Here is a 54,671-nt window from a genome sequence, read left to right on the forward strand (position 1 = left end):
CGCCTGTCGCCAGCGGTGTTCCGCTATCAACTGATCCAGCGCGCTCAGCAAGCCAACAAACGCATCGTCCTGCCCGAAGGCGCCGAGCCGTTAACCGTACAGGCCGCCGCCATCTGCCAGGCCCGTGGCATCGCCCGCTGCGTACTGCTGGCCAAGCCCGACGACGTGCAGGCCGTTGCCCGCGCCCAAGGCATCAGCCTGCCCGAGGGCCTGGAAATCCTCGACCCGGACCTGATCCGTGAGCGCTATGTCGAGCCGATGGTCAGCCTGCGCAAAAGCAAGAGCCTCAACGCACCGATGGCCGAGCAGCAACTGGAAGACCCAGTGGTGATCGGCACCATGATGCTGGCCCTGGACGAAGTCGATGGCTTGGTCTCCGGATTGGTTCACTCCACCGCCAACACCATCCGCCCGGCCCTACAACTGATCAAGACTGCGCCGGGCTGTAGCCTGGTGTCGTCGGTGTTCTTCATGTTGTTCCCCGAGCAGGTGCTGGTGTACGGCGACTGCGTGATGAACCCGCACCCGAGCGCCAGCGAACTGGCGGAAATCGCTCTGCAAAGTGCCGACTCCGCCGAAGCCTTCGGCATCGCGCCACGGGTGGCGATGATCAGCTACTCCAGCGGTGATTCGGCCAGCGGCGAAGAAGTGGAAAAGGTCCGCGAAGCCACTCTGTTGGCCCAGGAAAGCCAACGCAGCCTGCAAATTGATGGCCCATTGCAGTACGACACTGCTGCCAACCTTGAAATCGCCCGGCAACTGGCGCCCAACAGCCAGGTGGCCGGCCGTGCGACGGTGTATGTGTTCCCCGACCTGAACACCGGCAATACCACCCACAAAGCAGTACAACGCAGCGCCGATTGCGTCAGCCTCGGGCCGATGCTGCAAGGCTTGCGTAAACCGGTCAACGACCTGCCGCGCGGCGCCCAGGTCGACGACATCGTCTACACCATTGCCCTGACCGCGATTCAGGCCAACCGCTCACTGGATAGCTGAACATGCTCGGATTTCTACCCGCGCCACTGCGCGGGGTCATTGCCTCGTTGCTGCTGGGGCTCAACACCATTGTCTGCTGCACGCCGTTGTTTATCGTCAGCCTGTTCAAGCTGTGCCTGCCGTTCGCGGCAGCGCAGCGCATCACTGATGAGCTGATGCGCCTTATCCATGAAGCCTGGATCAGCAACAACAACGCTTGGATCAACGTGTTGGGCAAGGCTCGCTGGCAAGTCGAAGGCCTGGCTGGGCTGGATTATCAGCACAGCTACCTGATCACCAGCAATCACCAGAGCTGGGTCGACATTCTGGTGCTGCAGTACGTACTCAACCGTCGTATTCGCCCGCTGAAGTTCTTTCTCAAGCAAGTGCTGATCTGGGTGCCGGTGATCGGCCTGGCCTGGTGGGCCCTGGGCTTCCCGTTCATGAAACGCTACTCCAAGGCCTACCTGGCCAAGCACCCGGAAAAGGCCGGCAAGGATCTGGAAACCACGCGCCGCACCTGCGCCAAGTTTCGCGGCAAGCCAACGGCGATTTTCAATTTTGCCGAAGGTACTCGCTTCACCCCGGCCAAGCATCGCCAGCAGCAGTCGCCGTACAAACACCTGCTCAAGCCCAAGGCCGGCGGCATTGCCTTTGTCCTCGATGCCATGGGCGAGCAGTTGCAGTCGATCGTCAACGTCACCCTTCATTACCCAGAGGGTGCGCCAGGGTTCTGGGACCTGCTGTGCGGACGGGTGAAACACTTCGTCGTACACCTTGAAGAATTGCCGATCCCGCAAGAGTTCCTGGGCAAAAACTACGATCAGGATGAAGCCTATCGCCTGGCCTTTCAGCAGTGGATCAACCAGCTGTGGCAAGACAAGGACGCACTGCTCGAACGTTTGCACCACACTCCATCCGCTTGATTGGCACGGACATTCACCCAAGCGGGAAGTTTTCTTCCCCTTGGGACTGAGGCAAATCAACAGAAAATCGCCTTGCCCTCCACGAATCGCCCTCCAGCATCTATGCTCTCTCGCAGACGTTTCGCACCTGAAGCTTCTCTATTTGCCATCACACGGAATGTAAGCCTATGAAACCGCTGCGCACCCTGACCCACGCCATTGCTCTTGCTTCGCTCATGACTGCAGCCAGTTTCTCGGTGCAGGCAGAAGATATTTTGATCAGTGGTACCGCGCTTGAAGATAATGTGGTGACCAAAGTGCTGGCCATCGATATGGATAAGCGCCTGGTAACGGTTGAAGGCCCCAATAACACCCAAGTGCCGATCCAGTTGACCGAAAAGGCCAAGGCCCTGAGTAACTTGAAAGTCGGCGACCAGGTCAATGTGCATGTCACCCGCTCCGTGGCCACCGTGCTCGACACCACTGTCGGTGGCGAACCGGGTGCCAGCAAAGAAGCCGGCGTGATCCGTGCTACCAAAGACAACCCGAACCCGGGTGGCGAAGCGTTCCGCCAGATCAAGATCACTTCGAAGATCACCAAGATCGACCTGAAAACACACGAAGTCACTCTGCTGCCGCCGGAAGGCCCGCAGAAGGTGGTCAAGGTTGAAGATCCGGAGCTGCAAGAGAAGATGAAGAACTTGAAAGTTGGCCAGACCGTCGACATGGTCTTTACCGATGTGCTGAAGATCACTACCAAGCACTAAACAGCTCCGTAGATACCCTTTTGCCCGGTAACGGGCAAGACGGTATCTACGGCTCAAGACGGCATTAACTCATCCCGCGACTCTCCAGCCCATCGAGCAACGAATCAATCAGCCCCTTGGCCATCTCTATCGAGTGCAAGGACGACTGGATAAACCCCCGCCCCGGTTCGCGGCAATACTCAACCGCCAATGGCCCAGTCAGGCTCGCACACTTCAGATACAGTGCCGCATGCACCAAAGCATCTTCGACATTGACCCCAGCACACACGGCAAATAACGGCGGATGCCCGACATCGCAGAGTCCGAAAGGGGTTTCTGTGGTTTCCAGTAGGTGGAATTTGGGTGGATCGGGAACGATTTTTTTCATGGTGAAGCTCCTTTTGAAATGGAGCCACCACCGAATCGTCGCCAAACGAATGGGTGGCGGCTGTACGCGGGTTGGCGAACCGAGACAAAAGGAAAACCCGGCAGGGCCAAAGCCCTCCCGCGCACAGCCACCATAAAAACTACGGTGAGATCTTTTGTTCACTCCGAGTCGCCAAACCCGATCGCTAATTTGTTAGCGACCCAGTGAGCCTAGTGGCGTATTTCCCCCGGAGCAATCATCTGCAGGGCGACAGACTTCGTAGGATAGGTCCTAGGACGTGCGTAACACCAGTGCGGGGCAAAATTCGGGCACAAAAAAAGGCTCTTCAAGGAATCCTGGGGACTATGATCCTTGAGTTGGATAACGGGGTTAAGGGTGGGATTCAAGCTCTGGAGTAGGGCAGCCAAATGATATTACAGATCAGCTATGGGGTAGCTGGATTTGGCAAAGCTAGCTCCTACCTTACCTTCCTAAGCGCGGGCTGAACCCTATGTTTTGGTTCGGACTGCCCGCCAATGGAAAATGACCATGGTCATTGAAAGAATGGTGATTGTGGGATGGTATTCAACGATACTCGGGGCAAATTGAAAAAACAGTAGCTTCTTGTTTTCCACAACATCAAGATAGAATGCGATCATTAAGGCGTTATAGACGAAGCTGAAAAATATTCCCCAGGGTATAAGTCGGGGCTTGATGGGGTAGCGTTTAAATAGCAAGGCAAAGGTTACGCCAAATAGTACAAAAATAGAAAATTCGACGATGTTCATTTTTGATATTCGTCATGAAGCTGTTTTGTTGTCATGGCATCGACCCCTGCTTGTTCGCGATTTAATTGCACCAAAACATGCAAATCATCACCCGATAATAATTATCAAGTGCGCATAAACTGCGCGAGAGTAGTATTCACCCTATTGAAGAGTCAAGGCGAATACCGATAAAAGGCTATTTGAGGCCTTTCTATGAACCATAGAATCTCCTGCCTCTTCTTTACAACATCAGCGCCGACTGGCAGCCTAGCAGTTGGCAGGAGCCTATGCTTTAGTTCGGAACGCCCACCAATGAAATAAGACCATGATCATTGAAGTTATAGAGATCACTGGATAGTACTCAGCAGCACTTGAGTCGAACTGAAAGCGTAGAAACTTCTTGTTTGCTACCGCGTCAAGATAAAATGCGATCATCAACGAGTTATAGATAAGGCTTGCGAATACTCCCCACGCGCTAAACCGGAGTTTGATCAGGCCACGATTCAAAAGCAAGGAAAGGGTGGTACTCATGAGTACAAATAAAGCAAATTCGACGATGTTCATTTCTTGTATTCATCATAGAGTTGTTCTGCTGTTATGGCATCCACCCCTATTTCCAATACTAATGTTTCTCTACTCATTTGCTTAAATGCTCTCTCACGGTCGGTCCTAATGAATCTGAATAGCCGCCACGCGTCAGGCTTTAACACTGGCTGCATAACTCCAGCTCCAGACAACGCAAGGTCCCCTACCAGGTACGCCATATTCCCACCGGCTTCGCTGTAGCCAAGCTGCTTTGCGGCGCCTTTATATGCTTTCCTAACGGGCCCTTGCACATCGCTGCGCGCTGAATACAAGTTCATTGCATTTTCATAGAGGTTGTTGCTGCCGTGCACCATCAGCGGAGCACCGAGAAATGCGCACATGGTGCCTGCGGAGCCATAACACACACCGGCCCCGGTCGTGATCTGTACTGCTCCACCTATCAGACCAATCGTCTGCTTGAAAATGCGGTTCGATTGACTGAGCAGACTCTGCTGTTCCGTTTTTAACTCGCGCAACCCCTCCTGCGGACTCAACCGCCGCTCCTCCACATCTCGCACTACCCGCCGTGCGTAATAGGCAAGCTCGCGATTGAACTGCATGCGCGTTTGGTCATCTTTCAGGTGTCGCGCACTGATCGTGCAGACGAAGCCGGTAAACTGCGCTGCGGCATGGCTGACTTCCCAGAAGTCATTCATGCTCAGTTTCGACTTGTCGCTCGGTTTCGCCATCACGCCTTCCTCCGTGAAAAGTAGTGGACGAAGGGCTGTTCTTGAAACTTGCGGTTGAGCGACGCGAAGTAGTGATAGGCCATGCTACGTACTCCCTGTAGACGGAGCACGCAGGCTACGAGTTTTTTCGCCAAAGATATGTCGGACGCTTCTGAAAATCATCCATCCAAGGCTCGCTGCATGTAACAACTTTGAAATACTTTTCGGAAGCGTCTGACATACTCAGTCAGCACTTAAGTAATAGTCTGCGTGTTTTACTTACAAGGAGTACGCACGTTGGCTCATCACGGCTATCTGTCGATCACTGGCAAGAAACAGGGACTGATCTCCGCCGGCTGCTCCGGCCTGGACTCCATTGCCAACAAGTGTCAATCCGGGCATCTTGACGAAATCATGGTGCTTTCCTTCGCTCACAACCTTTCCAATCTCGACAACACCAAACATGCAACTCATCACCCGCTGATCATTATCAAGTACATTGATAAGTCGACCCCTTTGTTAGCGCAAGCGGTGGCCAGTCGTGAAGTTGTTGATTGCACGCTGAACTTTTATCGCGTGAGCCTGAGCGGCCAAGAGGCCCAGGAACACCTTGCCATCCGCTACAGAGACATAAGCTGGTCCCACCACACTGCCTCTACTTCTGGGCATGCCTCTTGGGGCGTAACCCCATGGGATGGTCAGTGACAACAGCACTGAGGTCCCGTCCATTTCTGCAAACCAACAGGCTGCAGGCCCGGGATTGCGTAATGAACCGAAAAAAGGGGAGCCAAGCTCCCCTTTTTCACCTCGGCAGAAACTTACTGGTACTGCTGACCAGGAATCGGCTTGAGGTTGACCTCAACCCGACGGTTCTGCGCACGGCCATTGGCGTCGCCGTTGCTGGCAATCGGCTGATCCGGGCCCAGGCCACGAGCGCTGACGCGGCTGGCGTCGATACCTTGCGAGGTCAGGTAGCTGACCACCGACTGTGCACGACGCTGGGACAGGTCCATATTGTGCTGGCGGCTGCCGGTGCTGTCAGTGAAACCGACCACTTCAATGGTGTTCTGGTTGTACTGCTTGAACGAGTTGGCCAGGTTGTTCAGCGGCGAGTAGAAACTTGGGGCGATGTTCGCCGAATCGGTGGCGAAGGTGATGTTGCCCGGCATGATCAGCTTGATCTGATCACCTTGGCGCTGAACTTCAACACCGGTGTTGGCCATGCTGGCACGCAGCGCGGCTTCTTGTTTGTCGGCGTAGTAGCCGTAACCGGCAGCAGCGGCACCCACAGCGGCAGCGCCGATCAGCGCACCCTTGCCACGGTTGTCGTGATCGATGGCAGCACCGGCAATCGCACCGGCCAGCGCACCCAGACCGCCATACTTGGCGGTTTTGCTCATCCCGGTGGAGCCTTGTTGCGCCTGACCCTGGCTGTCGTACGGATTCTGGTTGGCGCAACCGGACATCAGCGCGGCAACGGTAGCGACGATAATCAAACGACGCATGGTGAACATTGACAAGCTCCTACTGTAATTCGAAAGTGCAGGCGACCGCTTTGCGGTTCTGTGCCAGCCTTGGATCGCGAAAGGGCAAAAAAATTCCCTGAAAAATCAGGCGCGCACAAAAGGATTCTGGCGCATCTCGTCACCCAGACGGGTATCGGGCCCATGACCGGTGACCACCGTGGCGTCCTCATCCAGGCTGTACAAGCGCTGTTTGATCGAACGAACGATGGTCGCTTGGTCCCCGCCCCACAAATCAGTGCGACCAATGCCGCGACGAAACAAGGTGTCGCCGGCAATCAACAGCTTGGCCTCGGCAAACCAGAAACTCATCGAGCCCGGCGTGTGCCCAGGGGTATGCAGCGCCACACCGCAACCGCAAGCCAGCTCTTCATCGTCAGCCAACCAGCGGTCTGGCGACGGCACCGGGGTATAAGGCACGCCAAACATCTGGCATTGCATTTCCAGGTTGTCCCAGAGGAACTGGTCGTCCTTGTGCAAGTGCAAGGTGGCGCCCGTCTTTTCCTTCAGTTGCCCGGAGGCGAGGAAGTGATCCAGGTGAGCGTGGGTATGGATGATACTCACCACCTTCAGGCCATGGGCGTCCAGGCGGGCAAGGATCTGCTCATGGTTACCGCCCGGGTCGACGACGATGGCTTTCTTGCTAATCGGATCGCCGATGATGGTGCAGTTGCACTGCAAAGGACCGACGGGGAAGGTTTCGCGAATGAGTACAGGTTTTACAGGGTTCATACACGTTCCTGCGAAAGAGATGGCTTATTGTGCCCCCCGGTTATGGCCAGCCGCTACAGCAAATCTCGAATTGCCACCTAGACTTGCTGGGGTCAACCCTGCCTGCGCGCGTCAGTGCAAGGAGCAGTAATACAACAACAAGAGGAAGTACCTGGATGTTCACTCCCAAACTCAAGACGCTGGTTTGCGCACTCGCACTTTCGGCCACCAGCTGGGCTCAGGCCGCCGACCCGATCACCATCAAGTTTTCCCACGTCGTCGCCGACTCAACGCCCAAAGGCCAGGGCGCGTTGATGTTCAAGAAGCTGGTAGAAGAACGCCTGCCCGGTAAGGTCAAGGTCGATGTCTACCCCAACTCGTCGCTGTTTGGCGATGGCAAGGAAATGGAGGCATTGCTGCTCGGCGATGTACAGATCATCGCACCGTCACTGGCCAAGTTCGAGCAGTACACCAAGAAGGTCCAGCTGTTCGACCTGCCCTTCCTGTTCAACGACATCGAAGCCGTCAACCGCTTCCAGCTGAGCCCGGCCGGGCAAGGCCTGCTCAAGTCCATGGAAGACAAGAACATCACCGGCCTGGCTTATTGGCACAACGGCATGAAACAGCTGTCGGCCAACAAGCCGTTGCGAGTGCCTGCGGACGCCCGCGGCCTGAAATTCCGCGTACAGGCGTCGGCGGTGCTTGAGGAGCAGTTCAAGGCGGTGCGTGCCAACCCGCGCAAGATGAGCTTCGCCGAGGTTTACCAGGGCCTGCAGACCGGCGTGGTCAACGGCGCGGAAAACCCTTACTCGAACATCTACAGCCAGAAAATGCATGAGGTGCAGAAATACATCACCGAGTCCAACCATGGCGTGCTGGACTACATGCTGATCACCAACACCAAGTTCTGGAACGGCTTGCCGCCAGATGTGAAGCCAGAGCTGGAGAAAATCATCACCGAAGTAACTGGACATGTGAACAAAGAAGCCGAAGCCCTCAACCAGGGCGACAAGGAACGTATCCTGGCGGCCAAAACCACCGAGATCATTACCCTGACGCCAGAGGAGCGGGAGCAATGGCGCACAGCGATGAAGCCGGTGTGGAAGAAGTTCGAAGGTGAGATCGGTGCCGACCTGATCCAGGCGGCCGAGGCGGCCAACCAGGCGCAGTAAGCCCGCAAACAGCTGCCGCCGACAAGGCGGCAGTTGTGACCGTCACGCATCGGAGAACGCTCATGAATGCCTTACGGCGTATCTGGGAACATTTCGAGGAGGGCTTTATCGTCTTCCTCCTGGCCGCCATGACCCTGGTGACCTTCGTCTACGTCATCCTCAACAACCTCTACACCCTGTTCTACAGCCTGGCCGAGCGCTGGGTCGGTGCCGCTGACCTGCTAAATAGCATCGGTGACCATGTGATGGACGCCGCCCAGTCAATGACCTGGAGCAACGCGCTAACCAAAGCACTGTTCGGCTGGCTGATCTTTTTTGGCCTCTCCTATGGCGTACGCGTGGCCGGCCATATCGGTGTCGACGCCCTGGTAAAACTGACAAGCAAATCCACCCAACGCCTGCTTGGCCTGCTGGCCTGCCTGTGCTGCCTGGGTTATGCCGGTTTGCTGAGCGTTGCCAGTTTCGAGTGGATACACACGCTGTTCAACGCCGACATCGGTGCCGAAGACCTGGGCCATTTTGGCGTCATGCAGTGGCATGTCGGCCTGATCGTGCCACTGGGCTTTGCCTTGGTGTTCATCCGTTTCGCCGAGATCTTCGTGCGCATTCTCCGGCACCGTCAGACCGGGCTCGGCCTGGCTGACGAGGCCGCTGATGCGCTGAAACTGACCGAACAAGAGGACGAGAAAAAATGACCATCCTCTTCCTGTTCGTCACCCTGTTCGCGCTGATGTTCATTGGTGTGCCCATTGCCATTTCCTTGGGCCTCTCCGGCTCGCTGACCATCATGCTGTTCAGCCAGGATTCGGTGCGCTCGCTGGCCATCAAACTGTTCGAAACCTCGGAACACTACACCCTGCTGGCGATTCCGTTCTTTCTCCTGGCCGGTGCGTTCATGACCACTGGCGGTGTGGCGCGGCGTCTGATCGATTTTGCCAACACCTGCGTCGGGCATATACGTGGCGGCTTGGCGATTGCCGCCGTGCTGGCCTGCGTATTGTTCGCAGCGCTTTCGGGCTCAAGCCCGGCGACAGTGGCGGCCGTTGGATCGATTGCGATTGCCGGCATGGTCCGTTCTGGTTATCCACAGGCCTTCGGCGCCGGCATTATCTGCAACGCCGGTACGTTGGGCATTCTGATCCCGCCATCGATCGTGATGGTGGTGTACGCCGCCGCTACCGAGACTTCGGTGGGTAAGCTGTTCATGGCCGGCGTGGTACCTGGCTTGATGCTGGGCCTGATTCTGATGATCGCCATCTACATCGTCGCGGTGAAGAAGAACCTGCCTGCCCTGCCCCGCGCAACCTTCAAGGAATGGCTGACCGCCGCACGCAAGGCCGTCTGGGGCCTGCTGTTGATGGTGATCATCCTTGGCGGTATTTACAGCGGCATGTTCACCCCGACCGAGGCTGCGGCCGTGGCGGCGGTATACTCCGGCTTCATTGCCCTGTTCGTGTACAAGGACATGACCTTCAAGGAAGCACCCAAGGTGCTGCTGGAGTCGGCCAAGCTGAGCATCATGCTGATGTTCATCATTGCCAACGCCATGCTCTTTGCCCACGTGCTGACCACCGAGCAGTTGCCGCAGCAGATCACCGCCTGGGTAATTGATGCCGGGCTAACACCGGTGACCTTCCTGCTGGTAGTCAACATTGTCTTGCTGATAGCCGGTGCGTTCATGGAGCCGTCGGCGATTATCCTGATTCTGGCGCCGATCCTGTTCCCCATTGCCATGAAGCTGGGTATCGATCCGATTCACTTGGGCATCATTATGGTGGTCAACCTGGAGATCGGCCTGATCACCCCGCCTGTGGGCTTGAACCTGTTCGTCACTTCAGCGGTGACCGGGATGCCACTGACCGCCACAGTGCGCGCAGCGATGCCCTGGTTGACGCTGCTGGTGCTGTTCCTGACCCTCGTCACTTATGTGCCGTGGATTTCGTTGGTATTGCCGAACATGTTGGGGATGTAAGACAACGCCAACGCTCGGCTCTGGTGTGGAGCCGAGCGTTGGCGAAGTTACGGCAAATACAACCTGAACAACCCGCCACCCAACGCACCGCCGTTGGCAATTTCAATGCGCCCCTTGATCCCATTGCGCTCATGCAAGGCGGCAATCCGCGCCGCAAAGTACAAGCCCAATCCGGTACTGCCACTCTGGGCATCAATGCCCTGCACGTAATCCTGTTGACGCTCAAGCATGCGTGCAGGGAAGCCTGGGCCATCGTCATTAATGCTCAGTAGCAGTTGCTCACCTTCGTCGCTGACCGTGATCAGCAAGGTGTGACCGGCGTAGCGAATAGCATTGTTGAGGATGTTGGCAACCACAGAGCTAACCAGTTCGCGGTCAAAAAAACCCAGAGGGCTGGCGGTCTCTATACGCCAGCTGGCGAGGATGTCACGGTGCTGAAGGAGGTTCTGCTGGGCAGCCAGCTGAGCTTCGATGAAGTCATCCAGCTCGTGGTAGTCCGGACACATGGGCAGTTGGTTGACACCCAGTTTGTACAGCCCCAACAACTGCACCAGCATGCCATTGAGGTGGGTAAATTCGTGCTCCATCACCCCTTGTTCGCTGCCGCTGCGCTGGGCTTCGGGCAGACGCGCCAGCCATTGGCCATGGGCTTGGGTCAGGGCCGACAGAGAGTTTTTCATGTCATGTACGGTGGAGGCGATCACCGTGGAGAAATCCAGCCCCTGATTGTCCTGGTTCATGCGCCGAAGGCCCGGATGTGCAGTTTGCGGTAACGGTCGTAGCGACTGTCGCTCTCGGGAATGCCGGCCACACAGGTCAGGCAGGCACGGCATTCATCCATCAACGCCGGTGGCGGCGTTTCACCGCCGATGCGTAACAAGGCCTGGGCGGTGTTCAGCGCGATGCTGATGTTCTTCGGTTGCAGCGTCAGGGCACGGCGGAACAACCCCAGCGCTTCACTGAGCTGCCCGCCCTGATAGCTGCGCACGCCCTGGCGGTTGAGATCGACGGCCTCAGTCACCGCCCCCAGCACCGCCGGGTCGTCGGTCAGACGCGACACGCTTTGCATGACCTTGGGGTCATCGCCGTAGGTTTCCACGCAGTTTTTCAGAATCGAGCTGCCGGCCGATTCCTGGCCGAGCGTCTGCAACTGGCTGGCCACCACCAAAGCGGCTTCCACGGAAAAAAACTGTTCCATTTTATCCAGGCGGGCCATGGCTTGCTCGGTCAACTTGGCGGCGGTTTCGGCGTCGCCAGCTTGTTGCAGGCTGGCGGCTTTCATCAACCTTGCGCGTACCTGCAGGCCCTGGTCCTCGACGTTCTCCTTGGCGACTTCACTGAGCACTGTGTTGATCTCGACCCGGGTGCGCGCATCCAGGCCATTGCCCGCGTTCTTGTTCATCAGCGCCTGAACCAGGCCGAGGTTGCTCTCGGGGTCTTTGTAGCGGGAACTCTGACCTTGGTTGACCGCATGCCGATAGGCCTTGGAAGAGGTGTCAAAGTCGTCGTTATTCAGCGCCAGTTTACCCAGCATCATCTGCCGGCGCACCGCCAGTGGCGACAGCCGCACCGCCTCTTCCAGTACGCCTTGGGCACGCTTGCTTTCGCCCAAGGCAACCAACACTTCGGCGAGCCCGTCATACAGCCCAGGCATCATTGGAAACGCCTTGAGCGCCTGCTCGTACACCCCTTGGGCCTGGGCAAACTGATTGCGTTTGTACAGCAGGCTGCCCAGTGCCGCGTAGGCCCAAGGGGTGGCGCGGCTGGAAATGATGGTAGAAAGGAATTTTTCCAGTTCGTCGTAACGATTAAGGTCGCGCAGGGCATCGGCGCGATAGCGCAAGCACAACGGCGCAAAGCGCGGGTCCTTCTTGCACAGCTCGGCGCAGGCCGCCAGCACTTCGGCCGGACGACCACGGTCCAGGGCTTGCAAGATCGGCTTGAGCAGGGTTTTGCGCTGCACCAGCTTTTCCAGACGCTGGGCCAGACCGATACGGTTGAACGGCTTGGTCAGGTAGGCATCAGGCTCATGTTCCAGGGCGCTGAGGACAATCGCCTGACTGGTTTCAGCAGTCACCATGAGAAACACACTCTCATGGCTGATCAACTTGTCGAGGATCAGGTCTTCGAGCACCTGTTGGCCGTTTTTCTTGCCATCGCCGAGGTGAAAGTCCTGAAGGATGAAGTCATAGCGCTTCTGCGCGCACATGCGCAGGGCCTGCTCACCACTGTCGGCAGTATCGACATCACGCACACCCAACTCGCGCAACATGGAGCGGGCGGAACTGCGGAAATCGGAAAAATCATCAACGATCAGAAAACTTTTTTGGCTGTAGACCTGCATCCACGAAATCCGACATGGCAAATAAGAAAAGATGCACAGACCTCAACAAGCACAGCCTGGCTTCGCGGGTAAACCCAGCGTCGTTGCCTGTCTCTATTCTCTCGGCGGCAACATCGCATTGCCACTATGTCGGCCGCACGCAGCATTTGCTTGAGTCGCTATCTCACTGCACCGCCTGGCAACTCAGCTCAGCACCGAACCATTTCACCTTGGCCTCTCCCTGGTGCTCCCAGAATTCGACACCTTCGGCGCCATACTTGCTGCCACTGGCCGCAGGTTGAGCCATGGCGATGGCCTGGTCATCGCCATAAGTGAGCACCACCGCTTGCGGTTCCAGCTGGTTGTAGAACACTGCGGTGAACGGTTTGCTGCTGTCATCACAATCAAATTCAACCGCTGCTGGCACTTGCACAGCGCCTGACTGAATTTGCAGTTTGACCATGCGCAGCTGGTATTGCTCAAGAATGCAGGCATCGACATCGCTGGCTTTCCAGCACTCATCGCGGCCCTTGATCCAGCCACGTTGCGTGGCCTTGAGCTGCTTTTGCGTATCGCTATCAGCTTGCCCGAGCGCGCGTTTGTACAAGTCGGCGAGGTCGCGGTCGAGTTTGCTCAGTTGTGGGCTCTGGCACACTTTTAGCGCTATGCCCTCGGCGTTGTCACAGGAAAACGACGGCCCCTGCGCCGCCAGCGCAGCAGTTGTGGATAACAGGCCGGTCGCCAGCACTAGGGTGCGTGCACGGAACATGGACAATGCCTCCAGCGGAAAATACCTGCCAGAGAGTACAGCAGAAATTCACCCCTTCGCCGCAAATCCGCTGCTCAGGCCAGCAACCCCAGGGCCTTGGCCCGAGCGACTGCCTGGGTTCTGCGCTCAACGCCCAGCTTGCTGTTGATATGGCTGGCGTGGGTCTTGACCGTATGCAGCGAGATAAACAGCCGCTCACTGATTTCCTGATTGGAGCAACCCTGGGCGATCAACTCCAGCACGGCCTTCTCCCGGGTACTCAAGGTTTCACTGCCAGGGCTGGCAACGTCGACACTTTCGCTGGCAGGCAACAGCGCCAGCAGGCTGGCTTGAATCGGGCTGGGGGGCTGCGCCAACAATTGTTCGCGCAGCCACGCCGGGTGATCCTCCAGCAATCGCTGGAACGGTTGCAGGGCACCGCCGCGTGCGGCCTCCAGGCTCAACTTCAATAGATCACGGGCCTGCACCGGGTTGTTGTTGCTCAGCAGCAAGCCTGTCCATTGGCACAGGGCGATGACACAGAGCAACTGACCGCCACTGGCCTGACCCCGCTCCACCAACGTTTGCAGGCGCTGTCCGGCCTGCTCCAGGCGCCCTTGGGTACGTTCGAGCAAGGCCTGTTGCAATTCGATATGCAGCGGCAGCAAGGGATGGAACTCCGGTGCCGCAGCCGCCTTCTTGCCGCCGTAGGTCTGGCCCAGACGTAACAGCCAGGACTCGGCGAGGTCAGTCCGCCCCTGCGCCAGCCAAAGCTCACATTTGACCAGGGTAATCATCGCCAGGTAGAAAACCGGCGGCACATCCCAGATGTGCATCAGGCGTTCGGCCTCGGCCAACTCGCTGAAGGCCTCGGTAAAACGCCCTTCGCGGCCATCCAGCGCAGCGATTACGCAATGGCCGATCAGCACGCTAATGTCGCGACACGCCCGCGCCTCGACCAGGCCGGCGCGCAGACGACTGCGCCCAGCTTCCGGTTGCAGGCGCGTGGCCAGCAGATAGCCCTCATACAACGTCAGGCGCGCACGCGCCGCGTACAACCGTTGTGCCGACAGCCCCTGCAAACGCTGCAAACCCTGGCGCACTTCTTCCAGGGCGCGCAGCACCTCGCCGCGGGCATGCAGCACGCGTGCACGGTCGTAATGTGCCAAGGCTTCAAACAGGGGATTGCCAACCCGCTGCGCCAACTCCAGCGCCTCGCGGTTCCAGTTGCGCGCACGCGGGAAGTCGGCGTCGGCAATGGCCAGGTTGGACAGGGTCGACAAACACACCAGGCGCTGGCCATATCGCTTTTGCGGCAGGCTGCGCAGCGCTTCGCCACAGCACGCCAGGGTACGCTCGCGATCGCCGCGACCACGGGCAATCACCCCACTCAAGGCCAGCCATTGCGCCAGCATGGACTTTTGCGCAGTTGCCGATGGCGCGGGGAGGAAATGGCTCAAGTGACTGGCCAGCTCTTCGGCGGCGTCAAGTTGACCGGCCAGGCCCAAGGCCCAGCTGTACAGCACAATCAGGCGCGGGGTGCTGATCAGCAGGCTATCGGGCAGGTCCATTTTCCAGCGCAGCAACATGCCGACGTTCTGCTCGGCCAGCAGTTGCTCTTCAGAAAGGTTTTGCACCAGGTTGGCGGCAACATCCAAATGCCCGGCGCGCAACGCCTGCTCCACCGCTTCATCGAGCAAGCCTTGGCCATGGAACCAGCGACAGGCGCGCAGGTGCAGGCTCGACAGCGGCAAACTGGGCTGACGACTGCGTAACAAGTCGGAAAACAGATGGTGATAGCGATACCAGCGCCCGTTCTCGTCCAGCGGCACCAGAAAGACTTGATGCGCCTGCAGGTAACGGATGATTTCGCCACTGTCGTGGCTTTCACGCAGGGCATCGCATAATTCGCTGCAGAAACGCTCCTGACAGGCCGTGTCATTGAGGAAGGCCTGGACCTCGGCCGGGAGGATGTCGATCACTTCTTCGAGCAAGTAGTCGCGAATCAGCCCTTCGCCACCATGCAATGCCTGCGGCAATGCACTGTCACCCCCCGATTCACTGGCGGCCAGCTGCCAGAAGCGCAGCCCGGCAATCCAGCCGTCACTGCGCTGAATCAGGTTGTCCAGGGCCTGGCCGCGCAAGCCGGTTGATTGCTGGCCCAACACTGCCAACGACTCGTCCGGGGTCAGGCGCAAGTCCTGCTCGTTGAGTTCGAGCAATTGTCGCGACAGGCGCAGGCGCGCCAGGTGCCAGTCCGGACGCAGGCGGCTGGTAACCAGCAGCACCAAGCCTGGCGGCAAGTGGTTGAGGAAGAACTGCAGGCAGCGATCGAGTACCGGTCCCTGTGCCAGGTGGTAGTCATCGAGCACCAGCAACAACGGATTGTGTGGCTGCAGATGACGAGCCAACTCATCAAGCAGGCCGTCGAGCCATTCTTCGAAAGCAAAGGGCTGATGGCGCTGGCGCATTTTCAGCAGGCCCAAGGCCTGATTGCCCAGCGCCGGGCAATACTGCTGCAAGCCCTCGAGCAAGCGCTCGAGAAAACGCCCCGGATCATTGTCGCGTCGGCTCAAGCCCAGCCACAGGCTGCTCCAGTGATTGGGCAGGCCCTGGCAGAACTCCACCGCCAGCGAACTCTTGCCAAAACCTGCTGGCGCGTTGACCAGCAACAAGCGCCCGCCCAGCCCCGATTGCAGCCGTTGACACAAACGCGCCCGCGGCACGTGCCCTTCAGGCAGTGGCGGACGATAGAAGCGTCCTTCCAGGACGTTCATGGCCTGGCTGGCGAACCCTTGCGTACGGGACAGATCAGTCATGGCCGGCTCGTTTTAGTTAGGGAATCTTCGGCAGTACGGATCAGGGCAGACTAGCGGTTAAAAACTCACATTTGAAGATGATTGCTGCGTTTTGCCGAAAAAAGACTACAACAAAAAGCGACAATTCCGACTTCTGTGGGCTGCGCAAACAGAAACGCCCCGGCAAGCCGGGGCGTTCTGGGAGATCACACGGAGGTTTGACGCTTAGCGCACACCTTCCTGGCGAAGCGCTGCGGGCTGGAAGTCGCTGACGCTAGCCGAGAATCCGAAGTCGTAAGCCTTCTTCTCCTCGTTCTTCATGCCCAGTGCCAGATAGCGACCCGACTGCAGGTCGTAAATGGCTTCCAGGGTGTACCACGGCACCTGGACGTTGTAGTAGTCCTGGGAGTGGGCCTCGGAAACGCGCCACAGTTGATTGCGACCGTCGTACTGGTCGATCACTGCCGCTTGCCAGGTGTCTTCGTCGATGTAGAAATCACGCTTGGCATAGATATGACGTTGACCCGGCTTCAGGGTCGCCACCACGTGCCAGACGCGGCGCAGCTCATAGCGGCTCAAGTCCTGGTTGATGTGCCCGGCCTTGATGATGTCAGCATACTTGAGCTTCGGATCGTCGAGCTTGTAGCTGTTGGAGGCAATGTACATCTCTTTCTTGCCTTCCAGCTTCCAGTCGTAGCGATCCGGGGCGCCGTTGTACATGTCCAGGTTGTCGGAAGTACGCAGGCCATCGGCAGCAGTACCCGGACCATCGTAGGACACCTGTGGCGCCTGGCGCACGCGGCGCTGACCGGCGTTGTAGACCCAGGCCTTGCGCGGTTCCTTGACCTGATCGAGGGTCTCATGGACCAGCAGTACGGTACCGGCCAGACGCGCCGGCGCGGTCACTTTCTGCTTGAAGTAGAACAACACGTTGCCGGGGTTGGCCGGATCGTACCCCTTGACCTTGTCACGGAAGACGAACTGGTCCTGGAAATACACCAGGCTGTAGGAGCCATTGGTTTGTGGCGTGGCCTGAGTTACCAGGCGGGTCACGCTGCCGCCGCGATAGCGGGTGATGTGGTTCCAGATGACTTCGACGCCACTCTTGGGAATCGGAAACGGTATCGCGGTATCGAAGTTTTCCAGGCCGTTGCCACCGCCGACCAGCTTGGTACTGGTGGCGTTTTTCTTGATCGCGGCAAACACGGCGTCAGGCACGGTAGCGCCGCGGTGGGTCGGATACACCGGAAGCTTGTAACTGTCCGGGTAACGTTTGAGCATCGCGATCTGACCTGGGGACAGCTTGTCCTTGTACTGGTCAACGTTCTGCGCGGTGATGGTGTACAGCGGCTTTTCGCCTGCATAGGGGTCGGCCAGGAAGCCTTTGGCGTCAACCGCGCCGGCATTCGTCGCCAGCGGCTTCCAGGCACTGATCGAACCGTCAGCGTTACCGGCCTTTTCCGCGCCCATCGGCGTCAGGCTGGAGCCGAGCTTGGCCGCTTCGTCAGCAGACACCGCCGCCATGACGCTGGTGGCCAGCAGCGACAGGCCCAATACACCGGCTTGCAGCAGATTCTTGGTTATTTTCATATTCATACTCATCCTGAATCCGTGTTCTTAGAAGTTCACGCCGAAGCTGAGGGCGATGAAGTCGCGGTCATCCACGGTGGTGTACTTACCATCGAAGAAGTTGGTGTACGACAGGCTGGTGGTGTAGGTGTTCTGGTACTCGGCGTCCAGGCCCAGGCTAACCGCCTTGCGCCCTTCCTCGAAGTTGCCACCAGGGCCTGGGGAGTAACCGGAAACGTCATGCGACCAGGCCACGTTAGGCTTGAGGTTGACCCCGGCAAACACGTCGTTGTAGTCCCAGATGGCGCGAGCGCGGTAGCCCCAGGAGGTGCTGGTGGTGAAGCCATCGTTTTCACACTTGCGCGAGGCGTTGGCGGACGAGGCATTGTTGCCAGCACCGGTGATGGTCCGTCCGTTGAGGAACTCACAGGTATTGGCCGGGCCGGTAGGCTCCAGCGGTCCTGGGCCGTAGACCGGGTCGCGGCCATAACGCATCTTGTGTGCGCTCTCCAGGCCACCGACGTGGGTCACGCCGACTTCACCGACCACGGTCAGGCGGCTGGCACCCATCACTTGGTCGAAGAAGTGCGTGAAGGTTGTCTGCAGCTGGGTGATTTCCTTACGGGTATAACCGTGCATGTCCTGGCCTGGCACGCCCTTGAGCAGCGACGCGTTGCCCAGCCCCGGGATCGGTGTAACCCCGGCGTAGAGGATGTCGGTGGTATTGAGCTGCACCGGCGCGTTAGGACGGTAGCTGAGTTCACCACTCCACGCCGTACCGGTAGGCAAGGTGGTGGAGAAGCTCAAGCCGTACAAGCGGATGTCTTCAGGGTATTCGACGAAGTACTTCGAATTACCGGCGACAATGATCGGCGCTAAAGGTGCCAGCGCGGGTGGCAGGTTGCCGAGGCCGGCATAGACCGACGGATCAGCGCCGGTGGCACTGAAAATCGGCGCACGGCTGTGGTAGTTCATGAAGTAGGCGCCGAATTCGGTATCCAGCGGCTCGAACATGTAGCGCATGGCTACGCCGAACTGACCACTGTCACGCGCATCGCGATCCGGGCCACGGGCAACCTTCACGCCTTCTTGGTTGATGTCGACCCCCTGGCTGGCCAGGAAGCCCAGCGCTTGTGGCGGCAGGCTGCGGCTGCTGTTGAGCAAACGCAAGTTGTCGGTACAACCGTCGGCGATGACGTCCGGCTGTGAGAAGAACGTGCCGCAGTTGTCGACGACGGTCTGGTCCCATTCGATCTGGTAGAAGGCCTCGGCCGAGAGGTTATCGGTCAGGCTCTGCGACACATAGAACATGTTGACCGGGATCAGGCCTTCCTTGATCTCGGCACCCGGGCGGCGGAACGCGGCCACGTCGATCGGGTTGATCGAGTTGATGCCACCGCCGATGAAGGTACTTTCACCCCAGCTCACTACCTGCTTGCCCAGGCGCACCGAGCCTGGTTGATCGGCAATATCGTAGTTGTGATAGACGAAGGCATCGAGAATCTGCCCACCGGAAGACTTGGCGCCTTCTTTGCGGTTGGAGTCGCTGATGTCTTTGAACTCGCGGTGTTCATCCTTGAGCTCGAAGTCGTACCAGTACTTGCCCCGCACGAACACACCAGTGTCGCCGTACTTGAGCTCCAGGTCATGGATACCCTTGAAGATTTTCGAGAAAGTCTCACCGCGCTTGAAGTTCAGGTGGCCGTCATCGGAGGTCTGCGACAGACCTTTACCGCCGTTGTTGACGCCGATCAGGTTCTCGTTCGGCTTGGCTGTAGACCAACTGGCCCCCACGGACAGCGACGAGTCAAACGAGCCTTCGATTTCACCGATGTTGAAACTGACGCCGAATGCAGGACCGGCGAGCGTAGAAGCGAGGCTGACGGCCAACGGCAGTTTCGCCCGGCGCCAGAACAGATTTGCTGATGTCATCGACGCTACTCCATGTACTTTCTTTATTTTTATGGCAGTGAGTCCTTTGCAGAAACGCCTTGTTCGACGGGTGTGAGCGCACCTGAATCGTCGAACAAGTGGCCAGGCACAAATTTGTGCAGCCCCCCATTCCTGAAAACCCCCTGACCCGACTATAGCCAGCAGGTAGTGGTGCTAGATCCCTCTAAAGTGTGATTTGCATCGCTGACCTTGTGCCGCGGTTTCTTCACCGGCCGCCGCACTGGCAGCGGCAAGAATGGCTGAAAAATGACATTTGACAAGGTGAATGTGTGTCTAGCCTGCGGGTCACACCCAATTGGGTACGACCCGCATAGCTTCACAAGGTCGAGAGAAACGTACTGTTACTGGTCTGCCACTGCGCGATATCCAGGCGCATACGCTTCTTGTCGAGCTTGCCGACACTGGTCTTGGGAATTTCAGTAACAAGGGCTATCTGACTGGGAATCGCCCACTTGTTAATGTGCCCCAACTCGACGAAAGGCTTGAGATGTTCCTTCAGCGCCTTGGCATCGATCGCCTGATTCTCATGCACCACCAGCAGGGCAAACGGCCGCTCGCCCCACTGCGGATCGGCGACGCCAACCACGGCCACTTCACGCACCGCCGGGTGACGGCTGATCAGGTCTTCAAGCTCCAGCGAGGAAATCCACTCGCCGCCGGTCTTGATCACATCCTTGATGCGGTCGCGGATATCGATCACACCCATGCTGTCGAGGGTGGCAACGTCGCCGGTGTGTAACCAGCCCCCCTGCCAGAGTTCGGCGCCTTTCTCAGGCTCACGGAAATATCCCATGGTCAGCCATGGTGCGCGCAGCACCAGCTCCCCTTGGGTTTCGCCATCGGCTGGGAGGAAATTGCCGTCGCCATCGACAATCGCAGGTTCCACCAAGGGCACCGGCACCCCGGCCTTGATCCGGTAGGTGATGCATTCGTCTTCGCTGCCGGCCAGCAATTCGTCATTGAGGTGAGCACAAGACACCAACGGGCAGGTTTCCGACATGCCATAAGCCGCCGTCAGCTGAATGCCGTGGGCCTTGGCCGCCTCGTACAGGGCGCGGTTCAGCGAACTGCCGCCGATAATGATCTTCCAACCACCGAAATCCTGGGTTTGCGCACCTTTGGCGTTGAGCAGCATTTGCAGGATGGTCGGCACACAGTGCGAGAAGGTGACCTTCTCCTTGCGCCACAGCTCGCAGAGCATTTCCGGCTCATAGCGCCCGGGATAGACCTGCTTGACCCCGAGCATGGTCGCCACGTACGGGATGCCCCAGGCATGTACGTGGAACATCGGGGTGATCGGCATGTACACATCGTTACTGCCCAGCAGCCGCACACTGTCGATGCTGCCGGTCACCGAGGCCGCGGCCAGGGTGTGCAACACCAGTTGCCGATGAGTGAAATACACTCCTTTGGGGTTACCGGTGGTACCTGTGGTGTAGAACGTGGTGGCGACCGAGTTTTCGTCAAAATCAGGAAAGTCGTAGACCGGGCTGGCGGCGGCCAACAATTGCTCGTACTCACCCAGCAGATTCGGCAGCTCGGCGGTCTTGGACTCAGCGTCGGTGAGCAACAGGGTTTTCTCTACTGTGGTCAGTTGCCCGGCGATGGCTTGGTAGAGCGCGACAAACTCGCTGTTGACCAGCACAAAGCGGTCTTCAGCGTGGTTCATGGTGTAGAGAATCTGTTCCGGCGACAGGCGCACGTTGATGGTGTGCACCACCGCCCCGATCATCGGGATGGCAAACATGCACTCCAGGTAACGGTGGCTGTCCCAATCCATCACGGCGACCGTGTCACCGGCCTTCACCCCCGCTTCGGTCAATACGTTGGCCAGGCGTGCGATGCGCTCGTTGAGGGTCAGGTAGCTGTAGCGCAACTGATCGCGGTATACGATTTCGCGGGTTTTTTCGTAGCGGCTGCCCGACAACAGCAAGCGCTTGATCAACAGCGGAAACTGATAAGCGCCCTCGGCGGGAGCAATGACACGGGTTTGCAACATAGGAGTCCCTTTTCTAGAGTGCACGAGCTAGGCAAAACATAGCTCACTCTAGAACGCCACCACGCCGGTCAAATCAGCCAAAGGAATGATTTGACCGGGGCAAATGACTAGAGGCAAATAGCCATCAATGCATTTCAGTGAAGGCAATCTTCACACCTAGGGCGATCAGCACCGCGCCCATGGTGCGATCGAACCAGTGGCCCATACGGGCGAATCCGGCGCGCACCCGTTGCTGGCTGAACAGCATGGCGACCAAGCAGAACCATAAGCCGGTTGCAACGGCCAGGTACACCCCGTAACCGGCCTGGATGGCCAGGGGTGTATGCGGATTGATCACCACGGTGAACAGCGACAAGAAGAACAACGTAGCCTTGGGGTTCAGACCATTGGTCATGAAGCCGGCAACAAAGGCCGCGCGTGGTGTGCGCTCGACGGTCGACGCCTGCACGGCATCGCTGCCTGGCGCAGCTGGGCCAGCGCGTAGCGCCTTAAAGCCGATATAGAGCAAATAAGCCGCTGCCAGCCATTTCAGCGCATTGAACAGCACAATCGACTGCGACACGATCAGGCCGATGCCGAGCAGCGAATAGCCGACATGCAGGAAAATCGCCATGCCAACGCCAAAAGCGGTCCAGGTACCGGCGCGTCGACCATGGGTCACGCTTTCGCGTACCACCACAGCAAAATCCGGACCGGGGCTGGCGACCGCCAGCAGGTGAATCAGGGCAACAGTAAGAAATTCAGCCCAATACATGGGGGCTCCTTGCGGTAGTGGGTGAACACGAAGAAAACGTACATTACGCCCTCGACACACCATGTAACAACCTGTAGCCGCTGCTTGTGAAGTGCCGAACCGAGCCTTTACGATGGTCCCACGCCCCCGTACTCGACAGGATCTGACATGCCCACCCTTCGTCGCGCCGTATTTCTCGACCATGCCTCACTGGACCTGGGTGACCTCGACCTGAGTGGCCTGCGTGACAGTTTCGACGAACTGCAACTGTACCCGAGCACGACCGCCGAAGACGTCAGCGAACGTTTGCACGGCGCCACCGTCGCGATCAGCAACAAGGTCATGCTCGATGCCAAGACCCTGGCAGCCAACCCGCAGCTCCAACTGATCCTGGTGGCCGCCACCGGTACCAACAACGTCGACCTGCAGGCGGCGCGGGCCCAAGGCATCGTGGTCAGCAACTGCCAGGGCTATGGCACACCGTCAGTCGCTCAGCACACCCTGGCTTTGCTGCTGGCGCTGGCCACACGCCTGCCGGACTATCAGCACGCCGTCGCGGCCGGGAAGTGGGCGCAGGCCAAGCAATTCTGCCTGCTGGACTTTCCCATCGTCGAACTGGAGGGCAAATCCCTCGGCATGCTCGGCCATGGTGAACTGGGCGGCGCCGTGGCGCGCCTGGCGGAGGCCTTTGGCATGCGTGTACTGCTGGGGCAACTACCTGGACGCCCACTCCGTGAAGACCGTTTACCCCTGGATGAGTTGCTGCCTCAGGTCGACGCCCTGACCTTGCACTGCCCCCTCAACGAACACACGCGCAACTTGATCGGTGCCGAAGAACTGGCCCTGCTCAAGCCGGGCGCCTTCGTCATCAATACTGCCCGTGGCGGCCTGATCAACGAACAAGCCCTGGCCGACACCCTGCGCGCGGGTCATCTGGGCGGCGCGGCGACCGATGTGCTGAGTGTCGAGCCTCCGGTCAACGGCAACCCATTGTTGGCCGACGATATCCCGCGCCTGATCATCACCCCGCACAGTGCCTGGGGCGCGGTTGAATCACGCCAGCGTATCGTCGAACAACTGCGCGAGAACGCCGCAGCGTTTTTTGCCGGCAGCCCGCGCCGACAGGTCGGCTAAGCCGCGCCCGGCTCTGCTAAACTGCGCCACTTTTTCAGGAGCCCCATCCATGGACCCGCGCAGTGAAGTGTTGCTTCGTCAGGCCGAGCTTTTCCAGGGCTCGCTATTGCTCGCCGGCTTGCCCGCTGATGACTTGCTCGGCAAGCTGCCGGCCGCCCATGGCTGGAGCTGGCATGCCGGCGATCAGGCGGGGATCGAGGCGCGCTTTGCCGGACGCAGCCATTTCGGCGTGGAGGCGCCCGCCCAGGGCTTCGACGCCGCCGTGCTGTTCCTGCCCAAGTCCCGCGACCTGGCCAACTACTTGCTCAATGCCCTGGCCTCGCGACTGGCCGGACGAATGCTGTATCTGGTCGGCGAAAAGCGTGGTGGGATCGAAGGCGCGGCGAAACAGCTGCATGCCTTTGGCAAGCCACGCAAGCTCGACAGCGCCCGCCACTGCCAGCTGTGGCAAGTCACCGTGGAGCACGCGCCCGAAGCCAAGTCATTGGAAAGCCTGGCCGAGCGCTTTGAGTTGCCCCTGGCTGACGGGCCGCTGCAGATTGTCACCTTGCCGGGGGTGTTCAGCCACGGTCGCCTGGACCGCGGCACGGCCCTGCTGCTCGAGCACCTGGATCATCTGCCGGTCGGCCAGGTCCTCGACTTCGGCTGCGGTGCGGGTGTGCTCGGTGCCACCATCAAGCGTCGCTACCCGCAAAGCCAGGTCACCCTGCTGGATGTCGATGCTTTCGCCGTGGCCAGCAGTCGCCTGACCTTGGCGGCCAATGCCTTGCAGGGCGAGGTGATTGCCGGCGATGGCATTGATGCCGCACCGCGTGGCCTGGACGTGATTCTGAGCAATCCGCCGTTCCACACCGGCGTCCATACCAATTACCAGGCCTCGGAAACTTTGCTGAAAAAATCAGCCGAACATCTGAAAAAAGGCGGCGAACTTCGCCTGGTTGCCAACAGCTTCCTGCGCTACCAACCGCTGATCGAAGGCGCCCTGGGCAACTGCCAGGTACGTGCCGAAGGACAAGGCTTCAAGATCTATCAGGCAACACACGGTTAACAATCAACGCTTGCCGAAACGGATTTGCCTAGGCAGAATCCGCTCCGTCCTAGGGGAGTAGTCTCCCGCGAGCACCCCGCTCGCCCGGCACGCGTCAACATACTTGGTCCACAGACCATGGCGCGTGCGACCCACGGTCCGCACAGACGGACCCAGGGTTTGACAAGACCTATGACACGCACACCTTACCCGGGGCGGGAAGGCTGTACGTGTCATAGCCGTGTCGACCCGCCCCGTAGGAATCCTGATGCTGGAATCATTGCTCGTCCCGACTGCGATCGTGGCCCTCGCCGAAATTGGCGACAAAACCCAACTGCTCGCACTCATCCTCGCTGCGCGCTTTCGCAAGCCCTGGCCAATCATCGCCGGCATCATTGCTGCAACGTTGGCCAACCATGCTGCTGCCGGCGCTGTCGGCGCCTGGGTCAGCACCTTTTTCTCCGCCGCTACCCTGCACTGGATCCTCGCTGCCAGCTTTGCTGCCACGGCCCTGTGGACACTGATTCCAGACAAGATGGATGATGACGAAGCCAGCACCGCGCGGCGCTTCGGTCCGTTCCTGACCACTTTGATTGCGTTCTTCATCGCCGAAATCGGCGATAAGACCCAAGTCGCCACCGTGATGCTGGCGGCGCAGTATCCGCACCTGATCATGGTCATTATCGGCACCACCCTGGGCATGCTGATTGCCAACGTGCCGGTGGTATTGGCGGGCAATTTTGCCGCCGAGAAATTGCCATTGACCCTGATTCGCCGCTTGGCCTCAGCAGCGTTCTTTGTACTGGCCGCTGTGGCGGTGTATTCGGCAATGCAGGTCAGTGGCTGGATAGGCTGAATGCCCCTGTAAAAGCCGGCATTACCGGCGATGGGCCGCAAAGCGGCCCACCTCCAAGTTACTTCTTGGCCTGTTCGTACAACGGCATCACCTTCGGAATCGCCGCCTGCAACGAAGCCTGGCGGCTGGCCGACGCCGGGTGAGTGCTCATGAACTCCGGCTGCGAACCACCTGAAGCTTGAGCCATCTTGTCCCACAAGCTGATCGCGGCATTAGGGTTGTATCCGGCACGCGCGGCCAGCTCCAGGCCGATCAAGTCCGCTTCGTTCTCATTGGAGCGGCTGTTGGGTAAGGTCATGCTGTACTGCACCACGGTGTCGGCAATCGCCAGGCTGTCCTGCCCCAGGCCAAGCAAGGCTCCCGCGCCTTGGCGGGCCATTTGCACGCCGTAGGCCTTGGACATGGCTTCCCGGCCATGTTCACGCAAGGCGTGAGCGATTTCATGGCCCATGACCGCAGCGATTTCATCGTCGGTCAGCTTGAGCTTATCGATCAGGCCGGTATAGAAGAAGATCTTGCCGCCAGGGCCGCAGTTGGCGTTGAGCTCGTCGCTCTTGATCAGGTTGACCTCCCAGTTCCACTGCGCTGCATCCGGGCGGAACTTCGGCGCCTGGGCAATCAAGCGGTCGGCGATCGCCTTCACGCGCTTGGCGTCGGTACTGGTTTTGTCCAACACGCCTTTGCTCGACGCTTCACCCAGGGTCTGTTGATAAGACTGCGCATACATCTGGTTGACCTCATCGGTCGACAGCATACTGAACATATACTGTTTACGCTCGACACCCACGGCGCCGCCGCTGGTGGTGTTCACTGCCTGGCATCCAGCAAGCAGTACGCTGGCGCTCAGGGCGCCGACAACAAATGACTTACGCATGAAAACACTCCATTCGAACATGCCGCGTATCCTAGGCCGACTCGATTGAGCCCGCCATATCCCAAGCAAAGAATTCTCCAGACGGCACTCATGCTTTGCCCGGCGTAGGCCGATAAGCCAAGGCAGACGTACTTTCTTGCGCTTGGAGCCCTTCATGAAGTTCAGGTCGATCCAGTTTTCCGTCGCCGCACTGGCCGGTGCCATTGTCTTGAGCATTGTTGCCGCTCTGGTGCTATATGCCGTGTACGCCGGTCAGCGCACCCAGGAGTTGGTGCAAACCCGCACCCAAGCGCAATTCGAGGCGCTGATCGAACAACGTTTGACCGCCCTGGCGCGCACGCAAGTCAGTGAAATCCAGCGCGGCCTGGAAGCACCGTTGCTGATCGCCCGTGGCCTGGCCACCAGCAACGCTATGCTGGGCATGCAGGACGCCAGCGGCAATGCGCTGCTCAAGATCGAGCGCGAACAACTGATCGCCCTGCTCAAACAGACTGCCGTAACCAATCCGTTGATTCTCGGTACCTACCTGGGCTGGGAAGCCAACGCTCTGGACCATGACGACAGCCGTTTCGTCGGCACCTCCATCGTTGGTATCGACAGCGCCAATGGCCGCTTCCTGCCCTGGTGGTTCCGTAACGAAGACGGCAGCCTGGGCCTGGACAAGCTCGCCGATGTCGACGATCAGACCATCCTCGCCACTGGCGTGCGCGCCAGTGAGTACTATCTGTGCTCGCGAGACTCGAAGAAGGCCTGCGTGATTGACCCGGCGCCTTATAAAGTCGGTGACAAAATGGTGATGCTCGCCTCGTTCGTTGAACCGATCCTCATCGATGGCCAGTTTCAAGGAATTGCCGGCGCCGACCTGTCGGTGAACTTCATTCAAGAGCTGCTTAATACCGCAGACCGACAGCTCTACGAGGGCGCTGGCGAACTGGCCTTGGTGTCTGGCAACGGTCGCTTGGTGGCCTTTACCAAGGACCCGAGCAAGTTCGGTGAAAAAGCCAGTGACGCCCTCGACGCCAGCGTCGCAGCCACTTTGAGCCAGCTCAGTGGCGAAAACCTACGCTACGAAGTCAATCAGGATGCCGGACGCATCGAGCTGTATCTGCCGTTCAAGATTGGTAATACCGACGCCCGCTGGACGCTGCTGCTGGAACTGCCACTAAGCGCGGTGATGGCTGACGTCACCAAGCTGCAGGACGAACTCAGCGCGCAACGCAGCACCGACCTCACCGGCATGACCTTGATGGGCCTGGGCATCGCTGCCCTTGGCCTGCTGGTGATCTGGCTGCTGGCGCATGGTATTGCCCGTCCACTGCGCCAGATGGTGGCCATGCTTGACGACATCGCCCAGGGTGAAGGTGACCTGACGCGCCGCCTGAGCAGCGACCGCGCCGACGAACTGGGCTCGATCGCCAAAGGCTTCAATACCTTCCTGGCCAAACTGCAGGCCATGATCACTCAGGTAGTGACCTCGGTGCAGAAAGTCAGCGACTCCTCAGAGCACACCGCAGATATCGCCATCCGCACCAACCAGGGCGTGCACAAGCAAATGGCCGAGATCGACCTGGTGGCCACCGCGGTGCACGAAATGACCGCTACCGCCCAGGACGTGGCGCGCAATGCCACCCATGCTGCCCAGGCGGCCAGCAACGCCGACCAGGCTGCCCACCAGGGCCTGCAGATTGTACGCAGCACCTCGAATTCAATCAGTGCCTTGGCCGAAGAGATTGGTCGTGCTGTCGGCGTGGTGCAGACCCTGGCCCGCGACAGCGAAAACATCAACGCGATCCTCACGGCGATTCGCGCCATTGCCGAGCAGACCAACCTGCTGGCACTCAACGCGGCCATCGAAGCGGCGCGCGCCGGCGAACAGGGCCGCGGCTTTGCCGTGGTGGCCGACGAGGTGCGTAACCTGGCACAAAAGACGCAGCAAGCCACCGAAGAAATCCAGCAGATGATTCAGCAATTGCAGCAAGGTACCCGCGATGTAGTGCGGGTCATGGAAGACAGCCAAGGCAAGACCGATGACAGCGTGCAGCAGGCTGCGCGCGCCGCACAGGCACTGGAAAGCATCACCCAGGCGGTTTCGGTGATCAATGACATGAACACCCAGATCGCCAGCGCTGCGGAAGAACAGAGTGCGGTGGCTGAAGACATCAACCGCAACGTCATCAATATTGGCCAGGTGGCCAATGAAGTGGCCGGTGGTGCCGATGAGTCGAGCAACGCCAGCGCCGAGCTGACCAAGCTGGCTGAACAGCAACGGCGCTTGATCAATCAGTTCAGGGTTTGACTAAGCTGCAAGCTTCAAGAAGCGCTGCCCAATCGCTTTTCAGCTTGCAGCTCATAGCTCGCCGGCCTCAGGCCGGCGTAAGACACTCCGGCCCATTGAGCTTCGGATCATTGACCATATTGGCCAGCACCCGCTCACGCAACGGCGCCTGGGCACTGGCCAGCAACTCATACAGTCGTGCTGGTGGCGTCTCTGGGTCCAGCCAGGCCGCCTGCCCGGCCGCATCCAGTATCAGCGGTCGACGCTGGTTCATCGCCGCTTGGGTGACCACTGCGGTGCTCAACCAAACCTGATCCTGCACCGGATACGCCTCCCAGATCGCAGCAAAAAACAGCGAAGAACCCTCTCCTGGCGTCAACCAGTAGGGGCGCTTGCGCTGGGTTCCGCGCCATTCGTAAAAACCATTGGCCGGCATCAGGCAACGGCGCTGGCGAAAAGCCTCACGAAACATCGGCTGTTCGGCCAGGGTTTCAGCACGGGCATGGGCCGGGGTGCGCGACAGGTCGGTCAACCATGCCGGGGTCAGCCCCCAACGGGCACGGGCCAACTCCAACTGGCCGTCTTCAAGGCGGCGCTGGATCAGTACCGAAGCACCGGGGGAAATATTCCATTGCGCCTGCTGGTCAGTCGGGAACCCCGGCAATGCAGCAAAGGCGGGAGACCAGCGAAACAGCGCGTAACGTCCACACATGAGGGATTGAGACCTAGCAAATCAGGGTGCCCGGAACGTGCTCCGGTTCGTCGCCAGCCAGTGGCTGGGCGGTATTGTACGCAGCGATCAGCTGTCGTGCGTACTCGGCCTGTTCATCGGCAACCGCCAGGCCCAACAGGCCCTGCATCGGCAGATCACCGATAGCACCCATTAGGTCGCGGCCAACCAGATGAACCTTGACCCCTTCGCTGTCGAGCATTCCGATCAGCATTTCGGCTTCCAACAGGCTTTCTGGGTCGTAGATTCGCTGCATCAGTCATTCTCACCGTAAACATCAAGCATCCATTCGTCACCATGCACCTGAAGTACAAACCTGATGGGTTTGCAGCACACCTGGCAATCCTCGATGTACTCCTGGTCACCACCAGACAGGTCCACCGTTGTTTCAACTTCTTCACCGCAATAAGGGCAATCGTAAGTTGCAGCTTCGAGCATCGCGGCCTCCACAGTGACTTGTGCGTATAATTGCCGGTCTATTTACAGGACCTGCGCGTGTTCGAGCCGTTTTTCGAACCCCGGCCCTACCTATTACCCTAGCCGTTTCCAACAAGAGAGCATGATGGGCGAATTCGATGCCATCCGACCGTACGACGACGCTGAGGTCCCTGCCGTTCTGGCACGCCTGCTCAGCGACCCGGCATTCCTCGATATCCTCACCCACTTCCGCTTCCCGCGCATGGCCGGAGCACTCGGCTGGATGCTCAAGCCCCTGATCGCCCGCCGCCTGCGCAAGGAGTTTGCCGGAGTCAGTTGCGTTTCGACCCTGCAGGACAAGGTCGAGTACTACGTCGACCATACCATCGAGCGGGCTACCGACGGCGTCACCTACACCGGCGTCGAACTGCTCAAGTCCGGCACGGCCTACCTGTTCCTGGCCAACCACCGCGACATCGTCATGGACCCGGCGTTCGTCAATTACGCGGTGTACCACGCCGGGCTGCCGACGCCTCGAATCGCCATCGGTGACAACCTGCTGCAAAAGCCGTTCGTCAGCGACATGATGCGCCTGAACAAGAGTTTCATCGTCCATCGCTCGATCACCGGGCGCCGGGAAAAGCTCGCGGCCTATCAGCTGCTCTCGGCCTATATCAACCATTCGATCCGCAACGACGGTCAGTCGATCTGGATCGCCCAAGCCGAAGGCCGGGCCAAGGATGGCGACGATCGCACCGATTCGGCAATCCTGAAAATGTTCCACATGAGCCGCAAGGACGAGCCGTTTGGTGCAGTAATTCAGTCGCTGAACCTGAGCCCGGTGTCGATCAGTTACGAATATGACCCCTGCGACCAGGCCAAGGCCCGCGAGCTGTATATCCGTGCCACTACCGGTAGCTACAGTAAGGCGCCGGGTGAGGATGACCTGAGCATCGCCCAGGGCATCACAGGCTATAAGGGACGTGTGCACATCAACTTTGCCCCACCCGTGACGGCGTTCTTTGAGGACACCAAGCAATTGGCGGCGGAAATTGATCGGCAGATTCTTGCCGGCTACCGGTTATTCCCGGTGCATTACCTGGCGTATGCGCAGTGGGCTGACGCTGATCCGGCACTGGAGGTGCCGACGGCGGCCAAGCTGTTCCCGGCCGATGAATTGGCCCGCGCCCAGACCGAATGGCAGCGTCGCCTGGATGCCTGCCCGGCCGAACAGCGGCCATATCTGGTGCAGCAATATGCGACGCCGGTGCGTAATCAGTACCGGGTCAAGGCAGGCTTGGCGCTTTAAGTCACCTATCGCCAGCCAGGCCAGCGCCTACAACGCTTGTAGGAGCCGGCCTGGCCGGCGATGAGGCGCTGGTTACACCCAGGTACTGAACCAGGACAGCAGCAAGGCCAACGCCAGGAAGGCAAAGCCCAGAATGTAGTAAAAACGGTTAATGCGCAGGGTCATGCCATCGGCCACCGCCTCATCGCTTGGCGCCCCCGCCAGTGCTTGCGCCTGACGACGCCGGGCACTGTGCAGCAGCAAGCCGCCAGGGCAGGTAATCAGCAGTGCCAGCACGTTGATCAGCTTGGCAGGGTGGGCAGCGATCAGCCCCCAAAGCATTTGCAGCGACATTCCAGTACCTCGAAGTCAGACATCGGCGGGCATTCTACCCAAGCCCGTTCTCAAGTCCTGCGCTTTTCGACCAATGACGAGCCTCGTCACACGAATGTCATCCACACACGCCACCCTAGCGGCCTTCAACGAATCGGAGCTCGTTCATGCTGCACGCCGAAAACCAGGACCGCCTCTATCAGATCGCCCAAAGCGACGAACAGCAAGCGCTGATCGACGGCCTGGCGTTCAATGTCCAGGACCGTCAATGGCTGGTGTATTGCGCACTCGGTGGTCATGCCCATGAGCACCTGCCCGAGGTCGATGGCCAGACCGGTATCAGCGTCCTGGAGTTCTACGTCGAAGCAGCCTGAAGCCAGCCACAAAAAAGCCCGATGACCGACCTACAGTCACCGGGCGTTTTGTGAACGTCGATTACTCGCCGAGGATCTGGCCAATGGCCTGGTCCTTGAACAAACGGGTCAGGGCGTCACTGAGGACGTCACCGACCAGCTTGGTGTTGGTTTCCTGGTTCGGTGCCATGCCAAAGCGCTGGTCCAGGGACGCACCATAACGACCGCTGTAGCGACGGTTGGCGTTGGACACGTCCGCCTTGAAGGTCGCACCAATGGTGGCCTCAGTTACGTACATGCCTTCTTTCGGCGACTGGTACTTCAGTTCGGCCAGGGTCACCGTCAGCTGCGGCGCGTTGTAGGCGTTTGGCGTCGGGGTGAAGCCCAGCAGGCGCACGGCCGCTTCGGCCTGGGCCTGCAGTTTTGGCAAAATGTCGTTGCCGGTCACGGTAATCGCGCTGGTTTCAGGGTACAGACCACCACGGGTGCCCAGCGTTTGCGAAGCACGACCATCGACCACCTTGACCACCACTGGCTGGCCATGACCGACCGGCGCCAACTGAGCGGTGAGTTTGGGTTGCGGGCTGAGTTGTTGCGGGCTGTGGGCACAACCGACCAGCGTCAGACTGGTCACCGCGATCAAACCGAACAACAAACGTTGCAACATGCTCATCTCTCCAGAATAGGCAGCAAAGGCCGCCAGTATAACCAGCACGAGGCGGCCCAGCTATCGCCGTGCCATTAGTGATTAAGACCGGTCAGAACAGCACGGGTTCGCGATCAAAACGACTGATCCGCCTGTGGCGACCCTAGCCGCCTGAACCGTGCATCAATAAAAGTCGCTAATTAAAGATCATTTCTGTCCAAGACATCGTTATAATCTCCCCCCGATTATAAGGACGTCTCCTGATCGGGCCTCGCAGCACCGCCAATGTGCACCATCGGCATCCTCCGCACCGCCCACAGAGAGCCTTCCACACAGGTCTTGCACCAGCCAGTGTGCCTGCGTCATTTCGGCCCCCTGCTCTGCCTGAACCTGCCGGCCTGCCATCGCGCAGACCATTTTGAGGTTCACGACTCCAAAAGAGCGTGAAAAAACGGGTTTTCACAACTTCACGAGAGTGTGGCGAGCAATGAACAGTCTGGCATGTGCAAAAGCACCTAAAGTGTCCCGAACAGCCCTGAACAGCTGGCAAATGTGCTCATCCAGGATGAGTGCCTGAGGCCGGTCCATAACGCACGACGGACACCTTGACCATAAGTCGAATTGCCGCATCGGCCTTAAAATGCGTTTATAGGCAACGCAAAGCCCGGTTGGCGGTGTCCGCTGAAGTTGCAAAAACTGCGAAGAATCGGACATGGCGGTCCTGGCCAAGCCTGGGATCCTATGCTGTCAATTTGGTGCTGTAGATTTTGGAGACGCGTTAATGGCGCAGAACGAAGCAGTCGATGTAGTACTGGTAGGGGCAGGCATCATGAGTGCCACCCTGGCCGTACTGCTCAAGGAACTCGACCCGGCGATCAAGCTGGAAGTCGTCGAGTTGATGGACTCGGGTGCCGCGGAAAGTTCCAACCCGTGGAACAACGCCGGAACCGGCCATGCCGGGCTGTGTGAACTGAACTACACGCCGCAGGCCGCCGACGGCAGCATCGACATCAAGAAAGCGGTGCTCATCAACACTCAGTTCGAGGTGTCCCGGCAGTTCTGGGCCTACCTGAGCAAGAAGGGCGCGTTCACTTCGCCACGGGCGTTCATCAACCCCGTGCCGCACCTGAGCTACGTCGAAGGTCAGAAGGGTATCGACTTCCTCAAGAAGCGCTTTGAGCTGCTCAAGCAGCACCATGCCTTCAGCGAGATGGAATACACCGAAGACAAAGCCGTGATGAACGAGTGGATGCCGCTGATGATGCCGGGTCGCCCTGCCGACCAGCAAATCGCCGCCACCCGCGTCTTGAAAGGCACCGACATCAACTTCGGCGCCCTGACCAATAAATTGCTCAAGCACCTGGCCAGCGCGCCAGATGCCCAGGTCAAGTATTGCAAGCGGGTTACTGGCTTGCGTCGCAATGGCAGCGGCTGGACCGTCAGCATCAAGGACGTCAACAGCGGCAGCAGCCGTGAAGTCGACGCCCGCTTCGTGTTCCTCGGCGCCGGTGGCGCGGCCCTGCCGCTGCTGCAGCAGTCGGGTATCGAAGAAAGCAAAGGCTTTGGCGGGTTCCCGGTCAGTGGCCAATGGCTGCGTTGCGACAACCCGGAAGTGGTCAAGCAGCACCAGGCCAAGGTCTACAGCCAGGCTGCAGTCGGTTCGCCACCGATGTCGGTTCCGCACCTGGATACTCGTGTTGTCGATGGCAAGACCTCGCTGCTGTTCGGTCCTTATGCCGGCTTCACCACCAAGTTCCTCAAGCACGGTTCGTTCCTCGACCTGCCACTGTCGGTACGCATGGGGAACATCGGCCCGATGCTCGCCGTGGCACGCGACAACATGGACCTGACCAAGTACCTGGTCAGCGAAGTGATGCAGTCGATGGAGCAGCGCCTGGACTCCCTGCGCCGCTTCTACCCCGAGGCGAAAGCTGAGGACTGGCGCCTTGAAGTGGCTGGCCAGCGTGTCCAGATCATCAAGAAAGACCCGAAAAAAGGCGGCATCCTGCAGTTCGGTACCGAGCTGGTAGCAGCCAAGGACGGCACCCTCGCCGCTCTGCTGGGCGCCTCTCCGGGTGCTTCGGTGACGGTCTCGATCATGCTCGACCTGATCGAGCGCTGCTTCCCCGAGCAGACCAAGGGCGCCTGGGCAGCCAAGCTCAAGGAAATTTTCCCGGCCCGGGAAAAGGTCCTGGCCGCCGACGCCGCGCTGTACCACAAGATCAGCGCACACAACGACGAGGTCCTCGGCCTGGTCGAAAACAGCCCGGCGCAAAGCTACGCGTAAAGCACCGGCATAAAAAAACGCCCTTCGGGGCGTTTTTTTATGCGCGCTGGCTAATCAGCCGCGAGCCGTGTCGATGATCTCAATGTACTCAGCGGCGTTGCGCTGGTCCTTGATCACGTCGACGAAAGTTTGGCCGTGTTCGTCTTTACCGTCCACGTCCAGGCCCGCCTCAACGAAGAAACCGACAAAACGTTCGAAGTCGTCGATGCGCAGGCCGCGATAGGCCTTGATCAGCTTGTGCAGCGAAGGCGAAGTGGCATCCGCTGGTTCGAACTGCAGGAAGGATTTGACGTAGTCGTCGCTGATCTCGTCGCCAATCACTTGCTTCTTGTCTTTACGCATTACCGACTCCACCTGAACCATCACGGACATTTTTCACGGGCCGGCAGTTTACCCCTGCCCGACACTGGCACTCAACGCGCGCGTACCGCTCCAGTGTGCAGATCAGCCCAGATATGGCCGTTGCCGTAGCTGAGGAACTGCACATAGACGGTATCGTTGCGCAACAGATCAAGGATCACCCGATATTGGCTCAGCGGGTAATTGAGGTTCAGGGTTTTACTTTTGGCGTCGAACACCGGCTTTTTCAGGCTTTTGCTTTCGCCATCGAAGCTGATCAGCACCTGATTGGCGCTTGTGCCCTTGCTCAATGGCTTGCCTTTCAGGCGCAAGGTCAACGGCGAGGTCACCGGAATGGGTTGCTGATTGGACTGACGCTGATTGCCCACCACCACCGAATAGCTGGTGACTTGCAACAGCTGCTGGACCTCAGGGACCTCCTGGCGCAGGGACTGATCATCCGCTGGCAGAAACTGATTGTGCAAGGGAGCGGCAGCCAGCGGCAGGCTCAAGAGCAAAAGAAGGGGGGCGATTGCACGCATGGCAGGCTCCTTGGAACGGCCTGGCACTCTAGCACGTCAATCGAAGTGCGCGCGCATCCAGGCCTGATACTCGGCAACGCCTGGATCGCCTTCGCGCGGCGCCCAGTTAGCCAGCTCTCCTTCGCCAACTGGGCGATAAGGGCCAGACTTGCACTCGAACATCATGCTGTCTGCTTCCAGCACCACCAGACCGTGAAAGGTACCGGGCGCAAGATCAACACCCAGGCAATCGCCACCGGCCTGCATCACCCGCTTGTCGACTACCGTGCCCTGCTCATCAAAGATCAACAGGCCCAGCTTGCCACGCAACACGATCAGGCATTCAGCCTTGTCGGCTGACAGATGTTGGTGCGGCGGAATATAGGTAGCAGGCTGCAGGCCGACCACCATGCGGTGGCAAGGCTCTTCCATTTCATGAAAATTGTGGTGCTGGCGACTGCGCGGATTAGCCGCAGCCTTGGCAGCCAGCGCGGTAAACAACGCGTGGTCGAGAAACCCGGGCTGGCGCATGTGATTTACAGCCCTTTGACGGCGAAAATGCCATTGGCGTTGCGCCAGTAGCCCTTGTAATCCATGCCATAACCGAACACATAACGGTCAACGCAGCTCAGGCCACAGAAGTCGGCTTTCAACTCGGTGCTGGCCTTGCGGTCGTGATCCTTGTCGATCAGCACGGCAGTGTGCACAGCACGAGCGCCGGCATGCTTGCAGAAGTCGATGATGGCACTGAGGGTGTGACCTTCATCCAGGATGTCGTCGATGATCAGTACGTCACGATCAATGAACGAGACTTCCGGCTTGGCTTTCCAGAACAGATCACCACCGCTGGTCTGATTGCGATAGCGCGTGGCGTGCAGGTACGACGATTCCAGCGGGAATTGCAGGTGGGTCAGCAGCTTGCCAGCGAAAATAAGGCCACCGTTCATCACACAGAACACCACCGGGTTGCTCTCGGCGAGCACTTCGCTGATTTGCGCGCCAACATGGGCGATGGCGGCCTCTACTTCGGCTTCGGTGTACAGGCAGTCAGCCTCTCGCATGACTTGACGGATATGCTCGAGATCAGCGGACATGGCGCTCTCCAGGGGGCTGCAATTGTGAAAAGCGGGCAAAGGTACGCATCCAACGGCGCCAGATCAAGCATTTATGGACTAACGTCCAGAATGCCTATAGGACACACACGGCTGAATAGATTAATCTACCGCGGTTTTTTTGCCCGCCCCCGGAGCTTTCCCTATGCCTACCCGTGAGATCCGCCATCCGCTGATCCGTCACAAGCTCGGCCTGATGCGCCGCGCTGATATCAGCACCAAGAATTTCCGCGAACTCGCCCAGGAAGTCGGCACGCTCCTGACCTACGAGGCCACCAAAGACCTGCCACTCGAAAGCTACGAGATCGATGGCTGGTGCGGTAAGGTCCAGGTCGAGAAAATCGCCGGTAAGAAGATTACTGTAGTACCGATCCTGCGCGCCGGTATCGGCATGCTCGACGGTGTGCTCAGCCTGATTCCAGGCGCCAAGGTCAGCGCCGTGGGCGTTGCCCGCAACGAGGAAACCCTCGAAGCCCATACCTACCTGGAAAAGCTCGCCCCGGAAATCGACGAGCGCCTGGCGCTGATCATCGACCCGATGCTGGCCACCGGCGCTTCGATGGTCGCCACCATTGACCTGCTGAAAAAAGCTGGCTGCAAAGACATCCGCGCAATGGTCCTGGTTGCCGCGCCGGAAGGCATTGCCGTGGTCGAGAAAGCACACCCGGATGTACAGATCTACACCGCCTCGATCGACGAGCGCCTGAACGAACATGGCTACATCATCCCAGGCCTGGGCGATGCCGGCGACAAGATCTTCGGCACCAAGCAGAAGGACGCCTGAGCATGCAGCAGGAGTTCAACGACCCGCTCTGGCGCCAGGTTCTCTCCGGCGCGCAGATGCTGTTCGTCGCCTTTGGCGCGCTGGTGTTGATGCCGCTGATCACCGGCCTTGACCCTAACGTCGCGCTGTTCACTGCGGGCCTGGGAACTCTGCTGTTTCAGGTGGTGACTGGCCGTCAGGTTCCGGTGTTCCTGGCGTCGAGCTTTGCCTTCATTACCCCGATCATTCTTGCCAAGGGCCAGTTCGGCCTGGCCGAGACCATGGGCGGGGTGATGGCGGCGGGTTTTGTCTACACCTTCCTCGGCCTTGCCGTGAAGATCAAGGGCACCGGTTTCATCGACCGCCTGCTACCACCTGTGGTGATTGGCCCGGTGATCATCTCGATCGGCCTGGCCATGGCACCGATTGCCGCCAACATGGCCATGGGCAAGGCGGGTGACGGTACCGAACTGCTGCCCTACAGCACGGCGATGCTGATCTCGATGCCGGCGCTGTTGACGACGTTGATTGTCGCGGTATTCGGCAAGGGCATCTTCCGCCTGGTACCGATCATTGCTGGCGTGCTGGTGGGTTTTGCCCTGTCGTTCTACTTCGGCGTGGTCGATACCGCCAAGATTGCCGCCGCGCCTTGGTTGGCCGTGCCGCACTTCACCGCACCAGCATTCAACTGGCAGGCGATCCTGTTCATCGTGCCGGTTGCCCTTGCACCGGCCATCGAGCATATCGGCGGGGTGATTGCCGTGGGTAGCGTGACCGGGCGCGATTACCTGAAAAAGCCTGGCCTGCACCGCACCCTGCTTGGTGATGGTATTGCCACTACCACGGCCGGCCTGTTCGGTGGCCCGCCCAACACCACCTACGCAGAAGTCACAGGCGCGGTGATGCTGACCAAGAACTACAACCCGAAGATCATGACCTGGGCGGCGATTTTCGCCATCACCCTGGCCTTCATCGGCAAGTTCGGCGCGCTGCTGCAGAGCATTCCGGTGCCGGTGATGGGCGGAATTCTGTGCCTGCTGTTCGGCTCGATTGCAGCCGTGGGCATGAACACCATGATCCGCCACAAGATCGACCTGAGCGAAGCCCGCAATCTGGTGATCGTTTCGGTAACGCTGGTGTTCGGCATCGGCGGTGTGCTGGTGGGTAGCGGCACAGGCCCGGACGATTGGGGCCTTAAGGGCATCGCACTGTGTGCGGTGGTTGCCATTGCCTTGAACTTGCTGCTGCCAGGTAACGACGGCTGGAAGAAAAAAGCGGAATAAGCTGCAAGCTGCAAGCCTCGGAGAGCCCATTAACCGGCTCTGGCTTGCAGCTTGAGGCTTAATGCGCTTCCTCTGAAAGCGCCTTCAGCGCCTGTACCCATTGCGGGTGATCATTCAGGCACGGTACCAGCAGCAACTCCTCCCCGCCTGCCGCAATAAACTGCTCACGTCCGCGATCTCCGATCTCTTCCAGCGTCTCGATGCAGTCAGCAACAAACGCCGGGCACATGACCAGCAGCTTCTTCACCCCTGATTTCCCCAATTCATCCAGCCGCGTTTCGGTGTAGGGCTCAATCCATTTGGCCCGGCCCAGCCGCGATTGGAACGACACCGACCACTTACCATCGGGAATGCCCATCTGCCGGGCAAACGCCTGGGCGCTGCGCAGGCATTGCCCGCGATAACACACAGCAAGCATCTCGGGCGAGGAGTCCCGGCAGCAGTCCGCAGCCTGGAAATCATGTGTGCCCGTCGGATCGAGCTTCTTCAAGTGGCGCTCAGGCAAGCCATGGAAGCTCAGCAACAGATGGTCATAATCCTGCTCAAGATACGGCCGGGCACTGGCCACCAATGCATCGATGTATTCAGGACGGTCATAGAACGGCTGCAACACGGTCATCTGCAATGGCAATTTCTGTTCGCTAATCACCTGCCGAGCTTGTTCAGTCACCGTCGTCACGGTGCTGTCGGCAAATTGTGGATAGAGCGGTGCCAGAGTGACTTTCTTCACGCCCTGGGCTGCCAACCGCGCCAGCACCACCGGCAATGACGGCTCGCCATAGCGCATGGCGATTTCCACCGGGCCATGGCGCCACTGCTCACGCATGGCCTCCTGCAAACGACGGGTCAACACCACCAGGGGCGAACCTTCGTCCCACCAGATCGAGGCATAGGCATGAGCCGATTGCTCAGGCCGCTTGATCAGGATCAGCGAAACCAGCAAGCGACGTACCGGCCAAGGCAAGTCGATAACGTAGGGGTCCATCAAAAACTGATTGAGGTAGCGGCGCACATCGGCTACCGATGTGGAGGCCGGCGAGCCCAGGTTGACCAGCAGCAGAGCGTGATCGGTCATGCAACGTCCTATTTCAGAGGCGACTGGACAACTCATCCAGAGCCGATTGCAGATCATTGAAGCGGAAAGTGAAACCCGCAGCGAGCAAGCGCACCGGCCGTGCCCGCTGACCGCCCAACAGCAGGGTCGACAGTTCGCCCAACCCAGCCTTGAGCACCAGTGCCGGTACCGGCAAAAAGGCCGGACGATGCAACACGCGACCCAGACGCTTGGCAAACTCGCGGTTGCGCACCGGTTCCGGGGCGCAGGCATTATAAGGACCGCTGGCGTCCTTGTGCTGCAAGAGAAAATCTATCAGGGCAATCTGGTCGTCGATATGCACCCACGGCATCCACTGCCGACCGTCACCAATCGGGCCGCCCAGGCCCCATTTGAACGGCACACGCAGGCGCGACAAAAAGCCGCCCTCGCTGGACAGCACCAAACCGGTACGCACCAGCACCACACGTATGCCCAAGGCTTGCGCACGCTGTGCAGTTTCCTCCCAGGCGATGCACAGCTGACTGGCAAAGTCCTCTTTGACCGGCTGCGAAGCCTCAGTCAGCTCACGTTCGCCACCGTCGCCGTACCACCCTACTGCTGAGCCGGAGATCAGTACTTCAGGGCGCTGCTGACGGCCGTTGAGCCAGGCCAGTAACTGCTCCGTAAGGGTGATTCGACTGCTCCAGAGCAGCGCCCGTCGCCGCGCACTCCAAGGGCGATCGGCAATCGGCGCACCGGCCAGATTGATCACCGCATCGATGCGCTGCTCTTCACCTAACTCTTCCAGCTGGGCAATCCCCTGTACACCCGCCCCGCACAACTTTCCCACTTGCTCGGGCCGCCGACTCCAGACCGTCAGACGATGACCTTGTGCCAACCAGTGCTGACAAAGTTGTTGGCCTATCAATCCCGTACCGCCGGTCAGCAATATATGCATGGCTGTGTCCTCACATGGCGCGCCCTGGTCTATTTTTAACAACAAGGCACTTTTTTGACCAAACGCTCTCGGATAAACATAGGCCAACCTGCAATAGCGAATGAAGCCATATTATGCACGGATCGTTAATTGTACAGGTTTGCCCTGCAGCGTAGCCTGCAACCCTAAGGTTCGAAGAGGCCATTATGACTGTACCTATTGCCATCATCGGTGCCGGCATCGCCGGGCTGTCAGCGGCCCAGGCACTGCAAAAAGCCGGGCAGACTGTCCACTTGTTCGACAAGGGCCACGGCAGCGGCGGCCGTATGGCCAGCAAACGCAGTGATGCCGGTGCCCTGGATCTCGGTGCACAATATTTCACCGCCCGCGACCGGCGCTTTGTCGAGCAGGTTCAGCAATGGGTGACAGCCGGCTGGGTCGCCGAGTGGAAGCCGCAGCTCTACAACTATCAGAACGGTGTCCTGAGCCCGTCTCCAGACGAACAGACCCGTTGGGTCGGCGTGCCGCGCATGAGTGCAATCACCCGGGGCTTGCTCAAAGACGTGACCGTCAACTTCACCTGCCGGATTGCCGAGGTATTTCGTGGCAAACACTACTGGCACTTGCAGGACACTGACGGCTGCAGCCACGGCCCGTTCAGCCGAGTGATCGTCGCGGTGCCAGCACCCCAGGCCACCCAATTGTTGGCGGCCACCCCGAAGCTTGCGGCCACTGCCGCAGGGGTGCAGATGGATCCGACCTGGGCGATTGCCCTGGCCTTCGATACGCCACTGGACACACCGATGCAGGGTTGCTTCGTACAAGACAGTTCCCTTGACTGGCTGGCATGCAACCGCAGCAAACCAGGCCGTGACGAGCATATGGACACCTGGGTGCTGCATGCCACCTCAAGCTGGAGCAAGCAGCACATCGACCTGAGCAAGGAAGCGGTGATCGAACAGCTGTGGGGCGACTTTGCCGAATTGGTCGGTTGCGTAGTTCCGGCGCCGAACTTTTCCCTTGCCCACCGCTGGCTCTATGCCCGTCCAGCCAGCAACCACGAATGGGGCGCCTTGGCCGACGCCGACCTGGGCCTCTATGCCTGCGGTGACTGGTGCCTGTCGGGACGCGTTGAAGGTGCCTGGCTTAGTGGCCAAGAAGCAGCTCGGCGGCTGCTTGAGCATCTGGAATAGCGGTGAAATCTCGCGCTTTTTGTATTCCTGTACAATAATTTCACTTTGTACAAGATTATTTGAAGCCTACCATGGACACTTTTTGCCAGCATCCCCACGGTTTTGCCAACGAAGAAGACCTGCGCGATCCGGTGCTGCGGGATAACTACGCCCTCCTGGCCGATTGGCAACAACTGTTAGCCCAAGGTCTCAACCGTAGCGCCCTTATCGACTTTCATTCCCGCTACAAATACCAATTGATGGCCAGCAGTCCACAGCAGTACAAGGTGCTGGGACAACTACTGGGCAGCATGACTCGCGACGATGACCCGCAGGTCCTTGGTCCTCGCTATTTCAGCCAGTTACAGCAAGCGCTAAGCCGCTGTGCGACCCGCGGTAACCACACTAATGTGCTCCTGCACCTGAGTGGCTACCTGCGCAAAGCACTGAGCCAAGAAGACCGCGAGCAAATGCGTCAGTTGATCAGTCAATACCACGCTGGTGTCGTGTCCTTGGAGGTTGTGCTGACGCGGTTCAAAGATCATCTATGCCGTCACCCCGATGCTTATCTGTCACAACAGGTTTACCTGTACCCACCTGTACATAATCTGAGTTTGCGCAATGCAATGTGAGCAGACATCACATTCCATTCACGTAACTGGCGCGAATGAAGAAAAGTACGAACTTCCTGATTGGCTGCACGGTCAGCATTTTCAAGGACGCTCGACCGGGGAAGCACCATGCAACTGATCTGGCTGCGCAGCGACCTGCGCGTACACGACAATACCGCGCTGTCTGCAGCCTGCTCCCAGGGGCCGACTCTGGCGGTCTGGCTGATCAGCGCACAGCAGTGGCGCAGCCATGATGATGCCCCATGCAAAATCGATTTCTGGTTACGTAATCTGGCGCAACTCAGCGAGCAGCTTACGGCGCTGAACATTCCCTTGTTGTTGCGTGAGGCCGATACCTGGGACCAGGCTCCCGATGTGCTGTTGCAAGTCTGCCGCGACTATCAGGTGCAAGCACTGCACCTGAATGAAGAATACGGCGTCAACGAAAGCCGTCGTGATCAAGCTGTCAGTGCGGCGATGGCACGCGCAGGCATAACCGTGCATGGTTATCTGGATCAGCTGTTGTTCAAACCTGGAACAATCCTGACCCGCAACGGTGGCTACTTCCAGGTCTTCAGTCAATTTCGCAAGGTCTGTTACCAGCGTTTGCAGTTGGGTGTCCCCAGCCTGCAACGCCCGCTGACAGCGCAGGCGCCGCTAGGCATCTGCAGCGACACGATCCCCATTCAAGTGGCAGGCTTCGAGCCACCCGCTCCCAGTCTGAGCGAACTGTGGCCAGCAGGTGAGGCCGAGGCCAACGCACGTTTGCAGCGCTTTATCGACGAAGCCGCTGAGGACTATCAGCAACAGCGGGATTTACCTGCGGCAATGGGCACCAGCCAACTTTCGCCGTACATTGCAGCCGGGGTCATTTCCCCGCGCCAATGCCTGCATCGGGCGCTCGCGCACAATCAGGGGGAGTTTGACAGCGGCAACCAAGGACTAGTGACCTGGATCAATGAGCTGCTCTGGCGTGAGTTCTATAAGCACATCCTTCACGGCTATCCCCGTGTGTCGCGCCACCGCGCCTTTCGCCAGGAAACCGAGGCGTTACCCTGGCGTCATGCCCCTGAGGAATTGAAAGCCTGGCAACAGGGCCGCACCGGCATCCCGATCATCGACGCAGCCATGCGCCAACTGCTCGCCACAGGCTGGATGCACAATCGCCTACGGATGATCGTGGCGATGTTTTTAACCAAAAACCTGCTGATCGACTGGCGTGAAGGCGAGCGCTTTTTCATGCGCCACCTGATTGATGGTGACCTGGCCGCGAACAATGGTGGGTGGCAGTGGAGCGCCTCCACGGGAACCGACGCGGCACCGTACTTCCGGATTTTCAATCCCATCAGCCAGTCCCAGCGCTTCGATAGCCAAGGCCACTTTATCAAGCGCTGGCTACCCGAACGGGGAGACCTCGATGGAAAAAACATCCATTTAGCCATGCAATTTGATGGTTTATTTGCTAAAAATCAGTATCCACAACCGATTGTGGACCTCTCTAGTAGTCGCCAACGTGCCCTGATCGCTTTCAAGAATTTATCCACGCGGCAGTTTGAGGAATCGCATTTTGAGTAGTTCTATTGCCAGACGTTTCTGGGTCAGCGGTGCCAGCAGCGGCCTAGGCCTGACGCTGGTCGAACAACTGTTGGAACAAGGCGCGCAGGTAGCCGCCAGCGGCAAGCGTTGTGAAGCTTTGCGGTCCCTGACCGAACAGTACCCGCAACGACTGCTGCTGCTCGACGGCAACCTGACCGAGCCCTTCACCGCGCAGCAGGCAGCCAAACAGATCGCTGATCGCTGGGGTGCGCTTGAGTGCCTGATCATCAATGCCGGGACCTGCGACTATCTAGCCCTGGGAACGCCGGCACCGGCGATGTTCGAAAGCATCATCAACAGCAACCTCAGCGCCTCCAGGCATTGCCTGGAAAACGCCCTGCCGCTGCTGCGACATGGTCGCTCGCCTCAGGTGGTCGGTATTTTCAGTCGGTATTCATCGTTGCAATTGGGTGACCCTAGCCAACCGCTCACCTCAGACAACAGCGTGATACAGCTGTTGAATGGCCAGCGCACGGCCCTCACCACCCAAGGCATAGACTTGACGATTATTGCCCCCAAGAGCCTGAACCACCCGCAGACACCGGTGCCGGTCGCACTGCAACAGTGGACAGCGCGAAGTGCCGCACAAGCCATCCTCGAACGCCTGCCTGAGCGCCCTGCCAACCTGGTACTGGAAGCGCTGCAACAGAACAACCTCTGGCCATTGCCCAAGTAAGTACGCGGCCCTGCAAACAATGCAGGGCAAGCGTGCTTTTACAGCGGCATGCGGTAATGAAGTGTGTAGTTTTCTACGCCATCGTTAGGCGTTTGCAATCCGGCATTGGAGTAATGAATCGCGCGCACACCGATTTCATGTCCACCCGCAAAACGCAGACCAAAGCCAATGCGGTCTTCGAACTGGAAAGACGATCCCAATCGGTTATCTTCAACTTCAGTACTGGCGAATGCCGCTATGCCGATACCGGCTTCGATAAAAGGCTTTACCGACTCTCCGGCAAACTCGTAGACAAATACTGGAGCGAAGGAAAGACTGTGGTTGCTTGACGTCTCGTCACCGTCCCAATAGGTGTAGCCCGCATCCCAATAACCCGTAAGCCGGCCAACGCTGGTTTGCCACCAACTGGTATCCCAGTTCGATTGCAGCCCAAAGCGATAAGTCATAGTCGAATCGCCAGTTTGCCCAAGCGCAAACGAGAGATCGGCCGCTTGAGTTGTAAAAGATTGCCCCAGGGTCACAGCTGCAACAGCAGCCAAACAAAGCAGTTTCTTCATGAGAAACGTCCTTTTTCCTAATGCTAGTGTTGGTTCTTTTGCCTCATCGGACAAAATTATAGAAATCGGTAGCGCGACGTTAGTTCATCAAACTTTCGGTGTTTTTAACACTTATTTTATTGGGTGAAGCTTCGCACACTGGCAGCTTTATTCCACAACATTGGCAGTATATTGCGCAAATGTTCCGGGCTTGAACTGGTCCACACTTGCGCATCCCGCGCCGGGCCGAGAGACAGCAACTGGCGTTCGCTCAACAGCCGTTGCAACTGACGGGCAACCGCCGCACCCGTGTCAATAATGGCGATTGATGGCGGCACCATCTGGGCCAACAGCGGTTTGAGGAACGGGTAATGCGTGCAGCCAAGAATCAAGGTGTCGCAACCGGCTTCGAGCAAGGGCTTCACGTAGCCCTCAAGCAGCTCTCGCAGGGTTGGGCTGCCGAGATCGCCAGCTTCGATACACTCGACCAGCCCAGGGCACGGCTGGGTCACCACCCGCACATCGCTGGCAAAACGATCCAGCAAGGCTGCGAACTTGGCGCTCTGTAATGTGCCGGTGGTTGCCAGCACCCCTACTACGCCACTGCGGGTTGCTGCAGCTGCGGGCTTCACCGCAGGCTCCATGCCCACCAACGGCCAATCAGGGTATTGCTCGCGCAGATCGGCCACGGCGGCCACCGTGGCAGTGTTGCAAGCGAGCACCATGGCCTTGGCGCCCTGCCCACGGAAAAATTCGGCTACCAGGCGGCAGCGCTGGCGGATGAACTCAGGGGATTTCTCGCCGTAGGGGATATGCCCGCAGTCGGCCACGTACAACAGTGACTCATTGGGCAACAAGCGTTGGATCTCAGCCAGCACCGACAAGCCACCCACGCCGGAATCGAAGACGCCGATCGGCGCAGTTGTCTGCTCAGTCATTGTGCCCGCCGCACACACTGCATCCCGGGTCGCGCTTGACACGCAACTCACGGAAACGGCTACCCAAGGCATCAATCAGCAACAACCGACCTACCAACGGCTGACCAAAATCGGCCAACAGCTTAAGCGCTTCCAGGGCCTGCAGGCTGCCTACCAAGCCAACCAACGGACCGAGTACTCCGGCTTCACTACAGGTCAGCTCGGCTTCACTGCCATGACCGTAGAGGCAGTGATAGCAAGGGCTTTCAGGGCGACGTGGGTCGAACACTGACAACTGCCCTTCCAAGCGAATCGCCGCACCACTGACCAGCGGCTTGCGCGAGGCCACACAGGCAGCATTGACCGCTTCGCGGGTAGCGAAATTGTCGGTACAGTCGAGCACCAGGTCCACCGCCTGCACGGCGCTAGCCAAGGAATCTTCATCCAGCGCACTGCGGTGGGCCACAAGACGCACTTCAGGGTTGATTGCCTGCAAGCGGGTCAACGCTGAGTCGACCTTGCTCTGACCTACCGAGGGCGTGTCATGCAGTACCTGGCGTTGCAAGTTGGTCAAGTCGACCGTATCGAAATCCGCCAGGTGCAACTCACCGACACCGGCCGCTGCCAGGTACAACGCCACAGGAGAACCCAGGCCGCCGAGACCGACGATCAGCACCCGGCTGTTTTTCAGCCGCAATTGCCCGTCGATATCGACCTGAGCCAGAAGAATTTGCCGACTGTAGCGCAACAGCTCCTGATCACTCAGCACGACAGTCGCCCCAGGCTGATGCGCTCATGCCCACCGAAATCGATGCGGCTTTCGATCTGCTCAAAGTTGTGCTGAGCCAGCAACTCACGCACCGCTGCGGCCTGATCGTAACCGTGTTCAAGCAGTAACAAGCCACTTGGCTGCAGATGCGCAGGAGCCTGGCTGATGATAACGCGCAGGTCATCCAGGCCATCGGCACCGGCGACCAAGGCGCTGCTGGGCTCAAAACGCACATCGCCGGATACCAGATGAGGATCTTCAGCGGCGATATAGGGCGGATTGCTGATAATCAGATCGAAGCGCTCGCCACTCAGGGCGTCGAACCAATGACTGCTACGCACCTGGACATTATCCAGGCTCAGACGTTGGCGATTGCGCTCGGCCAAGGCCACCGCTTCAAGTACGCGATCGACCGCGCTGACCTGCCACTGCGGTCGCTCGCTGGCCAGGGCCAGGGCGATGGCACCGGTACCGGTACCCAGATCCAGGACCCGCACCGGCGTAGTGGGCAACAACTCCAGGGCTGTCTCGACCAGCAACTCGGTGTCCGGACGCGGAATCAGGGTATGTGGTGCCACTTCCAGGTCCAGGTTCCAGAACCCTTGCTGGCCGAGGATATAGGCCACTGGTTCGCCGCTACGGCGACGCTGCAGGTACTCGGCGAAGGTCAATGCCGCTTCGCTGCTGACAATTCGCTCAGGCCAGGTATGCAGATAACTGCGCGACTTGCCGATGGCGGCGGCCAACAGCAGTTCCACGTCCAGACGCGCAGTGGGCGAATCCGGAAGCTCCGCAGCGCGAAGCAGGCTGGCGATAATCGTCATTTACTCACCCAGTGCAGCCAGTTGGTCAGCCTGATATTCGGCCAACAACGGTTCAATCACCGCGTCGACGCCACCGGCCAGAACATCATCCAGGGAATACAGGGTCAGGTTGATGCGGTGATCGGTGACCCGGCCCTGTGGATAGTTGTAGGTACGAATTCGCTCGGAGCGGTCACCCGACCCCACCAGCAGCTTACGCTCGCTGGCAATTGCATTCTGCGCGGCGCTGGTCTGAATGTCGTTGAGTTTGGCCGACAGCCAGGACATCGCCCGCGCGCGATTCTTGTGCTGGGAACGCTCTTCCTGGCACTCGACGACGATACCGGTGGGCAAGTGGGTGATGCGGATGGCCGAGTCGGTCTTGTTGATGTGCTGACCACCGGCACCGGAGGCGCGGTAGGTATCAACCCGCAGGTCCGCCGGGTTGATCTCGATCGCCACCTGTTCATCAGGCTCGGGCAGTACCGCCACGGTGCAGGCCGAGGTGTGGATGCGGCCCTGGGATTCGGTTTCCGGCACACGCTGAACACGGTGGGCGCCGGACTCGAACTTCAGCTTGCCATAGACATGCTCGCCCTCGACTCGCGCGATGATTTCCTTGTAGCCACCATGCTCACCCTCGTTTTCCGAGAGGATTTCCAGGCGCCAGCCACGACGTTCGGCGTAGCGCGAATACATGCGGAACAGATCACCGGAGAAAATCGCCGCCTCATCACCGCCGGTACCGGCACGGATTTCCAGGAACACGTTGCGGCCGTCGTTAGGATCCTTGGGCAACAGCATGCGCTGGAGCTGAAGCTCCAACTCAGCCAATTGCACCTTGGCTTCGCGCACTTCTTCCACCGCCATTTCGCGCAAGTCGGGGTCATTGTCCTTGAGCAACGCCTGGGCGCCAGCCAGGTCATCCTGGACCTTGCGCCATTGAGCGTAGGTGGCGGCCACAGGCTCGACCTCGGCGTATTCACGGGAATAGGCACGGAAGCGGGTCTGGTCGGAAATGACTTCAGCATCACCCAGCAGGGCGGTCAATTCCTCGAAACGGTCCTGGAGGGTGTCCAGCTTATTGAGCAGCGACGCTTTCATTGCGGGGTTTTATCCGTCGAACCCTCATTGAGGGCAAAGAGTTCCTGGGCCATGGCCAACGCATCGAGGCGGCCTTCGGCAGAGAGCTTTTTCAGTTGCACACTGGGTGCATGGAGCAATTTGTTGGTCAGCCCGCGCGCCAGTTGCACCAGCACCTCTTCGGCGCCGGCACCGTTGGCCAGAAGCCGCTGGGCCTTTTGCAGTTCTTCGTCACGCAGACGTTCACTTTGCTGACGGTACGCCTTGAGCACATCGACCGCAGCCAGCTCGCGCAGACGCACCATGAAATCTTCGGCACCCACCGAAACCAGCTCTTCGGCGGCCTGGGCAGCGCCCTGGCGGCTCTTGAGGTTCTCGGCGACGACATCATGCAGGTCATCGACGGTGTAGAGATAAACGTCGTCCAGTTCACCGACCTCTGGCTCGATGTCGCGTGGTACGGCGATATCGACCATGAAAATCGGCTTGTGCCGGCGCAGCTTCAGCGCACTTTCCACCGCGCCCTTGCCGAGGATCGGCAGTTGACTGGCAGTGGAACTGATAACGATATCGCTATTGACCAATTCCTGGGGAATATCGGCTAACAATACCGCATGAGCACCGAACTGCTCGGCCAGGGTACTGGCCCGCTCCAAGGTGCGGTTGGCCACCACGATACGCCGCACGCCCTGTTCATGCAGGTGCCGCGCGACCAACGTGATGGTTTCGCCGGCGCCAATCAGCAAGGCCTGGCTACGCCCCAGGTCACTGAAGATCTGCTTGGCCAGGCTGACCGCGGCAAAAGCCACCGACACCGGATTCTCACCGATTGCGGTATCCGTACGCACCTGCTTGGCGGCACTGAAGGTCGCCTGAAACAGACGGCCAAGCAGCGGCCCGATGGTTCCAGCTTCGCGTGCCACGGCATAGGCGGACTTCATCTGTCCGAGGATCTGCGGTTCGCCCAGCACCAGCGAGTCGAGCCCGGAGGCGACGCGCATCATGTGCCGCACGGCGTCATGATCTTCATGGATGTAGGCACTGGCGCGCAGCTCATCGAGGCTCAGCTGATGGTATTCAGCCAACCAGCGCAGAATACTTTCTGCCGCCAAGTGATCCTGCTCTATATAGAGTTCACTGCGGTTACAGGTCGAAAGGATCGCCGCCTCACGGCTGGCGGTCAGTCGGCAGAGCTGCTGCAAGGCGTCCACCAACTGCTCAGGGGTAAACGCCACGCGCTCGCGTACGTCTACCGAGGCAGTCTTATGGTTGATACCGAGGGCAAGAAAGGCCATGCAAGATCGCTGATTATGACGAGAAGCCGATAATTGTCCTACTTCGCAGGTTTCAGAACAACCACCGCTCGCTATTGTCTCTATAGTCTACCCCTACCGAGACCTTCGCTTATGGGTTTGCCCCGGCGCTTGTGTCATGATGATCCGACCGCTGGTAAGCCGCCCAAATCCTCATATGAATAGATCCTACGCGTTGTTCCTTGCCTTGGCCCTGCTCCAGGGCTGCCAGACCCTGGCCCCCGATTCAACGGACGCCCAGACGCCTGCCGTTGATGCCGCACAGCAGCCGGACAAGCCTGTGGTTTATGGATCGTTCAGCCAGGAAACCGTCTACAACCTGTTGACTGCAGAGCTGGCCGGCCAGCGCAATCGCTTTGACATAGCGCTGGACAACTATGTCACCGAAGCGATCAAAACCCAGGACCCGGGCATTTCCGAACGTGCTTACCGCATTGCCGAATACCTGGGGGCTGACCAGTCTGCCCTGGATACCGCACTGATCTGGGCGAAAAATGACCGAAGCAGCCTTGACGCCCAGCGCGCCGCGGCCATCCAGCTGGCACGCGCGGGCCGTTACGACGACTCCATGGTCTACATGGAGAAAGTACTCCAGGGCAAAGGCGACACTCATTTCGATTTCCTTGCCCTGTCGGCTGCCGAAACCGACCAGGACACCCGCGACGGCCTGCAGAAGAGCTTCGACCGCCTGCTGCAGAAGTACCCAGACAATGGTCAGCTGGTGTTCGGCAAGGCCCTGTTGCTGCAGCAGGACGGCAATTCCAACGCAGCGCTGACGCTGCTTGAAGAGCATCCACCTGAAGAGGGCGAGATTGCCCCGGTGTTGTTGCGCGCGCGCCTGCTGCAAAGCGTCGGCCGTGGCGAAGAAGCTCTGCCACTGCTGCAGAAAACCATCCGCCAATACCCGGACGACAAACGCCTGCGCCTGACCTACGCCCGCACATTGGTTGAACAGGATCGCCTGGACGACGCCAAGGTCGAGTTTTCCAGCCTGGTTGAGCAATACCCGGATGATGACGAACTGCGATATTCCCTGGCACTGATCTGCCTGGAAACCAAAAATTGGGACGAAGCGGCCGGTTATCTGCAGGAACTGATCGAACGAGACAGCCATGTCGACGCGGCGCACCTGAACCTGGGCCGCATCCACGAAGAACGCAACCAGCAACAAGCCGCCCTGGATGAGTACGCCCAGGTCGGCCCAGGCAACGATTACCTGCCCGCGCAACTGCGCCAGGCGGACATCCTCGTTGCCAATGGCCGCAGCAGCGAAGCCTCGCGACGCCTGGCCCTGGCTCGCGACACCCAGCCCGACTATGCCATTCAGCTGTATCTGATCGAAGCCGAGGCCTTGGGCAACAACGATAAAGATGCCCAGGCCCTGCAAGTACTGGAACAGGCCCTCAAGCAGTACCCCGACGACAATAGCCTGCTGTACACCCGCGCCATGCTGGCCGAGAAGCGCAACGACCTGGCCCAAATGGAAAAGGACCTGCGCAGCATCATCGCCCGCGAACCGGAAAACGCCATGGCCCTCAATGCCCTGGGCTACACCCTGGCTGATCGCACCACGCGCTATGCCGAAGCCAAGGCGCTGATCGACAAGGCTCATCAGATCACCCCGGACGATCCTGCGGTGCTCGACAGCCTGGGCTGGGTCAACTACCGGCTGGGCAATCTCGACGAAGCCGAGCGTCTGCTGCGCCAGGCCCTGGAGCGCTTCCCCGACCACGAAGTCGCCGCGCACCTGGGTGAAGTGCAGTGGGCCAACGGCAAACGTCGTGAAGCTCGCCAGACCTGGGCCAAAGGCTTCGAAGCCCAACCCGACAGCCCTATCCTGCGCAAGACTGTTCTGCGCCTGACCGGATCCGAGACTCTTTAAGCCTATGTTTTTGCGCCACTGCATCACTTTCAGCCTGATCGCCCTGCTTGCCGGCTGTGCCGGCTTCGGTTCCCGTGAAGCCCTTCAGGGCCAGGGCAGCCCACAGCTGTGGCGCGAACACAAGCAACAGCTGAGCACCCTGGATGGCTGGCAGATCAACGGCAAGGTAGGTATTCGCGCGCCGAAAGACTCCGGTAGCGGCACCCTGTTCTGGCTGCAACGCCAGGATTATTACGACATTCGCCTGTCCGGCCCGCTGGGTCGCGGCGCTGCCCGGCTGACCGGTCGTCCTGGTGGCGTGGTGCTGGAAGTTGCCAACCAGGGCCGCTTCGAAGCCAAGAACCCCGAAGCCCTCCTGGCAGAACAGCTCGGTTGGGAGCTGCCGGTCTCGCACCTGGTCTGGTGGGTTCGTGGCCTGCCCGCCCCCAACAGCAAAAGTCAGCTGACCCTGGACAGCGACAGCCGCCTGGCCCGCCTGAAACAAGATGGCTGGGACGTGCAATACCTGAGCTATACCAAGCAAAACGGTTACTGGTTGCCCGAGCGTCTCAAATTGCACGGCCAGAATATCGACGTAACCGTCGTGGTAAAAGACTGGCAGCCGCGCCAGCTGGGGCATTGACATGACCCGCCTGACCCTGCCCGCTCCAGCCAAGCTCAATTTGATGCTGCATATCCTTGGTCGCCGCCCTGATGGCTATCACGAGCTGCAAACATTGTTTCAGTTCATCGATCATGCTGACGAACTGCAATTCGCCGTCCGTGACGATGGCCAGATCCGCTTGCACAGCGACATCGACAACGTGCCCCACGACAGCAACCTGATCGTCAAGGCAGCGCGAAAGCTGCAACAACTGTCCGGCTGTACCCTGGGCGCCGACATCTGGCTGACGAAAATCCTGCCCATGGGCGGCGGGATCGGCGGTGGCAGCTCCGATGCGGCCACCACCCTGCTCGGCCTGAACCTTCTGTGGAAACTGGATTGCAGTGAAGACCAACTGGCCGAACTGGGGCTTTCGCTGGGCGCTGATGTCCCGGTATTCGTCCGCGGCCATGCAGCCTTCGCCGAAGGCGTAGGTGAAAAACTGACCCCGGTTGACCCGGAAGAACCCTGGTATGTTGTGCTGGTTCCGCAAGTATTTGTTAGTACAGCAGAAATTTTTTCACATCCGCAGTTGACACGTGATTCCTTGCCCATTAAGATGCGCCCCGCTCCCAAGGGAAACAGTCGAAATGACTGCCAACCGGTAGTAGAGCAGAGTTACCCAGAGGTACGTAACTCACTGAGTTTGCTAAGCAAATTCACTGACGCTAGACTCACCGGAACTGGAAGTTGTGTGTTTGGGGCCTTCCCAAGCAAAGCTGAAGCTGATAAAGTTTTGGCCCTTCTTGCAGATACCCAAACAGGATTTGTGGCAAAGGGAAGCAACGTTTCGATGTTGCATCGCACGCTTCAAAGTCTGCTCTAGGAATCGAGTACAAGGTGCTCGCAGCAACAAATACAGGGGCGTCGCCAAGCGGTAAGGCAGCAGGTTTTGATCCTGCCATGCGTTGGTTCGAATCCAGCCGCCCCTGCCATTTTCCTTATACTCATCCAGGTATACCCTCAGCCTTCAGGTACTGCGCGTGTCCAAGATGATGGTCTTTACGGGGAACGCTAACCCCGATCTGGCTCGGCGTGTCGTACGTCAGCTGCATATCCCACTGGGTGATGTTTCTGTCGGTAAATTCTCCGACGGCGAAATCAGCACTGAGATTAATGAAAATGTCCGCGGTAAAGACGTTTTCATCATTCAGCCGACTTGCGCGCCAACCAACGATAATCTGATGGAACTGGTAGTGATGGCCGACGCCTTCCGCCGCTCCTCAGCCTCCCGAATCACTGCCGTGATTCCTTACTTCGGATATGCCCGCCAGGATCGCCGTCCGCGTTCGGCGCGTGTAGCTATCAGCGCCAAAGTCGTCGCTGACATGCTCACCGTCGTCGGTATCGACCGTGTTCTCACTGTCGATCTGCACGCTGACCAAATCCAGGGTTTCTTCGATATTCCGGTAGATAACATCTACGGCTCCCCCGTTCTGGTGGATGACATCGAAGACCAGCGTTTCGAGAACCTCATGATCGTGTCCCCGGACATCGGCGGCGTCGTGCGTGCACGTGCTGTTGCCAAGTCCTTGGGTGTTGATCTGGGTATCATCGACAAACGCCGTGAAAAGGCTAATCACTCCGAAGTGATGCATATCATCGGCGACGTCGAAGGACGTACCTGTATTCTCGTCGACGACATGGTCGATACCGCCGGCACTCTGTGCCACGCGGCCAAGGCTCTGAAAGAACACGGCGCTGCCAAGGTTTACGCCTACTGCACGCACCCTGTCCTGTCGGGTCGGGCGATCGAGAATATCGAGAACTCCGTGCTGGACGAACTGGTGGTTACCAATACCATCCCGTTGTCCGCTGCTGCACAAGCCTGTGACCGTATCCGTCAACTGGATATAGCACCGGTTGTCGCTGAGGCGGTTCGCCGCATCAGCAACGAAGAATCGATCAGCGCGATGTTCCGCTGAGGGTCCTGCCCTCGCGAACC

At 59.0% G+C, this 54,671-nt stretch carries 54 protein-coding genes, 1 tRNA gene, 2 pseudogenes and 1 riboswitch (1 of these 58 cut by a window edge); of the genes and pseudogenes, 26 read left to right on the forward strand and 31 right to left on the reverse strand.

The window, feature by feature from the left end; all coding sequences use genetic code 11:
* From pta to ACQRAX_RS13545, 3 genes are all read left to right on the forward strand, one after another.
* Positions 1-996, forward strand: partial view of a phosphate acetyltransferase gene (pta, locus tag ACQRAX_RS13535; RefSeq protein WP_412038582.1) — the 3' end only. Its footprint begins 1,101 nt before the window's first position; the window shows 996 of its 2,097 coding nt (coding positions 1,102-2,097); its start codon lies beyond the left edge, outside the window; it ends in the stop codon at positions 994-996.
* A gap of 2 nt (positions 997-998) precedes the next feature.
* Positions 999-1,901, forward strand: a complete 903-nt coding sequence (locus ACQRAX_RS13540; protein WP_412038581.1) for an acyltransferase — start codon at positions 999-1,001, stop codon at positions 1,899-1,901.
* 167 nt (positions 1,902-2,068) lie between these two features.
* Positions 2,069-2,647, forward strand: a complete 579-nt coding sequence (locus tag ACQRAX_RS13545; RefSeq protein ID WP_412038580.1) for a hypothetical protein — start codon at positions 2,069-2,071, stop codon at positions 2,645-2,647.
* Positions 2,648-2,711: 64 nt separating this feature from the next.
* On the opposite strand, the gene ACQRAX_RS13550 is transcribed toward ACQRAX_RS13545, so the two are convergent.
* The 3 genes from ACQRAX_RS13550 to ACQRAX_RS13560 form a co-directional block, all read right to left on the reverse strand.
* Positions 2,712-3,014: a DUF3077 domain-containing protein gene (locus tag ACQRAX_RS13550; RefSeq protein ID WP_412038579.1), complete on the reverse strand. Its 303-nt coding sequence runs from the start codon at positions 3,012-3,014 to the stop codon at positions 2,712-2,714.
* Positions 3,015-3,502: 488 nt separating this feature from the next.
* Positions 3,503-3,781, reverse strand: a complete 279-nt coding sequence (locus ACQRAX_RS13555; RefSeq protein ID WP_412038578.1) for a hypothetical protein — start codon at positions 3,779-3,781, stop codon at positions 3,503-3,505.
* 539 nt (positions 3,782-4,320) lie between these two features.
* Positions 4,321-5,034 (reverse strand): DUF4225 domain-containing protein, encoded by a 714-nt coding sequence (locus ACQRAX_RS13560; protein WP_412038577.1) that lies wholly within the window; start codon positions 5,032-5,034, stop codon positions 4,321-4,323.
* A 276-nt stretch (positions 5,035-5,310) separates the two neighbouring features.
* Here ACQRAX_RS13560 and tssD point away from each other — a divergent pair, with 276 nt between their 5' ends.
* The gene (gene tssD / locus ACQRAX_RS13565) at positions 5,311-5,718 is read left to right on the forward strand and encodes a type VI secretion system tube protein TssD (protein ID WP_412038576.1); all 408 of its coding nucleotides are present in this window, start codon (positions 5,311-5,313) and stop codon (positions 5,716-5,718) included.
* A 113-nt stretch (positions 5,719-5,831) separates the two neighbouring features.
* Here tssD and ACQRAX_RS13570 read toward each other — a convergent pair whose 3' ends face one another.
* Together ACQRAX_RS13570 and ACQRAX_RS13575 are read right to left on the reverse strand one after the other, a co-directional pair.
* Positions 5,832-6,527 (reverse strand): OmpA family protein, encoded by a 696-nt coding sequence (locus ACQRAX_RS13570; protein ID WP_412038575.1) that lies wholly within the window; start codon positions 6,525-6,527, stop codon positions 5,832-5,834.
* 96 nt (positions 6,528-6,623) lie between these two features.
* Positions 6,624-7,268 carry an MBL fold metallo-hydrolase gene (locus tag ACQRAX_RS13575; RefSeq protein WP_412038574.1) on the reverse strand — a complete coding sequence of 215 codons (645 nt, stop codon included), beginning with the start codon at positions 7,266-7,268 and terminating at the stop codon, positions 6,624-6,626.
* Between the two features lie 155 nt (positions 7,269-7,423).
* On the opposite strand from ACQRAX_RS13575, the gene dctP reads away from it, so the two are divergent.
* The 3 genes from dctP (at position 7,424) to dctM (ending at position 10,391) form a co-directional block, all read left to right on the forward strand.
* Positions 7,424-8,419: a C4-dicarboxylate TRAP substrate-binding protein DctP gene (gene dctP / locus ACQRAX_RS13580; protein ID WP_412038573.1), complete on the forward strand. Its 996-nt coding sequence runs from the start codon at positions 7,424-7,426 to the stop codon at positions 8,417-8,419.
* 62 nt (positions 8,420-8,481) lie between these two features.
* Positions 8,482-9,114: a TRAP transporter small permease gene (locus ACQRAX_RS13585; RefSeq protein WP_412038572.1), complete on the forward strand. Its 633-nt coding sequence runs from the start codon at positions 8,482-8,484 to the stop codon at positions 9,112-9,114.
* On the forward strand, positions 9,111-10,391 hold the full coding sequence (gene dctM, locus ACQRAX_RS13590) for a C4-dicarboxylate TRAP transporter large permease protein DctM (protein ID WP_412038571.1): 1,281 nt from the start codon (positions 9,111-9,113) through the stop codon (positions 10,389-10,391). The genes ACQRAX_RS13585 and dctM overlap by 4 nt, the downstream gene beginning before the upstream one ends.
* Positions 10,392-10,438: 47 nt before the next feature.
* On the opposite strand, the gene ACQRAX_RS13595 is transcribed toward dctM, so the two are convergent.
* The 8 genes from ACQRAX_RS13595 to ACQRAX_RS13630 form a co-directional block, all read right to left on the reverse strand.
* Entirely contained in the window at positions 10,439-11,131 is a 693-nt protein-coding gene (locus ACQRAX_RS13595; RefSeq protein ID WP_412038570.1) for a sensor histidine kinase, read from the reverse strand.
* Positions 11,128-12,735, reverse strand: a complete 1,608-nt coding sequence (locus tag ACQRAX_RS13600) for a response regulator (RefSeq protein WP_412038569.1) — start codon at positions 12,733-12,735, stop codon at positions 11,128-11,130. Before ACQRAX_RS13600 ends, ACQRAX_RS13595 begins: the two co-directional genes overlap by 4 nt.
* A gap of 163 nt (positions 12,736-12,898) precedes the next feature.
* Entirely contained in the window at positions 12,899-13,483 is a 585-nt protein-coding gene (locus tag ACQRAX_RS13605; RefSeq protein WP_412038568.1) for an MliC family protein, read from the reverse strand.
* Positions 13,484-13,557: 74 nt separating this feature from the next.
* Entirely contained in the window at positions 13,558-16,281 is a 2,724-nt protein-coding gene (locus ACQRAX_RS13610; protein ID WP_412038567.1) for a LuxR C-terminal-related transcriptional regulator, read from the reverse strand.
* Positions 16,282-16,485: 204 nt separating this feature from the next.
* Positions 16,486-17,850: a DUF1329 domain-containing protein gene (locus ACQRAX_RS13615; RefSeq protein ID WP_412038566.1), complete on the reverse strand. Its 1,365-nt coding sequence runs from the start codon at positions 17,848-17,850 to the stop codon at positions 16,486-16,488.
* 27 nt (positions 17,851-17,877) lie between these two features.
* The gene (locus ACQRAX_RS13620) at positions 17,878-19,761 is read right to left on the reverse strand and encodes a DUF1302 domain-containing protein (RefSeq protein WP_412038565.1); all 1,884 of its coding nucleotides are present in this window, start codon (positions 19,759-19,761) and stop codon (positions 17,878-17,880) included.
* Between the two features lie 337 nt (positions 19,762-20,098).
* Entirely contained in the window at positions 20,099-21,781 is a 1,683-nt protein-coding gene (locus ACQRAX_RS13625) for a fatty acid--CoA ligase (RefSeq protein ID WP_412038564.1), read from the reverse strand.
* A gap of 124 nt (positions 21,782-21,905) precedes the next feature.
* Positions 21,906-22,535 (reverse strand): LysE family translocator, encoded by a 630-nt coding sequence (locus ACQRAX_RS13630; RefSeq protein WP_412038563.1) that lies wholly within the window; start codon positions 22,533-22,535, stop codon positions 21,906-21,908.
* A 147-nt stretch (positions 22,536-22,682) separates the two neighbouring features.
* Here ACQRAX_RS13630 and ACQRAX_RS13635 point away from each other — a divergent pair, with 147 nt between their 5' ends.
* The 3 genes from ACQRAX_RS13635 (at position 22,683) to ACQRAX_RS13645 (ending at position 25,531) form a co-directional block, all read left to right on the forward strand.
* Positions 22,683-23,648, forward strand: a complete 966-nt coding sequence (locus ACQRAX_RS13635) for a 2-hydroxyacid dehydrogenase (RefSeq protein WP_412038562.1) — start codon at positions 22,683-22,685, stop codon at positions 23,646-23,648.
* A 49-nt stretch (positions 23,649-23,697) separates the two neighbouring features.
* A complete protein-coding gene (locus tag ACQRAX_RS13640) occupies positions 23,698-24,696 on the forward strand; it encodes a methyltransferase (protein WP_412038561.1) in 999 nt (332 codons plus the stop codon).
* Between the two features lie 39 nt (positions 24,697-24,735).
* Positions 24,736-24,857, forward strand: a riboswitch (yybP-ykoY riboswitch).
* Between the two features lie 86 nt (positions 24,858-24,943).
* Positions 24,944-25,531, forward strand: coding sequence for a TMEM165/GDT1 family protein (locus ACQRAX_RS13645; protein ID WP_010225776.1), 588 nt, complete (start codon positions 24,944-24,946; stop codon positions 25,529-25,531).
* A gap of 58 nt (positions 25,532-25,589) precedes the next feature.
* Here ACQRAX_RS13645 and ACQRAX_RS13650 read toward each other — a convergent pair whose 3' ends face one another.
* Positions 25,590-26,405: a M48 family metallopeptidase gene (locus ACQRAX_RS13650; RefSeq protein WP_412038560.1), complete on the reverse strand. Its 816-nt coding sequence runs from the start codon at positions 26,403-26,405 to the stop codon at positions 25,590-25,592.
* Positions 26,406-27,651: 1,246 nt separating this feature from the next.
* Between ACQRAX_RS13650 and ACQRAX_RS13655 the strand changes: the two are divergent.
* Together ACQRAX_RS13655 and ACQRAX_RS13660 are read left to right on the forward strand one after the other, a co-directional pair.
* Positions 27,652-27,846: pseudogene (locus tag ACQRAX_RS13655) on the forward strand (HAMP domain-containing protein); the annotation flags it as partial.
* Positions 27,847-27,957: 111 nt separating this feature from the next.
* On the forward strand, positions 27,958-28,701 hold the full coding sequence (locus tag ACQRAX_RS13660; protein ID WP_427867741.1) for a methyl-accepting chemotaxis protein: 744 nt from the start codon (positions 27,958-27,960) through the stop codon (positions 28,699-28,701).
* A 67-nt stretch (positions 28,702-28,768) separates the two neighbouring features.
* Here the strand turns inward: ACQRAX_RS13660 and ACQRAX_RS13665 are convergent, their stop codons facing one another.
* Genes ACQRAX_RS13665 through ACQRAX_RS13675 form a run of 3 tightly spaced genes read right to left on the reverse strand, consistent with a single transcriptional unit; the run spans position 28,769 to position 29,848 of the window.
* Positions 28,769-29,392, reverse strand: a complete 624-nt coding sequence (locus tag ACQRAX_RS13665) for an SOS response-associated peptidase (RefSeq protein ID WP_412038559.1) — start codon at positions 29,390-29,392, stop codon at positions 28,769-28,771.
* Positions 29,393-29,405: 13 nt separating this feature from the next.
* On the reverse strand, positions 29,406-29,666 hold the full coding sequence (locus ACQRAX_RS13670) for a putative signal transducing protein (protein ID WP_412038558.1): 261 nt from the start codon (positions 29,664-29,666) through the stop codon (positions 29,406-29,408).
* Positions 29,666-29,848 carry a CPXCG motif-containing cysteine-rich protein gene (locus tag ACQRAX_RS13675; protein WP_412038557.1) on the reverse strand — a complete coding sequence of 61 codons (183 nt, stop codon included), beginning with the start codon at positions 29,846-29,848 and terminating at the stop codon, positions 29,666-29,668. Before ACQRAX_RS13675 ends, ACQRAX_RS13670 begins: the two co-directional genes overlap by 1 nt.
* Positions 29,849-29,969: 121 nt before the next feature.
* On the opposite strand from ACQRAX_RS13675, the gene ACQRAX_RS13680 reads away from it, so the two are divergent.
* Positions 29,970-31,136 carry a 1-acyl-sn-glycerol-3-phosphate acyltransferase gene (locus ACQRAX_RS13680; protein WP_412038556.1) on the forward strand — a complete coding sequence of 389 codons (1,167 nt, stop codon included), beginning with the start codon at positions 29,970-29,972 and terminating at the stop codon, positions 31,134-31,136.
* 72 nt (positions 31,137-31,208) lie between these two features.
* On the opposite strand, the gene ACQRAX_RS13685 is transcribed toward ACQRAX_RS13680, so the two are convergent.
* A complete protein-coding gene (locus ACQRAX_RS13685) occupies positions 31,209-31,469 on the reverse strand; it encodes a hypothetical protein (RefSeq protein WP_412038555.1) in 261 nt (86 codons plus the stop codon).
* Between the two features lie 146 nt (positions 31,470-31,615).
* Between ACQRAX_RS13685 and ACQRAX_RS13690 the strand changes: the two genes are divergently transcribed.
* On the forward strand, positions 31,616-31,822 hold the full coding sequence (locus ACQRAX_RS13690; RefSeq protein WP_412038554.1) for a hypothetical protein: 207 nt from the start codon (positions 31,616-31,618) through the stop codon (positions 31,820-31,822).
* Positions 31,823-31,883: 61 nt separating this feature from the next.
* Here ACQRAX_RS13690 and ACQRAX_RS13695 read toward each other — a convergent pair whose 3' ends face one another.
* Positions 31,884-32,468: a YajG family lipoprotein gene (locus ACQRAX_RS13695; protein ID WP_045188067.1), complete on the reverse strand. Its 585-nt coding sequence runs from the start codon at positions 32,466-32,468 to the stop codon at positions 31,884-31,886.
* Positions 32,469-33,228: 760 nt separating this feature from the next.
* On the opposite strand from ACQRAX_RS13695, the gene mqo reads away from it, so the two are divergent.
* On the forward strand, positions 33,229-34,734 hold the full coding sequence (gene mqo / locus ACQRAX_RS13700) for a malate dehydrogenase (quinone) (RefSeq protein ID WP_412038553.1): 1,506 nt from the start codon (positions 33,229-33,231) through the stop codon (positions 34,732-34,734).
* Between the two features lie 54 nt (positions 34,735-34,788).
* Here the strand turns inward: mqo and ACQRAX_RS13705 are convergent, their stop codons facing one another.
* The 4 genes from ACQRAX_RS13705 to ACQRAX_RS13720 all read right to left on the reverse strand — a co-directional run bounded on the left by ACQRAX_RS13705 (position 34,789) and on the right by ACQRAX_RS13720 (position 36,688).
* Complete coding sequence (locus ACQRAX_RS13705) at positions 34,789-35,076, reverse strand: PA4642 family protein (protein ID WP_412038552.1); 288 nt, start codon at positions 35,074-35,076, stop codon at positions 34,789-34,791.
* A gap of 71 nt (positions 35,077-35,147) precedes the next feature.
* Positions 35,148-35,615 carry a hypothetical protein gene (locus tag ACQRAX_RS13710; RefSeq protein ID WP_412038551.1) on the reverse strand — a complete coding sequence of 156 codons (468 nt, stop codon included), beginning with the start codon at positions 35,613-35,615 and terminating at the stop codon, positions 35,148-35,150.
* Between the two features lie 36 nt (positions 35,616-35,651).
* On the reverse strand, positions 35,652-36,125 hold the full coding sequence (locus tag ACQRAX_RS13715; protein WP_412038550.1) for a WbuC family cupin fold metalloprotein: 474 nt from the start codon (positions 36,123-36,125) through the stop codon (positions 35,652-35,654).
* 5 nt (positions 36,126-36,130) lie between these two features.
* Positions 36,131-36,688, reverse strand: a complete 558-nt coding sequence (locus ACQRAX_RS13720) for a hypoxanthine-guanine phosphoribosyltransferase (protein WP_412038549.1) — start codon at positions 36,686-36,688, stop codon at positions 36,131-36,133.
* 163 nt (positions 36,689-36,851) lie between these two features.
* Here ACQRAX_RS13720 and upp point away from each other — a divergent pair, with 163 nt between their 5' ends.
* Positions 36,852-37,490: a uracil phosphoribosyltransferase gene (upp, locus tag ACQRAX_RS13725; protein WP_412038548.1), complete on the forward strand. Its 639-nt coding sequence runs from the start codon at positions 36,852-36,854 to the stop codon at positions 37,488-37,490.
* 2 nt (positions 37,491-37,492) lie between these two features.
* The gene (locus tag ACQRAX_RS13730; RefSeq protein WP_412038547.1) at positions 37,493-38,752 is read left to right on the forward strand and encodes a uracil-xanthine permease family protein; all 1,260 of its coding nucleotides are present in this window, start codon (positions 37,493-37,495) and stop codon (positions 38,750-38,752) included.
* Positions 38,753-38,810: 58 nt separating this feature from the next.
* Here ACQRAX_RS13730 and hemH read toward each other — a convergent pair whose 3' ends face one another.
* Positions 38,811-39,827: a ferrochelatase gene (gene hemH / locus ACQRAX_RS13735; RefSeq protein WP_412038546.1), complete on the reverse strand. Its 1,017-nt coding sequence runs from the start codon at positions 39,825-39,827 to the stop codon at positions 38,811-38,813.
* 13 nt (positions 39,828-39,840) lie between these two features.
* Positions 39,841-40,746, reverse strand: coding sequence for a TIGR01777 family oxidoreductase (locus ACQRAX_RS13740; protein ID WP_412038545.1), 906 nt, complete (start codon positions 40,744-40,746; stop codon positions 39,841-39,843).
* A gap of 185 nt (positions 40,747-40,931) precedes the next feature.
* Here ACQRAX_RS13740 and ACQRAX_RS13745 point away from each other — a divergent pair, with 185 nt between their 5' ends.
* The 4 genes and pseudogenes from ACQRAX_RS13745 (at position 40,932) to ACQRAX_RS13760 (ending at position 44,780) form a co-directional block, all read left to right on the forward strand.
* Positions 40,932-41,918, forward strand: coding sequence for an NAD(P)/FAD-dependent oxidoreductase (locus tag ACQRAX_RS13745; protein ID WP_412038544.1), 987 nt, complete (start codon positions 40,932-40,934; stop codon positions 41,916-41,918).
* Between the two features lie 110 nt (positions 41,919-42,028).
* A pseudogene (locus tag ACQRAX_RS13750) lies at positions 42,029-42,529 on the forward strand (YbgA family protein); the annotation flags it as partial.
* Between the two features lie 108 nt (positions 42,530-42,637).
* Complete coding sequence (gene phrB / locus ACQRAX_RS13755) at positions 42,638-44,083, forward strand: deoxyribodipyrimidine photo-lyase (protein ID WP_412038542.1); 1,446 nt, start codon at positions 42,638-42,640, stop codon at positions 44,081-44,083.
* Entirely contained in the window at positions 44,076-44,780 is a 705-nt protein-coding gene (locus tag ACQRAX_RS13760) for an SDR family NAD(P)-dependent oxidoreductase (protein WP_412038541.1), read from the forward strand. The genes phrB and ACQRAX_RS13760 overlap by 8 nt, the downstream gene beginning before the upstream one ends.
* Positions 44,781-44,818: 38 nt before the next feature.
* On the opposite strand, the gene ACQRAX_RS13765 is transcribed toward ACQRAX_RS13760, so the two are convergent.
* The 6 genes from ACQRAX_RS13765 to hemA all read right to left on the reverse strand — a co-directional run bounded on the left by ACQRAX_RS13765 (position 44,819) and on the right by hemA (position 50,183).
* Positions 44,819-45,337 (reverse strand): acyloxyacyl hydrolase, encoded by a 519-nt coding sequence (locus tag ACQRAX_RS13765; RefSeq protein WP_412038540.1) that lies wholly within the window; start codon positions 45,335-45,337, stop codon positions 44,819-44,821.
* Positions 45,338-45,453: 116 nt separating this feature from the next.
* Positions 45,454-46,254, reverse strand: a complete 801-nt coding sequence (gene murI, locus ACQRAX_RS13770; protein ID WP_412038539.1) for a glutamate racemase — start codon at positions 46,252-46,254, stop codon at positions 45,454-45,456.
* A complete protein-coding gene (locus ACQRAX_RS13775) occupies positions 46,247-47,002 on the reverse strand; it encodes a molybdopterin-synthase adenylyltransferase MoeB (RefSeq protein WP_412038538.1) in 756 nt (251 codons plus the stop codon). The genes murI and ACQRAX_RS13775 overlap by 8 nt, the downstream gene beginning before the upstream one ends.
* The gene (gene prmC, locus ACQRAX_RS13780) at positions 46,996-47,826 is read right to left on the reverse strand and encodes a peptide chain release factor N(5)-glutamine methyltransferase (RefSeq protein ID WP_412038537.1); all 831 of its coding nucleotides are present in this window, start codon (positions 47,824-47,826) and stop codon (positions 46,996-46,998) included. The genes ACQRAX_RS13775 and prmC overlap by 7 nt, the downstream gene beginning before the upstream one ends.
* Positions 47,827-48,909 (reverse strand): peptide chain release factor 1, encoded by a 1,083-nt coding sequence (gene prfA, locus ACQRAX_RS13785; RefSeq protein ID WP_412038536.1) that lies wholly within the window; start codon positions 48,907-48,909, stop codon positions 47,827-47,829.
* Complete coding sequence (gene hemA, locus ACQRAX_RS13790) at positions 48,906-50,183, reverse strand: glutamyl-tRNA reductase (RefSeq protein ID WP_412038535.1); 1,278 nt, start codon at positions 50,181-50,183, stop codon at positions 48,906-48,908. The genes prfA and hemA overlap by 4 nt, the downstream gene beginning before the upstream one ends.
* Positions 50,184-50,358: 175 nt before the next feature.
* Here hemA and ACQRAX_RS13795 point away from each other — a divergent pair, with 175 nt between their 5' ends.
* The 5 genes from ACQRAX_RS13795 to ACQRAX_RS13815 all read left to right on the forward strand — a co-directional run bounded on the left by ACQRAX_RS13795 (position 50,359) and on the right by ACQRAX_RS13815 (position 54,651).
* On the forward strand, positions 50,359-52,083 hold the full coding sequence (locus tag ACQRAX_RS13795) for a tetratricopeptide repeat protein (RefSeq protein WP_412038534.1): 1,725 nt from the start codon (positions 50,359-50,361) through the stop codon (positions 52,081-52,083).
* 4 nt (positions 52,084-52,087) lie between these two features.
* Positions 52,088-52,705: a lipoprotein insertase outer membrane protein LolB gene (gene lolB, locus ACQRAX_RS13800; RefSeq protein WP_412038533.1), complete on the forward strand. Its 618-nt coding sequence runs from the start codon at positions 52,088-52,090 to the stop codon at positions 52,703-52,705.
* Position 52,706: 1 nt separating this feature from the next.
* Positions 52,707-53,552 carry a 4-(cytidine 5'-diphospho)-2-C-methyl-D-erythritol kinase gene (gene ispE / locus ACQRAX_RS13805; protein ID WP_412038532.1) on the forward strand — a complete coding sequence of 282 codons (846 nt, stop codon included), beginning with the start codon at positions 52,707-52,709 and terminating at the stop codon, positions 53,550-53,552.
* 34 nt (positions 53,553-53,586) lie between these two features.
* Positions 53,587-53,661, forward strand: a tRNA-Gln gene (locus ACQRAX_RS13810).
* A gap of 48 nt (positions 53,662-53,709) precedes the next feature.
* Positions 53,710-54,651, forward strand: coding sequence for a ribose-phosphate pyrophosphokinase (locus ACQRAX_RS13815; protein ID WP_009405962.1), 942 nt, complete (start codon positions 53,710-53,712; stop codon positions 54,649-54,651).
* Positions 54,652-54,671: the final 20 nt, after the last annotated feature.

This window comes from Pseudomonas sp. UM16, assembly GCF_050312595.1.
GTDB lineage: Bacteria > Pseudomonadota > Gammaproteobacteria > Pseudomonadales > Pseudomonadaceae > Aquipseudomonas.

What these genes read in the sequence shown, in the direction of transcription:
- ACQRAX_RS13765 (WP_412038540.1), bottom strand. Translation starts at nt 45,337, where the DNA reads ATGAAGAAACTGCTTTGTTTGGCTGCTGTTGCAGCTGTGACCCTGGGG.
- ACQRAX_RS13720 (WP_412038549.1), bottom strand. Translation starts at nt 36,688, where the DNA reads ATGTCCGCTGATCTCGAGCATATCCGTCAAGTCATGCGAGAGGCTGAC.
- dctM (WP_412038571.1), top strand. Translation starts at nt 9,111, where the DNA reads ATGACCATCCTCTTCCTGTTCGTCACCCTGTTCGCGCTGATGTTCATT.
- lolB (WP_412038533.1), top strand. Translation starts at nt 52,088, where the DNA reads ATGTTTTTGCGCCACTGCATCACTTTCAGCCTGATCGCCCTGCTTGCC.
- ACQRAX_RS13545 (WP_412038580.1), top strand. Translation starts at nt 2,069, where the DNA reads ATGAAACCGCTGCGCACCCTGACCCACGCCATTGCTCTTGCTTCGCTC.
- ACQRAX_RS13650 (WP_412038560.1), bottom strand. Translation starts at nt 26,405, where the DNA reads ATGCGTAAGTCATTTGTTGTCGGCGCCCTGAGCGCCAGCGTACTGCTT.
- ACQRAX_RS13670 (WP_412038558.1), bottom strand. Translation starts at nt 29,666, where the DNA reads ATGCAGCGAATCTACGACCCAGAAAGCCTGTTGGAAGCCGAAATGCTG.
- hemH (WP_412038546.1), bottom strand. Translation starts at nt 39,827, where the DNA reads ATGACCGATCACGCTCTGCTGCTGGTCAACCTGGGCTCGCCGGCCTCC.
- dctP (WP_412038573.1), top strand. Translation starts at nt 7,424, where the DNA reads ATGTTCACTCCCAAACTCAAGACGCTGGTTTGCGCACTCGCACTTTCG.
- phrB (WP_412038542.1), top strand. Translation starts at nt 42,638, where the DNA reads ATGCAACTGATCTGGCTGCGCAGCGACCTGCGCGTACACGACAATACC.
- ACQRAX_RS13640 (WP_412038561.1), top strand. Translation starts at nt 23,698, where the DNA reads ATGGACCCGCGCAGTGAAGTGTTGCTTCGTCAGGCCGAGCTTTTCCAG.
- murI (WP_412038539.1), bottom strand. Translation starts at nt 46,254, where the DNA reads ATGACTGAGCAGACAACTGCGCCGATCGGCGTCTTCGATTCCGGCGTG.
- ispE (WP_412038532.1), top strand. Translation starts at nt 52,707, where the DNA reads ATGACCCGCCTGACCCTGCCCGCTCCAGCCAAGCTCAATTTGATGCTG.
- ACQRAX_RS13710 (WP_412038551.1), bottom strand. Translation starts at nt 35,615, where the DNA reads ATGCGTGCAATCGCCCCCCTTCTTTTGCTCTTGAGCCTGCCGCTGGCT.
- ACQRAX_RS13610 (WP_412038567.1), bottom strand. Translation starts at nt 16,281, where the DNA reads ATGACTGATCTGTCCCGTACGCAAGGGTTCGCCAGCCAGGCCATGAAC.
- ACQRAX_RS13685 (WP_412038555.1), bottom strand. Translation starts at nt 31,469, where the DNA reads ATGTCGCTGCAAATGCTTTGGGGGCTGATCGCTGCCCACCCTGCCAAG.
- ACQRAX_RS13660 (WP_427867741.1), top strand. Translation starts at nt 27,958, where the DNA reads ATGGCCGAGATCGACCTGGTGGCCACCGCGGTGCACGAAATGACCGCT.
- ACQRAX_RS13615 (WP_412038566.1), bottom strand. Translation starts at nt 17,850, where the DNA reads ATGAAAATAACCAAGAATCTGCTGCAAGCCGGTGTATTGGGCCTGTCG.
- ACQRAX_RS13555 (WP_412038578.1), bottom strand. Translation starts at nt 3,781, where the DNA reads ATGAACATCGTCGAATTTTCTATTTTTGTACTATTTGGCGTAACCTTT.
- ACQRAX_RS13630 (WP_412038563.1), bottom strand. Translation starts at nt 22,535, where the DNA reads ATGTATTGGGCTGAATTTCTTACTGTTGCCCTGATTCACCTGCTGGCG.
- ACQRAX_RS13705 (WP_412038552.1), bottom strand. Translation starts at nt 35,076, where the DNA reads ATGCGTAAAGACAAGAAGCAAGTGATTGGCGACGAGATCAGCGACGAC.
- ACQRAX_RS13740 (WP_412038545.1), bottom strand. Translation starts at nt 40,746, where the DNA reads ATGCATATATTGCTGACCGGCGGTACGGGATTGATAGGCCAACAACTT.
- ACQRAX_RS13560 (WP_412038577.1), bottom strand. Translation starts at nt 5,034, where the DNA reads ATGGCGAAACCGAGCGACAAGTCGAAACTGAGCATGAATGACTTCTGG.
- prmC (WP_412038537.1), bottom strand. Translation starts at nt 47,826, where the DNA reads ATGACGATTATCGCCAGCCTGCTTCGCGCTGCGGAGCTTCCGGATTCG.
- ACQRAX_RS13620 (WP_412038565.1), bottom strand. Translation starts at nt 19,761, where the DNA reads ATGACATCAGCAAATCTGTTCTGGCGCCGGGCGAAACTGCCGTTGGCC.
- prfA (WP_412038536.1), bottom strand. Translation starts at nt 48,909, where the DNA reads ATGAAAGCGTCGCTGCTCAATAAGCTGGACACCCTCCAGGACCGTTTC.
- ACQRAX_RS13795 (WP_412038534.1), top strand. Translation starts at nt 50,359, where the DNA reads ATGAATAGATCCTACGCGTTGTTCCTTGCCTTGGCCCTGCTCCAGGGC.
- ACQRAX_RS13600 (WP_412038569.1), bottom strand. Translation starts at nt 12,735, where the DNA reads ATGCAGGTCTACAGCCAAAAAAGTTTTCTGATCGTTGATGATTTTTCC.
- ACQRAX_RS13745 (WP_412038544.1), top strand. Translation starts at nt 40,932, where the DNA reads ATGACTGTACCTATTGCCATCATCGGTGCCGGCATCGCCGGGCTGTCA.
- upp (WP_412038548.1), top strand. Translation starts at nt 36,852, where the DNA reads ATGCCTACCCGTGAGATCCGCCATCCGCTGATCCGTCACAAGCTCGGC.
- ACQRAX_RS13645 (WP_010225776.1), top strand. Translation starts at nt 24,944, where the DNA reads ATGCTGGAATCATTGCTCGTCCCGACTGCGATCGTGGCCCTCGCCGAA.
- ACQRAX_RS13605 (WP_412038568.1), bottom strand. Translation starts at nt 13,483, where the DNA reads ATGTTCCGTGCACGCACCCTAGTGCTGGCGACCGGCCTGTTATCCACA.
- ACQRAX_RS13570 (WP_412038575.1), bottom strand. Translation starts at nt 6,527, where the DNA reads ATGTTCACCATGCGTCGTTTGATTATCGTCGCTACCGTTGCCGCGCTG.
- hemA (WP_412038535.1), bottom strand. Translation starts at nt 50,183, where the DNA reads ATGGCCTTTCTTGCCCTCGGTATCAACCATAAGACTGCCTCGGTAGAC.
- ACQRAX_RS13730 (WP_412038547.1), top strand. Translation starts at nt 37,493, where the DNA reads ATGCAGCAGGAGTTCAACGACCCGCTCTGGCGCCAGGTTCTCTCCGGC.
- ACQRAX_RS13680 (WP_412038556.1), top strand. Translation starts at nt 29,970, where the DNA reads ATGATGGGCGAATTCGATGCCATCCGACCGTACGACGACGCTGAGGTC.
- ACQRAX_RS13550 (WP_412038579.1), bottom strand. Translation starts at nt 3,014, where the DNA reads ATGAAAAAAATCGTTCCCGATCCACCCAAATTCCACCTACTGGAAACC.
- ACQRAX_RS13625 (WP_412038564.1), bottom strand. Translation starts at nt 21,781, where the DNA reads ATGTTGCAAACCCGTGTCATTGCTCCCGCCGAGGGCGCTTATCAGTTT.
- ACQRAX_RS13690 (WP_412038554.1), top strand. Translation starts at nt 31,616, where the DNA reads ATGCTGCACGCCGAAAACCAGGACCGCCTCTATCAGATCGCCCAAAGC.
- ACQRAX_RS13540 (WP_412038581.1), top strand. Translation starts at nt 999, where the DNA reads ATGCTCGGATTTCTACCCGCGCCACTGCGCGGGGTCATTGCCTCGTTG.
- ACQRAX_RS13575 (WP_412038574.1), bottom strand. Translation starts at nt 7,268, where the DNA reads ATGAACCCTGTAAAACCTGTACTCATTCGCGAAACCTTCCCCGTCGGT.
- ACQRAX_RS13665 (WP_412038559.1), bottom strand. Translation starts at nt 29,392, where the DNA reads ATGTGTGGACGTTACGCGCTGTTTCGCTGGTCTCCCGCCTTTGCTGCA.
- ACQRAX_RS13635 (WP_412038562.1), top strand. Translation starts at nt 22,683, where the DNA reads ATGCCCACCCTTCGTCGCGCCGTATTTCTCGACCATGCCTCACTGGAC.
- ACQRAX_RS13715 (WP_412038550.1), bottom strand. Translation starts at nt 36,125, where the DNA reads ATGCGCCAGCCCGGGTTTCTCGACCACGCGTTGTTTACCGCGCTGGCT.
- ACQRAX_RS13675 (WP_412038557.1), bottom strand. Translation starts at nt 29,848, where the DNA reads ATGCTCGAAGCTGCAACTTACGATTGCCCTTATTGCGGTGAAGAAGTT.
- ACQRAX_RS13595 (WP_412038570.1), bottom strand. Translation starts at nt 11,131, where the DNA reads ATGAACCAGGACAATCAGGGGCTGGATTTCTCCACGGTGATCGCCTCC.
- ACQRAX_RS13695 (WP_045188067.1), bottom strand. Translation starts at nt 32,468, where the DNA reads ATGTTGCAACGTTTGTTGTTCGGTTTGATCGCGGTGACCAGTCTGACG.
- mqo (WP_412038553.1), top strand. Translation starts at nt 33,229, where the DNA reads ATGGCGCAGAACGAAGCAGTCGATGTAGTACTGGTAGGGGCAGGCATC.
- ACQRAX_RS13585 (WP_412038572.1), top strand. Translation starts at nt 8,482, where the DNA reads ATGAATGCCTTACGGCGTATCTGGGAACATTTCGAGGAGGGCTTTATC.